Origin of the sequence: Pseudomonas sp. LAM2023 (assembly GCF_016620375.1) — a bacterium.
Taxonomy (GTDB): Bacteria; Pseudomonadota; Gammaproteobacteria; order Pseudomonadales; family Pseudomonadaceae; genus Aquipseudomonas; species Aquipseudomonas anuradhapurensis.
Map to the genome: position 1 here is coordinate 1 of NZ_JAENHV010000026.1, position 56,695 is coordinate 56,695.

The 56,695-nt window shown below is 64.0% G+C and carries 49 protein-coding genes, 1 tRNA gene and 2 pseudogenes; 23 read left to right on the forward strand and 29 right to left on the reverse strand.

The features are described from left to right. Together JKP78_RS15020 and JKP78_RS25120 are read right to left on the reverse strand one after the other, a co-directional pair. A pseudogene (locus JKP78_RS15020) lies at positions 1–67 on the reverse strand (Hcp family type VI secretion system effector); the annotation flags it as partial. Positions 68–486: 419 nt separating this feature from the next. After that, positions 487–612: pseudogene (locus JKP78_RS25120) on the reverse strand (site-specific integrase); the annotation flags it as partial. 246 nt (positions 613–858) lie between these two features. Here JKP78_RS25120 and dusA point away from each other — a divergent pair. The 3 genes from dusA (at position 859) to JKP78_RS15035 (ending at position 5,222) form a co-directional block, all read left to right on the forward strand. Continuing rightward, entirely contained in the window at positions 859–1,836 is a 978-nt protein-coding gene (gene dusA, locus JKP78_RS15025) for a tRNA dihydrouridine(20/20a) synthase DusA (RefSeq protein WP_186690743.1), read from the forward strand. A 404-nt stretch (positions 1,837–2,240) separates the two neighbouring features. Beyond that, positions 2,241–3,167 (forward strand): transaldolase, encoded by a 927-nt coding sequence (gene tal / locus JKP78_RS15030; protein WP_186690741.1) that lies wholly within the window; start codon positions 2,241–2,243, stop codon positions 3,165–3,167. 204 nt (positions 3,168–3,371) lie between these two features. After that, positions 3,372–5,222: an alkaline phosphatase D family protein gene (locus JKP78_RS15035; RefSeq protein ID WP_200626900.1), complete on the forward strand. Its 1,851-nt coding sequence runs from the start codon at positions 3,372–3,374 to the stop codon at positions 5,220–5,222. A 75-nt stretch (positions 5,223–5,297) separates the two neighbouring features. Here the strand turns inward: JKP78_RS15035 and rssC are convergent, their stop codons facing one another. After that, entirely contained in the window at positions 5,298–5,780 is a 483-nt protein-coding gene (gene rssC / locus JKP78_RS15040) for an anti-sigma factor antagonist RssC (RefSeq protein WP_051098867.1), read from the reverse strand. Beyond that, complete coding sequence (rssB, locus tag JKP78_RS15045; RefSeq protein ID WP_170029115.1) at positions 5,777–6,961, reverse strand: two-component system response regulator RssB; 1,185 nt, start codon at positions 6,959–6,961, stop codon at positions 5,777–5,779. Before rssB ends, rssC begins: the two co-directional genes overlap by 4 nt. Positions 6,962–7,241: 280 nt before the next feature. Here rssB and JKP78_RS15050 point away from each other — a divergent pair, with 280 nt between their 5' ends. Then, entirely contained in the window at positions 7,242–7,541 is a 300-nt protein-coding gene (locus JKP78_RS15050) for a PilZ domain-containing protein (protein WP_170029114.1), read from the forward strand. Between the two features lie 184 nt (positions 7,542–7,725). Here JKP78_RS15050 and JKP78_RS15055 read toward each other — a convergent pair whose 3' ends face one another. Then, entirely contained in the window at positions 7,726–8,433 is a 708-nt protein-coding gene (locus JKP78_RS15055) for an MlaA family lipoprotein (protein ID WP_170029113.1), read from the reverse strand. Positions 8,434–8,631: 198 nt separating this feature from the next. On the opposite strand from JKP78_RS15055, the gene JKP78_RS15060 reads away from it, so the two are divergent. Together JKP78_RS15060 and JKP78_RS15065 are read left to right on the forward strand one after the other, a co-directional pair. Next, positions 8,632–9,195, forward strand: a complete 564-nt coding sequence (locus JKP78_RS15060) for a phosphonoacetaldehyde phosphonohydrolase-related protein (RefSeq protein ID WP_186690518.1) — start codon at positions 8,632–8,634, stop codon at positions 9,193–9,195. A 122-nt stretch (positions 9,196–9,317) separates the two neighbouring features. Further along, the gene (locus JKP78_RS15065) at positions 9,318–9,581 is read left to right on the forward strand and encodes a DUF4404 family protein (RefSeq protein WP_015269548.1); all 264 of its coding nucleotides are present in this window, start codon (positions 9,318–9,320) and stop codon (positions 9,579–9,581) included. Between the two features lie 133 nt (positions 9,582–9,714). On the opposite strand, the gene queF is transcribed toward JKP78_RS15065, so the two are convergent. Next, entirely contained in the window at positions 9,715–10,545 is an 831-nt protein-coding gene (gene queF, locus JKP78_RS15070; protein WP_186690516.1) for an NADPH-dependent 7-cyano-7-deazaguanine reductase QueF, read from the reverse strand. A 175-nt stretch (positions 10,546–10,720) separates the two neighbouring features. Here queF and cinR point away from each other — a divergent pair, with 175 nt between their 5' ends. Both cinR and JKP78_RS15080 read left to right on the forward strand, forming a co-directional pair. Beyond that, positions 10,721–11,401, forward strand: coding sequence for a two-component system response regulator CinR (cinR, locus tag JKP78_RS15075; RefSeq protein WP_200626901.1), 681 nt, complete (start codon positions 10,721–10,723; stop codon positions 11,399–11,401). After that, entirely contained in the window at positions 11,398–12,750 is a 1,353-nt protein-coding gene (locus JKP78_RS15080; protein ID WP_200626902.1) for a heavy metal sensor histidine kinase, read from the forward strand. Before cinR ends, JKP78_RS15080 begins: the two co-directional genes overlap by 4 nt. 138 nt (positions 12,751–12,888) lie before the next feature. Here JKP78_RS15080 and JKP78_RS15085 read toward each other — a convergent pair whose 3' ends face one another. The 3 genes from JKP78_RS15085 to JKP78_RS15095 are packed head-to-tail and all read right to left on the reverse strand — an operon-like array spanning position 12,889 to position 16,132. Beyond that, positions 12,889–14,130 carry a lipoprotein-releasing ABC transporter permease subunit gene (locus tag JKP78_RS15085; RefSeq protein ID WP_186690511.1) on the reverse strand — a complete coding sequence of 414 codons (1,242 nt, stop codon included), beginning with the start codon at positions 14,128–14,130 and terminating at the stop codon, positions 12,889–12,891. A gap of 60 nt (positions 14,131–14,190) precedes the next feature. Further along, the gene (lolD, locus tag JKP78_RS15090) at positions 14,191–14,874 is read right to left on the reverse strand and encodes a lipoprotein-releasing ABC transporter ATP-binding protein LolD (RefSeq protein WP_170029107.1); all 684 of its coding nucleotides are present in this window, start codon (positions 14,872–14,874) and stop codon (positions 14,191–14,193) included. Positions 14,875–14,881: 7 nt separating this feature from the next. After that, the gene (locus tag JKP78_RS15095) at positions 14,882–16,132 is read right to left on the reverse strand and encodes a lipoprotein-releasing ABC transporter permease subunit (protein ID WP_200626903.1); all 1,251 of its coding nucleotides are present in this window, start codon (positions 16,130–16,132) and stop codon (positions 14,882–14,884) included. Between the two features lie 93 nt (positions 16,133–16,225). Here JKP78_RS15095 and JKP78_RS15100 point away from each other — a divergent pair, with 93 nt between their 5' ends. Continuing rightward, complete coding sequence (locus tag JKP78_RS15100) at positions 16,226–16,810, forward strand: PilZ domain-containing protein (RefSeq protein ID WP_186690509.1); 585 nt, start codon at positions 16,226–16,228, stop codon at positions 16,808–16,810. 31 nt (positions 16,811–16,841) lie between these two features. After that, complete coding sequence (locus JKP78_RS15105; protein ID WP_170029104.1) at positions 16,842–17,564, forward strand: glycerophosphodiester phosphodiesterase; 723 nt, start codon at positions 16,842–16,844, stop codon at positions 17,562–17,564. A 42-nt stretch (positions 17,565–17,606) separates the two neighbouring features. Here JKP78_RS15105 and sthA read toward each other — a convergent pair whose 3' ends face one another. The 3 genes from sthA to JKP78_RS15120 form a co-directional block, all read right to left on the reverse strand. Continuing rightward, complete coding sequence (gene sthA / locus JKP78_RS15110; protein ID WP_170029103.1) at positions 17,607–19,001, reverse strand: Si-specific NAD(P)(+) transhydrogenase; 1,395 nt, start codon at positions 18,999–19,001, stop codon at positions 17,607–17,609. Positions 19,002–19,205: 204 nt separating this feature from the next. Then, complete coding sequence (locus JKP78_RS15115; RefSeq protein ID WP_200626904.1) at positions 19,206–20,204, reverse strand: FAD:protein FMN transferase; 999 nt, start codon at positions 20,202–20,204, stop codon at positions 19,206–19,208. A gap of 128 nt (positions 20,205–20,332) precedes the next feature. After that, positions 20,333–21,796: a glyceraldehyde-3-phosphate dehydrogenase gene (locus JKP78_RS15120; protein WP_186690505.1), complete on the reverse strand. Its 1,464-nt coding sequence runs from the start codon at positions 21,794–21,796 to the stop codon at positions 20,333–20,335. A gap of 166 nt (positions 21,797–21,962) precedes the next feature. Between JKP78_RS15120 and mfd the strand changes: the two genes are divergently transcribed. From mfd to JKP78_RS15135, 3 genes are read left to right on the forward strand one after another with little or no spacing between them, the layout of a single operon-like run. Further along, the gene (gene mfd / locus JKP78_RS15125) at positions 21,963–25,412 is read left to right on the forward strand and encodes a transcription-repair coupling factor (protein WP_200626905.1); all 3,450 of its coding nucleotides are present in this window, start codon (positions 21,963–21,965) and stop codon (positions 25,410–25,412) included. Between the two features lie 9 nt (positions 25,413–25,421). Further along, on the forward strand, positions 25,422–25,994 hold the full coding sequence (locus tag JKP78_RS15130; protein WP_200626906.1) for a CsiV family protein: 573 nt from the start codon (positions 25,422–25,424) through the stop codon (positions 25,992–25,994). 1 nt (position 25,995) lies between these two features. After that, positions 25,996–29,322: a DEAD/DEAH box helicase gene (locus JKP78_RS15135; protein ID WP_200626907.1), complete on the forward strand. Its 3,327-nt coding sequence runs from the start codon at positions 25,996–25,998 to the stop codon at positions 29,320–29,322. Positions 29,323–29,518: 196 nt separating this feature from the next. Here the strand turns inward: JKP78_RS15135 and nagZ are convergent, their stop codons facing one another. Genes nagZ through JKP78_RS15150 form a run of 3 tightly spaced genes read right to left on the reverse strand, consistent with a single transcriptional unit; the run spans position 29,519 to position 31,812 of the window. Continuing rightward, positions 29,519–30,517 (reverse strand): beta-N-acetylhexosaminidase, encoded by a 999-nt coding sequence (gene nagZ, locus JKP78_RS15140; protein WP_200627105.1) that lies wholly within the window; start codon positions 30,515–30,517, stop codon positions 29,519–29,521. 22 nt (positions 30,518–30,539) lie between these two features. Next, a complete protein-coding gene (locus JKP78_RS15145; protein ID WP_170029097.1) occupies positions 30,540–31,064 on the reverse strand; it encodes a L,D-transpeptidase in 525 nt (174 codons plus the stop codon). 40 nt (positions 31,065–31,104) lie between these two features. Continuing rightward, positions 31,105–31,812 (reverse strand): TetR/AcrR family transcriptional regulator, encoded by a 708-nt coding sequence (locus JKP78_RS15150; protein WP_186690499.1) that lies wholly within the window; start codon positions 31,810–31,812, stop codon positions 31,105–31,107. 251 nt (positions 31,813–32,063) lie between these two features. On the opposite strand from JKP78_RS15150, the gene lexA reads away from it, so the two are divergent. Both lexA and sulA read left to right on the forward strand, forming a co-directional pair. Then, positions 32,064–32,672, forward strand: a complete 609-nt coding sequence (gene lexA / locus JKP78_RS15155; protein WP_114170995.1) for a transcriptional repressor LexA — start codon at positions 32,064–32,066, stop codon at positions 32,670–32,672. Positions 32,673–32,685: 13 nt separating this feature from the next. Then, entirely contained in the window at positions 32,686–33,162 is a 477-nt protein-coding gene (gene sulA, locus JKP78_RS15160; RefSeq protein ID WP_170029095.1) for an SOS-induced cell division inhibitor SulA, read from the forward strand. A gap of 49 nt (positions 33,163–33,211) precedes the next feature. On the opposite strand, the gene JKP78_RS15165 is transcribed toward sulA, so the two are convergent. The 7 genes from JKP78_RS15165 to JKP78_RS15195 all read right to left on the reverse strand — a co-directional run bounded on the left by JKP78_RS15165 (position 33,212) and on the right by JKP78_RS15195 (position 41,571). After that, complete coding sequence (locus JKP78_RS15165; protein ID WP_004376430.1) at positions 33,212–33,445, reverse strand: hypothetical protein; 234 nt, start codon at positions 33,443–33,445, stop codon at positions 33,212–33,214. A gap of 50 nt (positions 33,446–33,495) precedes the next feature. Then, positions 33,496–34,011, reverse strand: coding sequence for a DUF6586 family protein (locus JKP78_RS15170; protein WP_031324481.1), 516 nt, complete (start codon positions 34,009–34,011; stop codon positions 33,496–33,498). Between the two features lie 89 nt (positions 34,012–34,100). Then, a complete protein-coding gene (gene topA / locus JKP78_RS15175) occupies positions 34,101–36,710 on the reverse strand; it encodes a type I DNA topoisomerase (protein WP_200626908.1) in 2,610 nt (869 codons plus the stop codon). Between the two features lie 100 nt (positions 36,711–36,810). After that, complete coding sequence (locus JKP78_RS15180) at positions 36,811–37,062, reverse strand: DUF1653 domain-containing protein (protein ID WP_186690497.1); 252 nt, start codon at positions 37,060–37,062, stop codon at positions 36,811–36,813. Between the two features lie 77 nt (positions 37,063–37,139). Next, entirely contained in the window at positions 37,140–38,315 is a 1,176-nt protein-coding gene (gene fadA, locus JKP78_RS15185) for an acetyl-CoA C-acyltransferase FadA (RefSeq protein WP_200626909.1), read from the reverse strand. 31 nt (positions 38,316–38,346) lie between these two features. Further along, positions 38,347–40,494, reverse strand: coding sequence for a fatty acid oxidation complex subunit alpha FadB (gene fadB / locus JKP78_RS15190; protein ID WP_200626910.1), 2,148 nt, complete (start codon positions 40,492–40,494; stop codon positions 38,347–38,349). Between the two features lie 639 nt (positions 40,495–41,133). Then, positions 41,134–41,571, reverse strand: coding sequence for a hypothetical protein (locus JKP78_RS15195; RefSeq protein WP_170029089.1), 438 nt, complete (start codon positions 41,569–41,571; stop codon positions 41,134–41,136). Between the two features lie 110 nt (positions 41,572–41,681). On the opposite strand from JKP78_RS15195, the gene JKP78_RS15200 reads away from it, so the two are divergent. Further along, positions 41,682–42,122, forward strand: a complete 441-nt coding sequence (locus JKP78_RS15200) for a universal stress protein (protein WP_186678717.1) — start codon at positions 41,682–41,684, stop codon at positions 42,120–42,122. Between the two features lie 125 nt (positions 42,123–42,247). Here the strand turns inward: JKP78_RS15200 and JKP78_RS15205 are convergent, their stop codons facing one another. Next, positions 42,248–44,176 (reverse strand): ATP-binding cassette domain-containing protein, encoded by a 1,929-nt coding sequence (locus JKP78_RS15205; protein WP_170029087.1) that lies wholly within the window; start codon positions 44,174–44,176, stop codon positions 42,248–42,250. Between the two features lie 221 nt (positions 44,177–44,397). Here JKP78_RS15205 and JKP78_RS15210 point away from each other — a divergent pair, with 221 nt between their 5' ends. Beyond that, the gene (locus tag JKP78_RS15210) at positions 44,398–46,323 is read left to right on the forward strand and encodes a transglycosylase SLT domain-containing protein (RefSeq protein WP_186690633.1); all 1,926 of its coding nucleotides are present in this window, start codon (positions 44,398–44,400) and stop codon (positions 46,321–46,323) included. 66 nt (positions 46,324–46,389) lie between these two features. Here JKP78_RS15210 and JKP78_RS15215 read toward each other — a convergent pair whose 3' ends face one another. Together JKP78_RS15215 and JKP78_RS15220 are read right to left on the reverse strand one after the other, a co-directional pair. Beyond that, a complete protein-coding gene (locus JKP78_RS15215) occupies positions 46,390–47,193 on the reverse strand; it encodes an MOSC domain-containing protein (protein WP_200626911.1) in 804 nt (267 codons plus the stop codon). 56 nt (positions 47,194–47,249) lie between these two features. Then, on the reverse strand, positions 47,250–48,185 hold the full coding sequence (locus JKP78_RS15220) for a chemotaxis protein CheV (RefSeq protein ID WP_170029084.1): 936 nt from the start codon (positions 48,183–48,185) through the stop codon (positions 47,250–47,252). Positions 48,186–48,533: 348 nt separating this feature from the next. On the opposite strand from JKP78_RS15220, the gene JKP78_RS15225 reads away from it, so the two are divergent. The 3 genes from JKP78_RS15225 (at position 48,534) to JKP78_RS15235 (ending at position 50,947) form a co-directional block, all read left to right on the forward strand. Beyond that, positions 48,534–49,046 (forward strand): histidine kinase, encoded by a 513-nt coding sequence (locus JKP78_RS15225; RefSeq protein ID WP_186690629.1) that lies wholly within the window; start codon positions 48,534–48,536, stop codon positions 49,044–49,046. Positions 49,047–49,401: 355 nt separating this feature from the next. Further along, positions 49,402–50,298, forward strand: a complete 897-nt coding sequence (locus JKP78_RS15230) for a sensor histidine kinase (RefSeq protein WP_186690627.1) — start codon at positions 49,402–49,404, stop codon at positions 50,296–50,298. Beyond that, complete coding sequence (locus JKP78_RS15235; protein ID WP_170029081.1) at positions 50,288–50,947, forward strand: response regulator; 660 nt, start codon at positions 50,288–50,290, stop codon at positions 50,945–50,947. Before JKP78_RS15230 ends, JKP78_RS15235 begins: the two co-directional genes overlap by 11 nt. On the opposite strand, the gene yegS is transcribed toward JKP78_RS15235, so the two are convergent. Beyond that, positions 50,931–51,818, reverse strand: coding sequence for a lipid kinase YegS (yegS, locus tag JKP78_RS15240; protein ID WP_170029080.1), 888 nt, complete (start codon positions 51,816–51,818; stop codon positions 50,931–50,933). The genes JKP78_RS15235 and yegS overlap by 17 nt on opposite strands. 312 nt (positions 51,819–52,130) lie before the next feature. Between yegS and JKP78_RS15245 the strand changes: the two genes are divergently transcribed. Next, the gene (locus tag JKP78_RS15245; protein ID WP_186690626.1) at positions 52,131–53,378 is read left to right on the forward strand and encodes a glycosyltransferase family 4 protein; all 1,248 of its coding nucleotides are present in this window, start codon (positions 52,131–52,133) and stop codon (positions 53,376–53,378) included. Here the strand turns inward: JKP78_RS15245 and JKP78_RS15250 are convergent. Together JKP78_RS15250 and moaB are read right to left on the reverse strand one after the other, a co-directional pair. Further along, a complete protein-coding gene (locus JKP78_RS15250; protein WP_200626912.1) occupies positions 53,367–54,593 on the reverse strand; it encodes a molybdopterin molybdotransferase MoeA in 1,227 nt (408 codons plus the stop codon). The two genes, JKP78_RS15245 and JKP78_RS15250, sit on opposite strands and share 12 nt — an antisense overlap. Then, a complete protein-coding gene (gene moaB / locus JKP78_RS15255; RefSeq protein WP_170029077.1) occupies positions 54,577–55,116 on the reverse strand; it encodes a molybdenum cofactor biosynthesis protein B in 540 nt (179 codons plus the stop codon). Before moaB ends, JKP78_RS15250 begins: the two co-directional genes overlap by 17 nt. 188 nt (positions 55,117–55,304) lie before the next feature. Here moaB and JKP78_RS15260 point away from each other — a divergent pair, with 188 nt between their 5' ends. Both JKP78_RS15260 and JKP78_RS15265 read left to right on the forward strand, forming a co-directional pair. Further along, positions 55,305–55,526, forward strand: coding sequence for a YgdI/YgdR family lipoprotein (locus tag JKP78_RS15260; RefSeq protein ID WP_025338312.1), 222 nt, complete (start codon positions 55,305–55,307; stop codon positions 55,524–55,526). A gap of 81 nt (positions 55,527–55,607) precedes the next feature. Then, positions 55,608–55,684 (forward strand) — tRNA-Pro (locus tag JKP78_RS15265). A gap of 95 nt (positions 55,685–55,779) precedes the next feature. On the opposite strand, the gene JKP78_RS25475 is transcribed toward JKP78_RS15265, so the two are convergent. Then, entirely contained in the window at positions 55,780–56,547 is a 768-nt protein-coding gene (locus tag JKP78_RS25475; RefSeq protein ID WP_442794005.1) for a methyl-accepting chemotaxis protein, read from the reverse strand. Between the last annotated feature and the right edge of the window lie 148 nt (positions 56,548–56,695).

A 56,695-nucleotide genomic window follows, 5' to 3' on the forward strand; every position in this document is an offset into this window, starting at 1 on the left:
TGAACGCGCCAGCGGTGATCAGGCCTTGTTTTTCGCCGGTGACGGCCATGTAGGCGGGAGTTGCCATGAGTGATGCTCTCCATGCTTGAGAAAGTCGCCCGGTGGCAGGAAATTGCCAGTCGGGGGACATCTCCTTATACAAGCCCCGTGCCAGATATTTTTTATCCTTTTAAATCAATAGATTAAAAATGCTACACACTCATTTGGATAGATTTTTAGCGACCTGCTATCCAAAAGTTGCGCAACTTTTTGCGCAGTGCTGGCAAAAAGTTGCGCAGTTGGCTGTACATGGCATCTGCTAAGGCCTGCGAGGAACTATCCACATACTTATCCACATTCAACTGCGCAACTTCTTGCGCAGTTGACTTTATAGTCAACAAAGTAAATCGCATCTCGAATGTAACCGTATAAGGGATTGGAACGGAGCGTCGACTGGCATGCTGGATCCATACCCGCGCTACGCCAATCGACAACGGGTAGCGCAGAGATCGCGAACGCGATCACTTTAGGCATCTGGATTACGCTCGGTCGCCGCTGCAGCATCTCGAAGAAGTGCTCCAGCACCTCATCGAGTTTCTCCAACGTTGGCCGCCGATCTCGCTCACGTGTTTGCGGGCGAACATCTGGCTCTATTGGTAGACTGTCACCTTATCGCGGTTGATGCGGATCTGAGCTGTGTAGCTGATGGTGCCGTCGGCCTTCTTGCGGGGTCTAAACGTTGCCATGAGAATTGGCACACGTCCTGATTCGCTTGGTACATGTACCAAGCGCTTTGAATAAATGCCCCAAAACCCCCGAAAATCGGTACAGAACACGTTGAACGAAATGACCGCAAAATCAGGCTCTAAGCCAGAAACCATGCGCCCTGAGCCCTCCCGTCGCTTCAGCGTTGCACCCATGATGGACTGGACCGACCGCCACTGCCGGTTCTTCCTGCGCCTGCTTTCCAGGCAGACCCTGCTCTACACCGAAATGGTTACCACCGGCGCCCTGTTGCACAACGACGCCCACCGATTCCTCCGCCACGATGCCTCCGAGCACCCGTTGGCCCTGCAACTGGGCGGCAGCGTGCCAGCCGACCTGGCCGCGTGTGCCCGCCTGGCCGAAGAAGCCGGCTACGACGAGGTCAACCTCAACGTCGGCTGCCCCAGCGACCGGGTGCAGAACAACATGATCGGCGCCTGCCTGATGGCCCACCCGGCGCTGGTGGCCGATTGCGTGAAGGCCATGCGCGATGCCGTGTCGACTCCGGTGACGGTCAAGCACCGCATCGGTATCAATGGCCGTGACAGCTACGCCGAGTTGTGCGACTTCGTCGGCCAGGTGCGCGAGGCCGGTTGCCGCAGTTTTACCGTGCATGCGCGGATCGCGATCCTGGAAGGGTTGTCGCCGAAGGAAAACCGTGAGATCCCGCCGCTGCGCTATCACGTGGCGGCGCAGTTGAAGGCGGACTTCCCTGACCTGGAGATCGTGCTCAATGGCGGCATCAGGACCCTGGCCGAATGCCAGACGCACCTGCAGACTTTCGACGGCGTGATGCTCGGCCGCGAGGCGTACCATAACCCCTACTTGCTGGCCGAGGTGGACCAGCAGCTGTTTGGCAGCGAAGCGCCGGTGGTCAGCCGTAGTGAGGCGCTGGCGCAGTTGCGCCCTTATATCGTCGCGCACATGCAGGCGGGTGGGGCCATGCATCACGTTACCCGGCACATCCTGGGGTTGGCCCAAGGGTTCAAAGGCGCCCGAAGGTTCCGTCAGTTGCTGTCGGCGGACATCCACAAGGCGGCGGAGCCGCTGGCGGTATTCGACCAGGCGGTGGAGTTGCTGCAAGGGCGCTGAGCAATTTGCCCGTGAGGCAGGCGGCGTGTGGATGGCACCGGCTACGCCGGTGTTCGCGGCTGAAGCCGCTCCTACAGGTACGGCGTCAAGCTGAAGCCGGCGCGGTTTATACCTGTAGGAGCGGATTTATCCGCAATGCAGGCGCCGCGATGGTTGCCATCGGCCTAGCCCATATTCGCGGGCTGCCCACTACCACAAAAAGTGTGCAACCTGTGGATCCGAGCAAGACAGTTACGCCAGCCAGTAGATCTGCCGTCAGGCAACCCGCTGCGGAACCTCAGGGCAGCTTGCGACTCGAATCTTCACCTTTCGCACAGCCCTTCCGGGCAAGCCCGTGCCCAGGCCCTTGAGCGGCCGTCGGGGCTCGGGTAATGTCGAGTCATTGCACAGGACAGAGCACGCCCATGACCTCCAAGCTGGAACAACTCAAGCAGTTCACCACCGTGGTCGCCGACACCGGGGACCTGGACGCCATCACCCGGCTGAAACCGGTCGATGCCACCACCAACCCGTCGCTGTTGCTCAAAGCCGCTGCCATCCCTGGTTATGCCGACCTGCTCAAGCAGGTGAAAGCCGACGCCAAGGGCGATGTCGACCTGGCCTGCGACCGCTTCGCGGTGGCCGTGGGTTCGGGCATCCTCAAGGTCATCCCCGGGCGAATTTCCACCGAGGTGGATGCCCGCCTGTCATTCGATGAACCAGCCCTGCTGGCAAAAGCCCGCAAGCTGATCGAACTGTACGAGGCCGCCGGTGTGGGCCGCGACCGCGTGCTGATCAAGCTGGCTTCCACCTGGGAAGGCATCCGCGCCGCCGAGAAGCTGGAGAAGGAAGGCATCCAGACCAACCTCACCCTGCTGTTCTCATTCGCCCAGGCCCAGGCCTGCGCCGATGCCGGGGTGTTCCTGATTTCACCCTTCGTGGGGCGTATCTACGACTGGTACAAGAAAAGCACCGGCCAGGAATACGTCGGCGCCGAGGACCCAGGCGTGCAATCGGTCACGCGCATCTACAACTACTACAAGGCCAATGGCTACGACACCGTGGTCATGGGTGCCAGCTTCCGCAATATCGGCCAGATCGAGCAACTGGCCGGCTGCGACCGCCTGACCATCAGCCCCGAGCTGCTGCAGCAACTGAGCGAAGACCAGGGCGATCTGCCACGGGTACTGCAACCGGGCAAGGCCGGCGAGGCCAAGCAGCAGCTGAACGAAAGCCAGTTCCGCTGGGCGATGAACGAGGATGCCATGGGTACCGAGAAACTGGCCGAGGGCATTCGCCAGTTCGCCCGTGACCAGGAGAAGCTGGAGAAGTTGATGGCCGAAAAGGCCTGATACATTTCGCGTTTGCCTGACGGGCGGGAAGTGTTCAGCATTTTCCGCCCGTCTGTGTTTCTGGCGTCAGTAGTACATTGAATTCCAGGGCTACTTCGCCGGCAAGCCCGCTCCCACAAGGATTGCGACAGGCCCGAGGTCGGCGCCGCACTTGGGCGAGCGAGCTTGCCGGCGAAGCAGCCCACATAGCCACCCGAGCTGTCGATGACCTCCTCTACCCCATTGCCCCTCGTCCTCGCCGGCCCGATCCTGCGCCGCCTGGAACCCCAGCGCCTGGCCATCTGGCTGGTTGCCAGCCAACCGCTGCAAGCCGAATTCATCTGCCCGGCAGGCGAAGCACAGGTTGATTGCCAGGTGGTTGCAGTGGGCCAGCACGCGTTCATCCACTTGCTGGACATCCACTTCGCTCGCCCCCTGCCCTGCAATCAACTGCTCGAATATGACCTGCTGATCGACGGCCAGGGCATTGCCGACTGGGCACCGCACCTGCTTTATCCGGGCACACGCCGGCCAAACCTGGTACTGCGCGACCGCCTCGACCAGCTGTTGCACGGCTCCTGTCGCAAGCCGCATCATCCGGCTGCCGATGGCCTGCTATGTGCCGACCGCCTGCTGCAGGCCTGCACAACACCAGCCGACCGCCCTGCCGTGCTGCTGATGACCGGCGACCAGGTGTACGCCGACGATGTAGCTGGCCCGATGCTGCGCGCCATCCATGTTCTGATCGCGCGCCTGGGCCTGTTCGACGAAACCCTCGATGGCGCGGTAGTCGCCGACAGCCAGGCGCTGTACCGGCACCCGGCCTGCTACTACCACCGCGCCGACCTGCTGCCGGCCCAGCCGCGCAACGAAACCCTGCGCGAGCGCTTTTTCGGCGGCAAGCGCAAGCCGATCTTCTCGTCGAGTAACGCCGATAACCACCTGGTGACCTTCGCCGAGGTCATGGCCATGTACCTGCTGGTGTGGTCCCCCGTGCCCTGGCAGCTGGTGAACCTGGACATGCCCAGCGGGCTCAGCGCACCGCGCCAGGCCCGCTACCAGCAGGAGCTGCCGCTGATCCAGGCGTTTGCCGACAAGCTTGGCCAGGTTGCACGGGTCATGGCCCACCTGCCCTGCCTGATGATCTTCGACGACCACGACATCACCGACGACTGGAACCTGTCGGCGCAATGGGAGGCAACCGCCTATGGCCACCCCTTCTCGCGGCGGATCATCGGCAACGCCCTGCTCGGCTACCTGCTGTGCCAGGCCTGGGGTAACGACCCGGACGCTTGCCAGGCACTGATAGGCCAATGCCAGGCGCTTGGCAGCCAGCCCCAGGACGAGCTGATCGGGGAACTGCTGCGCTTCCAGGGCTGGCAGTTCAGCCTGCCCAGCAACCCGCCCTTGCTGGTACTGGACACCCGCACCCGCCGCTGGCGCAGCGAGAGCAGCCTGGCCAAGCCGTCCGGCCTGCTGGACTGGGAGGCGCTGAGCGAACTGCAGCTCGCGCTGCTGGACCACCCGTCGGCAATCATCGTGTCGCCTGCGCCGATCTTTGGCGTGAAGCTGATCGAGACGGTGCAGAAGGTATTCAGCTGGTTGGGCTACCCGCTGCTGGTGGATGCCGAGAACTGGATGGCCCATCGCGGTGCAGCGCAGGTCATCCTCAACATCTTCCGCCACTCCCGCACCCCGGGGCACTACGTGGTGTTGTCGGGAGACGTGCATTACTCGTTCGTCTATGAAGTGCTAATCCGCCACCGCCAGCGCAGCCCGCATTTGTGGCAAGTCACCAGCAGCGGGATCAAGAACGAATTCCCGCGGCGTTTACTCGACGTGCTCGACCGGCTCAACCGCTGGCTGTATGCGCCGCGCTCGCCGCTCAACTGGTTCACCAAGCGCCGCGAGATGGAGGTGGTGCCGCGTACGCCCAGCCATAGCAAGGCCGGCGAGCGGTTGTGGAATGGCGCGGGCCTAGGGCAGGTTTTCTTCGATGAACAGGGGCGGCCGGCACGGGTCTACCAGCTGGATGCGGATGGGGGTGAGGCGACCGAGTTTATTGGCAGAACATAGCCAGGCATAGTAACCGTGTTGCCTGTGCCGCCCTTTCGCGGGCACGCCCGCTAAGTCGCCGGCGCAGGCTGACGATCAGGTCCGCTCCAGCGCACTGACCAGGTCATGGAAGGCTTCGCGGTTGGAATCGTTCAGGCCCATGAGGATCTTGTGCGCCTCCAGTACCTTGGAGCGCACCACGTCCTCATTCTGGTCCTGCGATGGCAGGTCGGTCAGGCACTCCGGGCATGGAATCGGACGATCGACGATGTTGAACACCTGATCGAAGCCCATCGACTGCAACAACCGGGAAATGTCCGGATTGGTAGTGACCACGGTCGGCAGCAGCCCTACCTTCTGCCGCGACAGGATCGACAGCTTGGCCAGCAGGCCCAGGGTGGTGCTGTCGATGCTCTCGGTTTCGGTCAGGTCGATGACAATCGCCGAGAAGTTCAACGCGGTGAAGATCTTCTCGATCGTCGCATCCAGCGCCGAACACAGGGTCAGACGCACTTCACCGACGAATTTCAGTACAAAGGTACCGCTCTGCTCGGCGAACTGAATTCTACCGGTACTCATTGAAGGTTCCTGCTCAACACCAATAGGGCGATATCATCCGGCATCTCCCCAAGCGTAGCCAATCCAAAACGTTGACGCAGCCCATCCAGGCTGCCACCTGCTGCCCTGACGATTTCCGGCAGGGCGGTTTCTTTATCTTTGAGCGTGTCACCCGGCAAAAGGTCCAGAATGCCATCGGACATCAGCGTGAGGCTGAACCGCGGCGGCAGTTCCACCACCAGGTCCTGGTAGTTGGCCTCGTCGAACAACCCCACTGGCAGGCCGCGGCCTTCCAGGTAACGGGTATGCTCAGGGGTATGCAGCACCGGCAACGGCAGATGGCCGCCTACGGCGTAGGTCAGCAGGCCGGTGTCCTCGTCGATCACCCCGCCGACCATGGTCACGTGCTTGCCCAGCTTGCAGTTGATCAGCCCGCGGTTGATGTGGCTGAGTACCTGCGAAGGTTTGAATTCGCGCATCTTGCCGCTGCGCTTGAATTCGAACAACAAGCGCGTGGTCATGAACTTCAGCAGCACGGTGACGAACGCCGACGAGGCGCCATGCCCGGACACATCGGCCAGGTAGAAGGCGATGCGCCGTTCGTCCACCCGGAAATAATCGGCAAAGTCACCCGACAGGTACAGCGACGGGATGATCTGGTGCTCGAAGGCGAACTCGCCGGCCACCCAGGGGCTTTCCGGCAGCATGTTCATCTGCACCTGGCGACCGGCTGTCTGGTCCTCCTGCAACAAGTGCAGGCTGGCCTCCAGCTCGCGGTTGGCGGCTTCGAGCTTGTCGCGGTAGCGCTGGTTTTCCAGCACCAGGCGCGAACGGTCGAGCGCCCGGCGCACCGAATGCTCGAGCACGGCCAGGTCTTCCAGCGGCTTGATCAGGTAGTCGGCCGCGCCTAGGCGCAACGCTTCCACCGCATCGCTCATGACGCCGGCACCGGACACCACGATCACCGGTAACTGCGGCGCGCGCTCGCTGACCTGGCGAATCAGCTCGAGGCCGCCCATCTGCGGCATGCGCAGATCGCAGATCACGAGGTCGGGCTGGTGTTCTTCGAAGACCTGAAGCCCCTGCTGGCCATTGCCGGCCTGGAGGACGCTGAAACCACTGTCTTCAAGATAGGCGGCGAGGCTTGCACGGACCACGTCGTCGTCATCGATGATCAGCAGCGTTGCACTGGTTTTCTGCATGTGGGCGAACGGCGCCGATTGGGGTTGGTGCAGCGGGGTCGGCAAGGCAGACGGCCAGCTACGGGAATTCTCTATGGTCACACTCTACTTGAGTTGTAGGACAAGAACACCTGCCAGGCAACTGTCCGGCAACTGTGAGAGCGACCTTGTAAGGCGCAGACGGTACTCCCATCCGGCAGGCGTTTCAAGCATGCAAGGGTCGACCTCGCCGCACTTTACAGCGCAAATCACCGGGAGTTATAAGAAAGTCGTCCAGCGTAACCGACAGGAAGCATGCCGCATGTCCCACACGCCCTCCAGCCATGCCGAGAAACGCGACTTCATCCGCATGCGCATCGATGCCGAGGTCAGCCTGCTGCATGAAGGCCAGGTAATTGCCGCCGTGTGCCTGGACCTGTCCAGCAGCGGCATGCAGGTACAGGCCGCGCAGCACTTCCAGGTGGGGGACCGGATCGAGGTGCGGATCGAATCCGAGCATCCGGCGTTGAAGGGGCTGCATGCCAGCACCGAAGTGGTGTGGATTGCCGACCAGCCGGGTGGCCAACAGAAGTTCGGCCTGCGGATTCTGGCCATGCATTGATCGCCCTGCCTGGCGCCCCTTGTAGGAGCGGCCTTGTGTCGCGATGGGCTGCGCAGCAGCCCCGGGTTTCAGCTTTGCTGCATGAATCGCCGGGGCTGCTGCGCAGCCCATCGCGACACAAGGCCGCTCCTACACGGGGAATCGCGCAGGAAGGGCAATCGCGCAGGATCAGCCAGGCAGCAGATCAGAAGTCGTCTTCGACCTCGCCATCCTTGACCTTGAACTCGCGGTTCTGCAGGTAGGCATTGCGAATGAAGATGTACTTGTCACCCTGGATCAGCTTCTCGGCCGAGAGCAGGTCGGCGCGGGTGTCGATCACGTCCAGGGCAAAGATCGAGTTGCGCGTCGGCACATGGTCGATGTAGCGGTAGGGTTCGGTGTAGGTGTCCGGGTACTTGGCCACGCCGTCACGCACGGTGCTCGGCCCCAGCAGCGGGATGACCACGTACGGGCCACTCGGCACGCCCCAGTAGCCGAGGGTCTGGCCGAAGTCTTCGTCGTTGCGCTGCAAACCCATCCGGGTGCCGACGTCGAAGAAGCCGCCCAGGCCGAAGGTGGTGTTGACGATCAGGCGCGCCGTGTCCACGCCCGCCGCATGTGGCTTGAACTGCAACAGGTCGTTGGCCAGGTTGGTCACATCACCGAGGTTGCGGAAGATGTTGTGGATGCCATCTTCGAGGAACTGCGGGGTAACCGCCTGGTAGCCCTTGGCCAGAGGCTTGAGGGCATAGGTGTCAAGCGTATCGTTGAAGCGGAAGATCGGGCGGTTGACCGCTTCCCAGGGATCTTCCTCGGTGGCAGCCTGGGTAGCTGCCACAGGCGCCAGCAGCATGCTGGCGCAGACACAGGCCTGGGTGACACGTTCGATCACACTGGCACCGATCCTACGCATAGGTGTTTCTCCATCGGATTTCTCGGCCGCAAGCGCAACGGGGCGCTGCTGTACCGCGGCAGTATAGAGACTTGCGGGCTGATAAGCAGCTTTACACAACGTTGCTCAATAATTTGTGAACAACTGTTGCGCCATACCCGCTGTCACAGGGCGGTAACAATCGCCGAATAGCCTGCGGACTATTTGGGGGACGTTGCCATGGACGCTGCACCCGCCTTCACCGCTGTGCTGTTCGGCTTGCGTGGCTGCCTGGTGCAAACCGCCGATGGCGCGCCCTCGCCCGCCCCTGGCGCGCTGTCCAGCCTGGCCAGCCTGCGCCAGCGCCAGGTACCGTGCATCTGGCTGGATGAGCTCGACGCCAACCAGAACCAGCGCCTGGCCCAGGTACTGCCCGACTGGCTGCCAGGGCATACCGTGCAGGGCACACGCTGGCCGGCGCCGAACGCCTGCTGGCAGGCGCTGATGACGCTAGGCAGCGCACGCCTGGATGGCTGCGTGCTGGTCAGCGGCGAGCCACGCCTGCTGCAATCTGGCCTCAACGCGGGGCTGTGGACGGTGGGGCTGGCAGCTTGCAGCCCGTACTGCAACCCCAGCTCGCGGCACTGGCAGGCCATGACCGCGCAGCAACAGGACCTGGCCCGGGGCAAGGCGACACTGGAACTGTTCCGCCTGGGTGTGCATTCGGTGATCGACCACCTGGAAGCGCTGGACACCTGCCTGCTGGACATCGCCCAGCGCCGGCGCAAGGGTGAAAAACCCTGATACAGCAGCGTTGACACGGATCATGCAAAGCTGCGGCAGGTGGATTACGCTGAACACAAGCCAGAACCTTTGCCGCTTCGCTGAGGTCCATGGCTTGCCAAGCCATTGATGGAGAACTACCAATGCCTGCCCGCGAATTGCAAGAGCGCCTGAACAGCTTGCGCGAGCAACTGGACCGCAACGTGCCGCTTTCTGACGAAGAACTGGCCGCGCTGCATGAAGAAGCGCGCCAGATCGAGGCGCAACTGAAACTTGAAGAAGCCACCCCAGACCATAACCTGGTAGACGGCGTGAACCTGGCGATCGAACGCTTCGAGGCCGACCACCCCGACCTCACCGCCACCCTGCGCAGCATTGCCAACTCGCTGCACAGCATGGGCATCTGAAAAAGCGGGGGGTGCTTTTCCCCCCCTTTCACCGGCACGCCAGCTCCGACCTCGACCGCATCGGCCTCGGGCCATCTGCAATCCCTGCAGGAGCTGGCGTGCCGGCGATGGGCCGCAAAGCGGCCCCGATACCTTACTGGCGAACCAGGCGCTGGTTCTGCGGGCTGATCGCGCGGGTGCTGCGGTACGGGTTGATGTCCAGCCCACCGCGGCGCACATAGCGCGCATACACCGTCAGAAACTCCGGCTGCAGCAGGTTCTTCAGGTCGAGGTAGATCCGTTCCACGCACTGTTCATGAAAGTCGGCGTGCTGGCGGAAGCTGACCAGGTAGGTCAGCAGGCTGGCAGGGTCCAGCGCCGGGCCCTTGTACTCGACCACCACGCTGCCCCAGTCCGGCTGGCCGGTGACCGGGCAATTGGATTTCAGCAGGTGGCTGTGCAGGGTTTCTTCCACCACCTGATCCGGGTTGCAGCGCAGCAGTTCGGGCTGCGGATGCTGGTAGTTGCTGATGGCAACGTCGAGCGCATCGATGCACTGCCCCGGCAAGGCCACCACGCCCTGCGCCTCGACTTCGGCCAGGCTGCGCAGCTGCACGCCAACCGGCTTGCCGGCCGCGGTGGACAAGTCTTTTTCCAGGCAAGCCTGCAGCTCGCCAGGCGAGGCGAACACGGTCTGGTTCAGCGAATTGAGGTACAGCTTGAACGACTTCGACTCGATGATGTTCGGCGAATCGGCCGGGATGGCGAACTCGCCGATCGCCACCACCGGCTTGCCCGAGGGCAGCAACCAGCTCAGCTCGAAGCAGTTCCAGTAATCCACACCCTGCCAGGGCAAGGTCTGGGCAGTGACCCCCAGTTCGGCCCATTTCGCGGTACGCGGGATCGGGAACAGCAGCTGCGGGGAATAGGTGGCGATGTATTCGCTGGACTTGCCCAGCGGGGAATGTTCGGCAGCGGGATGCATGGAAACTGACCTGAAGGTTCGAAATTGTGCCTAGTCTACCGGTTTTGCGCCCTGCCTTGGAGCGCAAGTCACCAGGCGGTTACCGGGGAATTACAACTTTGTCAGTTTGGCCGAGCGGCTGCATCGTCACGTATCATCTCGGCCAAAGCCCTGCGCTACCTGGAGCCATGCCCCAATGAAACTGCTGATCGTCGAAGACCAGGCCCGCACCGGCCAGTACCTGTGCCAGGGCCTGAACGAAGCCGGCTTCGCCACCGAGCTGGCCCACGACGGCGAGACCGGCCAGTTCCTGGCGCTGACCGGCGACCACGACCTGCTGATCCTCGACGTGATGCTGCCCGGGCGGGACGGCTGGCAGATTCTCCAGGCCGTGCGCCAGGCCGGCCTGGATACACCGGTGCTGTTCCTCACCGCCCGCGACGCGGTCGAGGACCGGGTCCACGGGCTGGAGCTGGGCGCCGACGACTACCTGGTCAAGCCGTTCGCCTTCTCCGAACTGCTGGCACGGGTGCGCAGCCTGTTGCGCCGAGGCACCAGCCCCAGCCAGGACACCACCCTCGGCCTGGCCGACCTGCGCCTGGACCTGATCCGCCGGCGCGCCGAGCGTGCCGGCCAGCGCATCGACCTGACCGCCAAGGAGTTCGCCCTGCTCGAACTGCTGCTGCGCCGCCAGGGCGAGGTGCTGCCCAAATCGCTGATCGCCTCGCAGGTGTGGGACATGAATTTCGACAGCGACACCAATGTGATCGAGGTCGCGATCCGCCGCCTGCGGCTGAAGATCGACGACCCGCACCCCAACAAGCTGATCCACACCGTGCGCGGCATGGGCTACGTCCTCGAAGAGCGCGAGGAATGATGCGCCGGGTTTCCCTTGGCAGCCGCCTGGCCCTGCTGTTCGCCGCCTGCACTGCCGCCGTCTCGCTCGGCGCAGGCCTGATATTCAGCCGGGCCAGTGCGCAGCACTTCGTCGAACTGGACCAGCAACTGCTCGACTCGCGCCTGTCGCTGTTCCGTTCCCAGCTGGCCGGCCTCGGTAGCGCGGCCGAACTGCAGGCGCGCCTGCCAGCGCTGCGCGATGAACTCGGCCACCAGGCCGACCTGGCCCTGCGCATCAGTGGCAGCGACGGTGCCACCTGGTTCGAAAGCCGCACGGGCCTGCCCCAGGCACCGCTGCCCGGTGGGCTGGCGACCTTGCATGAGCAAGGCACGGACTACCGCAGCCTGGCCGTGTACCTGGTACAAGACGCCGCGCAGTCGCCGCAACTGGCCCTGTACCTCGATATCACCCACCACCAGCACTTCCTGCAGGGCATGCAGCGCCTGATCTGGTTGACGGTCGGCCTGTCGGCGCTGGCCACCGCGCTGCTCGGTGCCTGGGCCGCACGCCGCGGGCTGCGCCCGTTGCGGCAGATGGGCCAGGTAGCCGCCAGCGTGTCGGTGCGTTCGCTGACCACCCGCCTGCCGGTGGCGCAGATGCCTGAAGAACTGGCCGAGCTGGCCAGCGCCATGAACGCCATGCTGCAGCGTCTGGACGATGCCTTCCAGCGCCTGTCGGCATTCTCTGCCGACATCGCCCACGAGCTGCGCACACCGCTGTCCAACCTGCTGACCCATACCCAGGTCACCCTCACCCGCCCGCGCAGCCTCGAGGAGTACCGCGAGGCCCTGCATGGCAACCTGGAAGAACTGCAGCGGATGGCGCAGATGATCAACGACATGCTGTTCCTGGCCAAGGCCGACCATGGCCTGCTGGTACCGGGGCGAGCGCCGCTGGCGCTGCATGAGGAAGTGGATGCGCTGCTGGAGTACTACACCCCATTGGCCGAGGACAGCAACGTACAGCTGTCGCGCGAGGGTGAGGCCTGCCTGCAGGGCGACCGGCACATGCTGCGCCGAGCGCTGTCCAACCTGCTGGACAATGCCTTGCGCTTTACCCCTGCGGGAGGGCAGATACAGGTGACGCTGGCGCCTGGGCCGACGCTGTGCGTGGCAAATACCGGAGGGACCATCGACCCGGCCGCATTACCGCGCCTGTTCGACCGTTTCTATCGGGTGGACCCGGCGCGGCGCGAAGGCACTAGCGAGCATGCGGGGTTGGGGCTGGCGATTACCCGGTCGATCGTGCAGGCTCATGGCGGGCGCATTCGGGCAGAGTGTGTGGATGGCTGGACGCGGTTCGTGATCGAGTTTACCGAAGATCGGTGAACCGGGGGCTGCTTTGCAGCCCATCGCGACACAAGGCCGCTCCTACAGGGGACAGCGATCAGGTGGAGCTCAAACCCTTGTAGCAGCGGCCTTGTGTCGCGATGGGGCGCAAAGCGCCCGCAAAATCTCAAGCAGACATCAGACAGCCAGGCCAATCGCCGGCTGCACCTGCGATGCCCGATAAGCCGGGTAGATGGTCGCCAGGAAGCTCATCACCAACCCGGCCGTGCAGATGATCGCTACATCGCCCCATTGCAACTGCGAAGGCAGGCTGCTGATGAAGTACACATCCGAAGTAAAGATGTGCTGCCCGCTCACCCGCTCCAGCCAGCCGACGATCTGGCTGACATTGAACGCTGCTATCACCCCCAGCACGCCGCCAATCAGCGTACCGACGATGCCGATCAGGCTGCCCTGGACCATGAACGTGCCCATGATCTGCGCCGGCGTGGCACCAAGGGTGCGCAGGATGGCGATGTCGGGGCCCTTGTCGTTCACCACCATCACCAGGGTGGCGATGATGTTGAACGCGGCCACCGCGATGATCATCATCAACAGCAGGCCGATCATGGTTTTTTCCATCTTCATGGCGCTGAACAGGCTGCCCTGGGTATGCGACCAGTCATCGGCACGGTAGGCATCGCCCAGCCTGGCAGCGATGGCCTTGGACACCTGCGGCGCGGCATACAGGTCGTGCAGCTTCAGGCGCACGCCCTGCACCTGGCCCGGCGCCCAGCGCTGCATGGCGCCGGCATCGGCCACATGGATGTAGGCCTGCGAGCCGTCCAGCTCGGCACCCACCTTGAAGATGCCGACCACGGTCAGGCGCTGCATGCGCGGGGTGATACCGCCGGGTTCCTTGCTGATTTCCGGCACGATCAGGGTCAGCTTGTCACCGGTGTTGAGGCGGAAGCGGCGTGCGGTCAGCTCGCCGATGACCACACCGAACTCGCCCGGCTGCAGGTCCTGCAGGCGGCCCTGGACGATGTGCTGACCGACGATCGAGACCTTGCCCTCCTCGGCCGGGTCGATGCCGCCGACCTGGATCGGCTGCATCGCCCCCTTGTACGACAGCATGCCTTCCATTTCGGTAATCGGCGCTGCCGCCATCACTGCCGGGTCCTGCAAGGCCGCATCGGCCACCTTGTGCCAGTCATCCAGTGGCTGCGTGCCGAGGATGGCGGCGTGCGGTACCAGGCCGAGAATGCGCGAGCTCATTTCGCGCTGGAAACCGTTCATCACCGACAGCACCACGATCATCGCCAGTACGCCCAGCGACAGGCCGATCATCGAGGTCATCGAGATGAACGAGATGAAGTGGTTGCGGCGCTTGGCTCGGGTGTAGCGCGCGCCAATGAAGATGGGCAAGGGTCTGAACATGTACGGAAACACCCAATGAAAACAGGAAAACGGGGCAGCGCAGCCACCCCGTGCAGTCGATCAGATCGCCACCAGGTGACCGTCGTCGAGCTTCAGCACGCGGTCCATCTGGCGTGCCAGGTTGAGGTCGTGGGTCACCACCAGGAACGCGGTGCGCGAGGCACTGGAGAGTTCCTGCATCAATTCCTGGATGCCCTGCGCGGTGTGGTGGTCGAGGTTGCCGGTCGGCTCGTCGAGCATCACCAGGCCGGGGCGGTTGACCAGCGCCCGGGCAATCGCCACCCGCTGGCGCTCGCCGCCGGACAGCTCGGCTGGCTTGTGGTTGTAGCGGTGGGCCAGGCCGACCCGCTTGAGCAGCGCCTCGGCACGCTCACGGGCCTCGGGGATCGGTGTGCGGCCGATCAGCAACGGCATGCACACGTTTTCGATGGCGGTGAATTCCGGCAGCAGGTGGTGGAACTGGTAGACAAAGCCCAGCTCCCGGTTGCGCAGCAGGCCGCGCGCCCGCTCGCCCAGCGCCGACAGCTCCTCGCCGGCCAGCCAGACGCTGCCCTGGGTCGGCCGGTCGAGGCCGCCCAGCAGGTTGAGCAAGGTACTCTTGCCGGAGCCCGAACTGCCGACGATGGCCACGCGCTCACCGGCGTGCAGCTCGAGGTTGAGCCCGGACAGTACCTGCACCGACTCCGGGCCCTCGTCGTAGGACTTGCCCAGGTTGCGGCAACTCAGAACGGCTTTATCACTCATGCGCGACTCACTCATAACGTAGCGCCTCTGCAGGCTGGGTGCGCGCCGCACGCCAGGCCGGGTACAGGGTGGCGAAGAAACTCAGGACCAGCGCCGCAGCACAGACCATGTACACGTCCTGGGCCTGGATCTGCGACGGCAGGTAATCGATGAAGTACACGTCGGCATTGAGGAACTTGTGCCCGATCAGTTTCTCGATGCCGGCGATCACTGCGCTGACGTTCAGCGCGGCGACGATCCCGACCACGGCGCCGATCAGGGTACCGATCACCCCGATCACCGTGCCCTGGACCATGAAGATGAGCATGATCTGCCCGGGCGTGGCGCCCAGGGTGCGCAGGATGGCAATGTCGCCGCGCTTGTCGTTGACCACCATTACCAGGGTGGAAATGATGTTGAACGCCGCCACCGCCACGATCAGCAGCAACAGCAGGCCGATCATGGCCTTTTCCATGCGGATCGCCTGGTACAGGTTGCCATGGGTACGGGTCCAGTCACGGCTGTAGAATTCCTGGTCACCCAGGCGCTGGGCGATGTCCCAGGCCACTCGCGGCGCCTGGAACAGGTCGTCGAACTTCAGCCGCAGGCCCTGCACCTGGCCGGGTTTCCAGCGGTGCAGGCGGGACAGGTCGCTGATGTTGGTCAGGCCCAGGTAGCCATCGATCTCGCCCGCCCCGACGTGGAAGGTACCGACCACGGTGAAGCGCTTCATGCGCGGGAACATGCCGGCCGGGGTCACGCTGACCTCGGGGGCGACGAAGGTCAGCTTGTCGCCAATCGACACCCCCAGCTTGGCCGCGGCCTTGTCGCCGATCATGATGCCCCACTCGCCCGGCGCCAGCTGGTCGAGGCGGCCCTGCAGGACGAACCTGTCGATGATCGACACCTCGCGCTCGCGGGCTGGGTCGATACCGTTGAGCAGCACCTTCTGCACCTTGCCGTCATGGGTCAGCAGGCCCTGCATCTGGGTGAACGGCGCAACCGCCAGCACCTGCGGATTCTGCTTTACTTGTTGGGCAAGGGCCGGCCAGTCGGCTATGGGCTGGCCGCTCTCCAGCGTGGCATGCGGGATCATGCCCAGCACGCGGGTGCGCATCTCGTGGTCGAAACCGTTCATCACCGAGAGCACCACGATCATCACCACCACGCCCAGGGCGAGGCCGATCATCGAGGTCAGGGAAATGAACGAGACGAAGTGATTGCGACGTTTGGCACGGGTATAACGCGTGCCGATGAATGCGAAAAGAGGTCTGAACATGTCGGGGCTTGTTCGGATGAAAGGGAACGTCCTTGTGGCGAGGCGCCTACGGCGGCTTTACACTCGGACCACCGCCGCTACCTTGGGTTCGCCATGACGACATTAGACGAAGAAGATCGCCGCGAATACTACCGCATCGAAGATCAGATCGCACTTCAAATCAGCCCCCTCAGCGCGGCCGAAGCCCTTGACCCAGATGTGTTGCAAGATGATTCGCCGCTGTTCAACCTGCTCAGCGAGCTGCACCTGTCCGACTTCGAGTCGCAGCATCTGCTGCGTCAGCTGAGCGAAAAGGACCGCACCCTCGCCGCGTTCCTGCGCGCGCAGAACAAACGCCTCGACCTGCTCAGCGCGGTGGTTGCCCAGACCCTGATCGGCGAAGTGGGCCAGCCCCAGCCGGTGGTCATTTCCGAGGGTGGCATCGAATTCACCCAAGCCACGCGGCTGGCTCCCGGTACCCGGGTAAAGGTGAAGATGGTGCTGATGCCGCGGGCTCATGGCCTGCTGCTGCGCGGCAAGGTCAGCCATTGCGACCCGCGCCCGGAGGGCGGCTTCGAGGTCGGCACCGAATTCACCGACATGACCGACGCCCAGCGTCAACTGCTGGCGCGCTACATCCTGCAGCGCCAGCAACAACAACGGCGCCAGCAGCTGGAACAGAACGACCCCGCCTCCTGAGCCCATTTTTCCCTGATTTGAAGGAACGAACGTGACCCTGATCTACGGCCATCGCGGCGCCAAGGGCGAAGCGCCCGAGAATACCCTGAAGAGCTTCCAGCAATGCCTGGCCCACGGCGTGACCCGCTGCGAGCTGGACCTGCACCTGTCGGCCGACAACGAGCTGATGGTGATTCACGACCCCACCCTCAAACGCACCACCGGCAAGCGCGGCAAGGTGGTCGAACACACCGCCGCCGACCTGGTCCGGATCGACGCCCGCAAGGGCGGCCCGGGCCACGTCCAGCCCTGCCCCATCCCGCGGCTGGAAGAACTGTTCCAGAAGTGCCCGTTCGAGCACTGGCAGCTGGAAGTGAAAAGCGCTTCACGCACCCGCGCCGCCACCACCGTGCTGGCGATCCGTGAACTGGCCCAGCAGTACGGCCTGCTGGACAAGGTGACCATCACCTCCAGCTCGCGCGAAGTGCTGGGCGCCGCACAGGAACTGGTGCCGGACGTGAAACGCGGGCTGGTGGCCGAATACGCCTGGCTCGACCCGTTGAAGGTGGCGCAGAACTACGGCTGTGACCTGCTGGCATTGAACTGGACACTGTGCACGCCGGAGCGCCTGCTGAAAGCGCAGAGCCAGGGTTTGCACGTGTCGGTGTGGACGGTCAACGAACCGGCACTGATGCGCCGGCTCGCTGACTTTGGCGTGGACAGCCTGATTACAGACTTTCCCGGTTTGGCCAAGACCACCCTCGGGCAGGGTTGAAATCGGTCTCTCCGACCGGCTCAGGCCACCGGTCGGAGCCGCTCAAAAAAGCCGGTTCAGGCCGTCGTAGGCAGCTACCCGATAGGCTTCGGCCATGGTCGGGTAGTTGAACGTGGTGTTGACGAAGTACTTCAGGTTGTTCAGCTCGCCCGGCTGGTTCATCACCGCCTGGCCGATGTGGACGATTTCCGAAGCCTGGTAGCCGAAGCAGTGCACGCCCAGCACTTCCAAGGTTTCGCGATGGAACAGGATCTTCAGCATGCCTTGCGGCTCGCCGGCAATCTGCGCACGGGCCATGCTCTTGAAGAAGGCCTTGCCCACTTCGTACGGCACCTTGGCCTGGGTCAGCTCCTGCTCGTTCTTGCCGATCGAGCTGATCTCGGGAATGGTGTAGATGCCGGTCGGCACGTCGTTGACGAAACGCCAGCTGCCATTGTCGACGATGCTGCCCGCTGCCGAGCGGCCCTGGTCGTGGGCGGCACTGGCCAGGCTCGGCCAGCCGATCACATCACCGGCACCGTAGATGTTCGGCACGCTCGTGCGGTAGCTCTCGTCGACCTCGATCTGGCCGCGGCTGTTGACCTTGATGCCGATGTTTTCCAGGCCCAGCTTGTCGGTGTTGCCGGTACGGCCGTTGCACCACAGCAAGGCGTCGGCCTTGATCTTCTTGCCCGATTTCAGGTGCAGGATCACACCGTTGTCCAGGCCTTCGACACGCTCGTAGTCTTCGTTGTGGCGCACAGTGATGTTGTTGTTGCTGAAGTGGTAGCTCAGCGCCTGGGAAATTTCCGAATCGAGGAAGCTCAACAACTGGCCGCGGTTGTCCACCAGCTCTACCAGCACGCCCAGGCCGCTGAAGATCGAGGCGTATTCGCAACCGATCACGCCGGCGCCGTACACGATCAGCTTGCGCGGGGTGTGGCTGAGGCTGAGGATGGTGTCGCTGTCGTAGACGCGCGGGTGGTTGAAGTCGATGTCGGCCGGGCGATAGGGGCGCGAGCCGGTGGCAATGATGATGTGCTTGGCGTTGAGCTTTTCCACCACGCCGTTCGGGCAGACCACTTCGATGGTCTGCTCGTCGGCGAAGCTGCCGGTACCGACGAACACATCCACGCGGTTACGGGCGTAATAGCCGGTGCGCGAGGCCACCTGCTTGGCAATGACCTTCTCGGCGCTCTTCAGCACGTCGGGGAACGAAAACCAGCGCGGCTCGCCGATGGCACGGAACATCGGGTTGGTGTTGAACTGCATGATCTGCCGCACCGAGTGACGCAGTGCCTTGGACGGGATGGTACCCAGGTGGGTGCAGTTGCCCCCGACCTGGCGACGGCTGTCGACCATCGCCACCTTGCGCCCTGCTTTGGCGGCGTTCATTGCCGCGCCTTCCCCGGCCGGGCCGGAACCCAGCACCACTACGTCGTAGTTGTAGACAGCCATGCGTACTCCTTCAGAACTGGCCCGCAAGCCACGGTCGCTCGCGGGGCGCGATCATGCCGCCAGGGCGCCATGAGAAAATTCGGGTGCAGTCTAATCAAGCGTGAACGCCGCGCACATTAACCCTTGGTCGCGTCGTAGGCCAATTTTGCCCGCACTACATGTGGTTCACCCACTCCCTGGCGGCGATCATCCCTGCTTGTGCTTTCACTCGCCTTTCACTGCCCGTTCGAACGCGGGCGTAGCTCGGGAGACGAAGCCACCCTCGACCCGAGTCACCAGCACCGCAGGCAGGCCATGCGCCACGGCAAAATCCCAACCGCGTTGCGGGCCCAGGATCAACAGCAGCGTCGAATAGCCGTCTGCCCGCAGTGCCGAGGCATCGAGCACGCTGACCGCGGCCAGGTCGTGCTGCACCGGGCGCCCGAGGCGGGCATCGAAGGTGTGCGAATAGCGCCGGCCATTGTCCTCGAAATAGTGCCGATAGTCACCCGAGGTTGATACTGAAAGGCCATTGAGCGGAATGATCTGCCGGGCGATCTGGCGATCTTCGCGGGGCAGCTCCAGGGCGATGCGCCAGGGGCTGCCGTCAGGCTTGCGGCCGACCGCCTTGAGCTCACCGGTCGCTTCGGCGACGAAGCTGGCGACACCCATGGCCTGCAGGCGCGCAGCGATCAGGTCGACGGCATGGCCGGCGGCCATGCTGTTGAAGTCGAGCTGCACCGGGGCGTCCTTGCACAGGGCCTGGCCCTGGATGTGCAGGTGCCGGTAGCCGACCCGCTGGCGCACCCGCGCCAGGGCCTGCGGGTCGGGCACCTGCGTGTGGCGCGCCTGGGGGCCGAAGCCCCACAGGTCGAGCAACGGCTCGACGGTGAGGTCGAAGGCGCCATCGCTCTGCTCGGCCAGTTGCTGGCCCAGGCTGACCAGTTCGAGCATGTCGGGGGGCATAGCCTGGCACTGATTGGCGGGCAATTGGTTGAACTGGCTGACGGTAGAGTCGCCGCGGTAGGTCGAGTAGTGCTGATCGATGCCCTGCAGGATGGCTTCCACCGCTGCTTGCACCCGGGCCGGTGCCGGGCCGCCGGGCTCCCGCACATACTGGATGCTATAGCTGCTGCCCATTGTCGGGCCGCCCAGGCGCTCCAGGGTGGGGCCCTGGTTGCAGGCGGTAAGCAGCATGAGGGTGAGCAGTAAGGGCGCGCGCACGGTTTCAGGTCCTGGAGGCTTGCCTTGGGTTTTGAGGTGTGGCGTAAATCGAGCGCCACACAACCCACGGCAAGCATAAAAAAACGGGAACCCGAAGGTTCCCGTTTTTTCATTGCCTTACAAGCGAATCAGCGCGGAAACGCTGGCGGGTTCACACCGGCCATCTCTTCCATCACGCGAACCACCTGGCAGCTGTAACCGAATTCGTTGTCGTACCAGACGTACAGGACAACACGGTTATCGTTGGCGATGGTCGCTTCAGCGTCGACCACACCGGCGTGGCGCGAGCCGACGAAGTCGGTCGAAACCACTTCCTGCGAGCTGACGTAGTCGATCTGCTTGTGCAGTTCCGAGTGCATGGCGGTCTGGCGCAGGTACTCGTTGATCTCGTCGCGCGAGGTGGGCTTTTCCAGGTTCAGGTTGAGGATGGCCATCGAAACGTTCGGCGTCGGTACGCGAATGGCGTTGCCGGTCAGCTTGCCCTTGAGCACTGGCAGTGCCTTGGCGGCAGCAGTGGCGGCGCCGGTTTCGGTGATGACCATGTTCAGCGGCGCGGCACGGCCACGGCGGCTGCCCTTGTGGAAGTTGTCGATCAGGTTCTGGTCGTTGGTGAACGAGTGAACGGTTTCGACGTGGCCGTTGACGATGCCGTACTGGTCGTTGATGGCCTTGAGCACCGGCACGATGGCGTTGGTGGTGCAGGAAGCGGCCGAGATGATCTTGTCATCGGCAGCGATGTCACCGTGGTTGATGCCGTGCACGATGTTCTTCAGCGCGCCCTTGCCAGGTGCGGTGAGGATCACGCGGGCAGCACCCGGGCAGGCCAGGTGCTGGCCCAGGCCGTCGGCATCACGCCATACGCCGGTGTTGTCGACGATCAGCGCGTTTTCGATGCCGTACTGGGTGTAGTCGACTTCGCTCGGGCTCTTGGCGTAGATCACCTGGATCAGGTTGCCGTTGGCGGTGATGGTGTTGTTGGCTTCGTCGATGGTGATGGTGCCATCGAACGGGCCGTGCACCGAGTCACGGCGCAGCAGGCTGGCACGCTTGACCAGGTCGTTCTCGGCGCCCTTGCGCACGACGATGGCACGCAGGCGCAGGCCGTCGCCGCCACCGGTCTTCTCGATCAGGATGCGCGCCAGCAGGCGGCCAATGCGGCCGAAGCCGTACAGCACAACGTCGGTGCCCTTGCGCGCCGAAGCGTTCTGCTGGCCAACCACTTCGGCCAGTTCTTCACGGACGAACTGCTCGGCAGTACGGCCATTGCCTTCCTGCTTGAACTTGTTGGCCAGCTTGCCGAGGTCGACCGAGGCGGCGCCCAGCTTCAGCTCGCTCATGGCCTTGAGCAGGGGGAATGTCTCGTGGACGGACAGTTCGGTTTCGTCGGTTTGACGATGGCGCGCAAAGCGGTGCGCCTTGAGGATCGAGATAACCGAACGGTTGATCAGGCTACGGCCATAAATCGAGCTCACCACATTGTTGTTGCGGTAGAGCTGACCGATAAGCGGGATCATCGCTTCAGCCAGGGCTTCACGATCGATCCACTCACCAAGACACTGGTCGGGCTTCTGAGTCACGGGAACCTTCCACATGTAGGGACAGAAAAAAGGGGCTACATTATGACGCCCCAACGCGTAACCGGCAATGAGCGCCTGTCGCGGCACGCGCGCCAGCGTTCATGCCCTTTCGAGCCTGACAGCCGGCACCGTCACCGGTACAATCGATCTCTTTGCCGCAACGCTTGGAGTGCAATCTCCCGTGTCAGTTCTGCGCCTACCGCAAATGTCGGCCACGGCCGGCAAACAAACCTGGGGTAATCTGCCCGGAGCCGCCCTCAGCCTGGCCATCGCCGAGGCCGCCAGCAGCGCGGGCCGCTTCACCCTGCTGCTGACTGCCGACAGCCAGGCAGCCGATCGTCTGGAACAGGAACTCCGCTTCTTTGCCCCGGACCTGCCGGTGCTGCCGTTCCCCGATTGGGAAACCCTGCCCTACGACCTGTTCTCACCGCACCAGGACATCATCTCCCAGCGCATCGCCAGCCTGTACCGCTTGCCGGAGCTGAGCCATGGCATCCTCGTGGTGCCGGTCACCACCGCCCTGCACCGCCTGGCACCAACCCGCTTCCTGCTGGGCAGCAGCCTGGTGCTGGACGTCGGCCAGACCATCGACGTCGAACAGATGCGCACGCGCCTGGAAGCCAGCGGCTATCGCTGTGTCGATACCGTCTACGAGCATGGCGAGTTCGCCGTGCGCGGGGCGCTGATCGACCTGTTCCCGATGGGCAGCAAGCTGCCCTACCGCATCGACCTGTTCGATGACGAGATCGAAACCCTGCGCACCTTCGACCCCGAGACCCAGCGCTCGATCGACAAGGTCGACTCGGTACGCCTGCTGCCGGCGCGCGAGTTCCCGATGCAGAAAGAGGAAGTGACCCGCTTCAAGGCGCGCTTTCGCGAACGCTTCGATGTCGACTTCCGCCGCAGCGCGATTTTCCAGGACCTGGCCAGCGGCATCATCCCTGCCGGTATCGAGTACTACCTGCCGCTGTTCTTCGAAGAGACGTCGACCCTGTTCGACTACCTGCCGGCCGACACCCAGGTGTTCTCGCTGCCCGGCGTGGAACAGGCCGCCGAGCATTTCTGGAACGACGTACGCGGGCGTTATGAAGAGCGCCGTGGCGACCTGAGCCGGCCCTTGCTGCCGCCCGCCGAGCTGTTCCTGCCGGTGGAAGACTGCTTTGCCCGGCTCAAGCAATGGCCACGGGTGGTGGTCAGCAGCGAGGACCTCGAGCCCGGGGTCGGCCGCGAACGCTTCCCGGCGCGCGCACTGCCCAACCTGGCGATCGAGGCCAAGGCCAACCAGCCGCTGGCCGAACTGGCCAAGTTCCTCGACCAGTTCCCTGGCCGGGTGCTGTTCACCGCCGAATCGGCGGGCCGCCGCGAAGTGCTGCTGGAACTGCTCGAGCGGCTGAAACTGCGCCCCCAGGGCGTCGATGGCTGGGCCGACTTCATCACCGGTGCCGAGCGCCTGGCGATCACCATCGCCCCGCTGGACGATGGCCTGCTGCTGGACGACCCGGCCGTCGCCCTCATCGCCGAAAGCCCGCTGTTCGGCCAGCGCGTCATGCAGCGCCGCCGCCGCGACAAGCGTGGCGAAACCGCCAACGACGCGGTGATCAAGAACCTCACCGAGCTGCGTGAAGGCGCACCGGTGGTGCACATCGACCATGGTGTAGGCCGCTACCTGGGCCTGGCCACCCTGGAAATCGAAGGCCAGGCCGCCGAATTCCTGACCCTGGAATACGCCGAGGGTGCCAAGCTGTACGTGCCCGTGGCCAACCTGCACCTGATCGCCCGCTACACCGGCAGCGACGATGCCCTGGCGCCATTGCACCGGCTGGGTTCGGAGGCCTGGCAGAAGGCCAAGCGCAAGGCAGCCGAACAGGTGCGCGATGTCGCCGCCGAACTGCTCGACATCTATGCCCGGCGCGCCGCGCGCAAGGGTTATGCATTCGCCGACCCGGCCGCCGACTATGCCACCTTCAGCGCCGGCTTCCCGTTCGAGGAAACCCCGGACCAGCAGGCTGCCATCGAAGCCGTGCGCGCCGACATGCTCGCGCCCAAGCCGATGGACCGCCTGGTGTGCGGCGACGTCGGCTTCGGCAAGACCGAAGTGGCCATGCGCGCGGCATTCATTGCCGTGCACAGTGGCCGCCAGGTGGCGGTGCTGGTGCCCACCACCCTGCTCGCCCAGCAGCATTACAACAGCTTCCGCGACCGCTTCGCCGACTGGCCGGTGACCGTGGAGGTGATGAGCCGCTTCAAGTCGGCCAAGGAAGTGGCCGCTGCCGCCGCCGACCTGGCCGAAGGCAAGATCGACATCCTCATCGGCACCCACAAGCTGCTGCAGGACGACGTGCGCTTCAAGGACCTGGGCCTGGCCATCATCGACGAAGAGCACCGCTTCGGTGTGCGCCAGAAGGAACGGCTCAAGGCCCTGCGCAGCGAGGTGGACATCCTCACCCTCACCGCCACGCCGATTCCGCGCACGCTGAACATGGCCGTGGCAGGCATGCGCGACCTGTCCATCATCGCCACGCCACCGGCGCGCCGCCTGTCGGTTCGCACCTTCGTCATGGAGCAGAACAAGAGCACGGTCAAGGAGGCGCTGCTGCGTGAATTGTTGCGCGGCGGCCAGGTGTACTACCTGCACAACGATGTGAAAACCATCGAGAAATGCGCCGCCGACCTTGCCGAACTGGTCCCCGAGGCGCGCATCGGCATCGGCCATGGGCAGATGCGCGAGCGCGAGCTGGAACAGGTGATGAGCGACTTCTACCACAAGCGCTTCAACGTGCTGGTGGCCTCGACCATCATCGAAACCGGCATCGACGTGCCCAGCGCCAACACCATCGTCATCGAGCGTGCCGACAAGTTTGGCCTGGCCCAGCTGCACCAGTTGCGCGGCCGGGTTGGCCGTAGCCACCACCAGGCCTACGCCTACCTGCTGACGCCGACCCGGCAGAAGGTCAGCGCCGATGCCGAGAAACGCCTGGAGGCGATCGCCAACACCCAGGACCTTGGTGCCGGCTTCGTGCTGGCCACCAACGACCTGGAAATCCGCGGTGCCGGCGAATTGCTGGGCGAAGGCCAGAGCGGGCAGATCCAGGCAGTGGGCTTCACCCTGTACATGGAAATGCTCGAACGCGCAGTCAAGGCGATTCGCAAGGGCACCCAGCCCAACCTGGAGCAACCGCTGGGCGGCGGCCCGGAGATCAACCTGCGCCTGCCGGCCCTGATCCCCGAGGACTACCTGCCCGATGTGCACGCACGGCTGATCCTGTACAAGCGCATCGCCTCGGCCGCCGACGAAGAAGGCCTCAAGGACCTGCAGGTGGAGATGATCGACCGCTTCGGCCTGCTGCCCGAGCCGACCAAGAACCTGATGCGCCTGACCTCGCTCAAGCTGCAGGCGGAAAAGCTCGGCATCAAGAAAGTCGATGCCGGCCCCAATGGCGGCAAAATCGAGTTCGAGGCCGAAACCCCGGTCGACCCGCTGACCCTGATCAAGCTGATCCAGGGCCAGCCCAAACGCTACAAGTTCGAAGGCGCCACCCAGTTCCGCTTCCTGGTACCGATGGAACGCCCCGACGAACGCTTCAATACCTTGGAGGCGCTGTTCGAGCGCCTGACCCCACAGCCTGCTTAAGGAAGATCCATGCGTGCCATCCGTTGCCTGACCCTGCTGCTGGCGCTATTCGCCCCGGCCGCCTTCGCCGAAGGCCTGTATCAGGTGGAAATGATCCTGGTGCGGCAGAACAGCGTGCCCGCCTTTACCAGCCCGTTTGCCCCGGAAAACTGGAGCGCCGACGCCCCGCGCCTGGAAAAGGACGCCGAGCGCCGCCCGGCGCTGGAAGACGAAGCCACCCGCCTGGAAGCCACTGCCGACTACACCGTGCTGATGCACAAGGCCTGGCAGCAGCGGGTTGGCAGCGAACCCAGCCGCATCGCCCTGGGCGAAGGCGCCGAGCAGTTCGGCCACTTCCCCATCGAAGGCAACCTGAGCATCACCGAGGGCCGCTTCATCGCGGTCGAGGCCAACTTCTGGGTCAACCAGCTGGACGGCAACGGCAGCGTGCTGCAAAGCGAGCAGTTCAAGCAGAGCAACAGCAACGTCAAGGGTGGGCAGCTGACCTTCCTTGACGGCGGGCACCTGGCGCTGCTGCTGAAGGTGACCCCACCGGGCACGCCGAAGATGCCGGTAATGGACCCGGAGATGATGGAGCAGTGATGTGAGCAGCGGCGATGCGCAGCAACTGCTGAGGGCCCACCCCGGCTGGGTGAAGTTCATCGAGGCTGGCGCACTGGCACGAGGCCGCAATTATGCGGCCCAAGAGCGGACGCGCATCCTGTCGCAGCATGGCGCAACGGTCGAGGCAATCTGCAAGGGCTCGGCCGGCCAGACCTACCAGCAGACCATCCAGCTGCTCGTCAATCACGGTGACCTGCGCGTGTTCGGGCGCTGCTCCTGCCCCGTCGGGCTCAACTGCAAGCACTGCATTGCAGCGCTGCTGCAACTACAGGACGGAACAGACGGCCTTGACGCTGCAGCCCCGCCGGAGCAGGCCGCGCTTTCGCTGCCACCGGACCTCAACCTGTGGGTCCAGGCACTCGAGTCGCCGTCCCAACCCGCGGCCTCCCGCGAACCCGCACGCAAAGGCCCGGCAATCTATTACCGTATTCACCTGGATCATGAGCAATGGCGGCTCGAACCGATCAAAGGCACCCGGCAAACAGACGGCACACTGAAGATCGGTCGCATCACATCAATGCCCGAGATGATCTACTACACCCCCCGCTATGTCACGGAGGACGACGCCCGACTGTTGCGCCTGATCGATGCCCGCAGCAAGACGATTACGCCCGTGGTGCAACTGGAAGGCAAGCAGGGCGCGGAGCTCTACAGCTACGCCCTGGCCACTGATCGCCTGCTGTTCGAAGACGACGCTGCGCCACTGTCTCCCGGGCCGGAGCTGCATGCCGAGTTCCGCTGGGTCAGGCTGGACAATGGCAGCTACCGCGGCGCCTGGTATCACGATGGCCACTTGCAGCTGCAGGTACTGCCCATCGAGCCCATGTACTATGTGGACAGGCATTCGCATCAGACCGGCACACTGCGCCATGACCTCGACCCCTTCATTGCCAGCCAGCTCGCACGTGCACCTGTTGTTCCCGAACACCTGGTCGTTCCCTTGAGCCATCGATTGAACGCCTTGAACCGCCACGTCCCTACCCCCACAGCCGTGAGCACCCGGCAAATCGAAGACCTCACGCCAAGAGGGAGGCTGACCCTCGGCAGCCTCGAATTCAGTGCCTACATGCCCAAGACCGGCCGCATGCAACGGCAGATGCAACACCGCGCCGCGCTGGCATTCGACTACGACGGCCTGCACGCCAGCGGCAGCGACGACAAACCGCTGACCCGCCTGGTCGGCGACACCAGCCAGCGCATCCGCCGCCAGCCACAGGCCGAGCAGGCGCTGCGCAAGGTGCTTCGCGACCTCGGTTTCAAGCCCGCCACCCGGCAGAGCAAGGCATTGCCCGACAGCGCTGGCGAGATGCTCCAGCTTCCCGACGACGAAGCCTGGCTGCGTTTCGCCCGCGCAGGCCTGCCACGCTTGCGCGAGGCAGGCTGGGACATCGACATCCAGCGCGACTTCGCCTTCAACCTGCAGGAGGTTGACGACTGGTACGCCAGCATCGACGAGGCGCCCGGCCATGAATGGTTCGACCTGGAACTGGGCATCGTGGTCGATGGCCAGCGTCACAGTTTGCTACCGATCGTGCTGCAACTGCTGCGCAGCAACCCGGAACTGCTGCGCCCCAGTGAACTGGCCCGGCGCAGCGATGACGAGCACCTGCTGCTCGACCTCAACCGCGGGCGCCTGGACACCCCGGCCTTGCGTGTCGCCCTGCCCTACGGGCGGATCAAGGCGGTCATGGGCACCCTTGGCGAGCTGTACCTGCACGAAGATGCCACCGGCCCATCGCTGCGCCTGGACCGCGCCGATGCCGCGCGCCTGAACGAGATCGAAGGGCTGCCACTGCATTGGGAAGGCGGCGAGCATGTGCGCGATCTCGGCCGCCGCCTGCGCGATGCCCGCGACCTGCAGGTGCAACCACCGGCCGGCCTGCAAGCCAGCCTGCGCCCTTACCAGCAACAGGGCTTGAACTGGCTGCAGGCGCTACGAGAAATGGGCACCGGCGGCATCCTGGGCGACGACATGGGCCTGGGCAAGACCTTGCAGGCCCTGGCGCACCTGCTGCTGGAAAAGGAGTCCGGTCGCCTGAGTGCACCGGCCTTGGCCATCATGCCCACCAGCCTGATACCGAACTGGCTCGACGAAGCGCAACGCTTCGCCCCCGGCCTGCGGGTATTGGCCCTGCACGGGCCAGGGCGCAGCAAGCATTTCGCCAACCTGCACGCCTATGACGTGGTGCTGACCACCTATGCCCTGGCCCCCCGCGACCTCGAACACCTGCGCGCCCAGCGCTGGCACGTACTGGTGCTGGACGAGGCGCAGAACATCAAGAGCAGCACCAGCAAAGCCGCCCTTGCCGTCTGCGAACTGCAGGCCGGGCAGCGCCTGTGTCTGACCGGCACGCCGATGGAGAACAACCTCGGCGAGCTGTGGTCGCTCTTCCACTTCCTCATGCCTGGCTGGCTGGGCGACCAGAAGCGCTTCAACCAGGACTACCGCACCCCGATCGAGCGCCACGGCGACGGCGAGCGCATGGCCCACCTGGCCAAGCGCATCCGCCCGTTCCTGCTGCGCCGCACCAAGGAGCAGGTGGCCACCGAGCTGCCGGCCAAGACCGAGATGGTGCACTGGGTCGAGCTCAGCGATGCCCAGCGTGACACCTACGAGGCCGTGCGGGTGGCCATGGACAAGAAGGTCCGCGACGAAATCGCCCGCAATGGTGCCGCACGCAGCCAGATCGTCATCCTCGACGCCCTGCTCAAGCTGCGCCAGGTATGTTGCGACCTGCGCCTGGTCAAAGGCGTGGAAAGCAAAGGCAACCAGGCGGACAAGGGCAAGCTGGGCGCGCTGCTGGAAATGCTCGACGAGCTGCTCAGCGAAGGGCGCCGGGTACTGCTGTTTTCGCAGTTCACCTCGATGCTGGCGCTGATCGAGGAGGAACTGCACAAGCGCAAGATCCGCTACAGCCTGCTGACCGGAGATACCCGTGACCGGCGCACGCCGGTACAGCAATTCCAGCAGGGTGACAGCGAAGTGTTCCTGATCAGCCTCAAGGCGGGGGGCGTGGGTTTGAACCTGACGGCCGCAGACACGGTGATCCACTTCGACCCCTGGTGGAACCCGGCCAGCGAGAATCAGGCCACCGACCGCGCCTACCGCATTGGCCAGGACAAGCCAGTGTTCGTGTTCAAGCTGATCACCCGGGGCACGGTGGAAGAGAAGATCCAGCTGTTGCAGCAGGAGAAGGCGGCGCTGGCAGCGAGCCTGCTCGATGGCGGGCAGGCCGGGCAATGGCGGCTGGGGGATGAAGAGATCGAGGCACTGTTTGCGCCGCTGCCCGGGAAGCGCGGGCGCTAGCCCAGAATCCTCCACTGCCTGTACCGGCCTCTTCGCGGGCACGCCCGCTCCCACAGGCATATCAGTGCCCTCAAGGGCGGTGCCGTACCTGTGGGAGCGGGTTTACCCGCGAAGGAGCCGGCACAGATACAACACTAATTTCGAAACCAGCGCTGCACCTGTGGGAGCGGGCGTGCCCGCGAAGGGGCCGGCGCGGTCAATCGACCAACTGCGCCTCCCGCAACGCCCCCAACGCCTCCAGCCACCGCGGCTGCTGGCGATAATCCGTCCGCGCAAACCCTTGCCCACGCATCCGTGCAATCCGTGGCGAGGGCTTGACCTTCATTCGCTGCGCCGCACTCAACGCCAGCTCCGCCGCTGCCCGGTCATTGCACACCAGGCCCATGTCACAGCCAGCGCTCAACGCCGCTTCGATCCGGCTAGCCGCATCCCCGACCACATGCGCGCCAGCCATCGACAGGTCGTCACTGAAGATCACCCCGTCAAAGCCCAACTCGCCACGCAGGATATCCTGCAACCAGCGCCGCGAGAAGCCCGCCGGCTGGTTGTCGACCTGTGGGTAGATGACATGCGCCGGCATCACTGCCGCCAATTGCCCGCTCAGGCGGGTGAACGGCACCAGGTCGGCCTGACGCAGTTGTTCAAGGCTGCGCTCATCCGTGGGAATGGCCACATGCGAGTCCGCTTCGGCCCAGCCATGGCCCGGGAAATGTTTGCCACACGCCGCCATGCCCGCCGCGTTCATGCCGCGGATGAACGCCCCGGCCAGTTGCGTGGCACGCAGCGGGTCACCCTCGAAGGCGCGGCTGCCGACCACCGCACTGCGCTGGTAGTCCAGGTCGAGCACCGGGGCAAAGCTGAGGTCCAGGCCAACCGCCAACACCTCGGTCGCCATCAGCCAGCCGCACTGCTCGGCCAGGTATTCGGCGTTGTCGTTGTCAGCCAGCGCGCGCATGGCTGGCAGGCGCACGAAACCCTGGCGCAAGCGCTGCACGCGACCGCCTTCCTGGTCCACCGCCAGGATCAGGTCGGGGCGTATGGCACGAATGGAGGCGCACAGCTCACGCACCTGGCGCGGGCTGTCGACGTTACGGGCAAAGATGATCAGGCCGGCCACTTCAGGCTGGCGTAGCAGGTGACGGTCTTCGGCGGTCAGCCATTTACCGGCGATATCCACCATCAAGGAGCCTTGCAGGCTGACAGTCATGGGAAATCCTTCATTGGAGACTGAGAGAAGCCCACTGGGGGCAAGCGGCCTGCTCGATGCGCACCAGGCAATGCGCCGGCACCCGCTCGAACAGGCTGAGCAAATCGGTGTTGCGCAGGCGTATGCAGCCATGGGACAGCGCTACGCCCATGGGTTCCGTATCCGGGGTGCCGTGCAGGTAGATATAGCGGCGGAAGGTATCGACCGCGCCAAGGCGATTGACCCCGGGCTCGCAACCGCTGAGCCAGAGGATGCGGGTAAGGATCCAGTCCCGCCCGGGGTACTGCGCCTGCAACGCCGGCGACCACACCTCGCCGGTCCAGCGCCGCCCGGCCAGTACCGCATTCAACGGCAGGCCTGCGCCGATCTTTGCCCGCACCTGGTGCAAGCCGCAAGGCGTGCAGCCCGAGCCGTTGCGCTCGCCGGCACCGTTGCGCGCGGTGGAAACCGGCAGGCGCAGGCATAGCTGGCCACGGCTGAAACCGTACAGGCACTGGTCGGCAAGGGAAATGTGCAGCAGATCGAGATCGGACATGGGCGCTAGCTTAGCCGAAGCGCCCTGCCCCGCCCAGCCTTCAGGCTTTGGCGGTGATGGTAGCGGACTTGCTGCGCGGGCGTAACTGGGCGGTGGCCATGGCCTCGTCGGTAACGCCACTATCGGCACGCATGCCGGCCGCCAGGAAAGGCACCATCAGGCGCATTACCTGCTCGATCGAGGTGTTGATGCCGAAGTCGGTTTCGGCGATCGCGCGCAGGGCCTTGATACCGGACATGCTGAAGGCTGCGGCACCAAGCATGAAGTGCACCCGCCAGAACAGCTCAAGCGGTGGGATACGCGGCGCGGCCTCGTTGACCAGCAGCATGTAGCGGCGGAACACCTTCCCGTACATGTCTTCCAGGTACCGCCGCAGGTGGCCCTGGCTCTGGCTGAAGGCCAGGCCCAGCAGGCGCATGAAGATCGACAGGTCGTTGTTGCTGCGTGGCTGCACGGCCAGGGCCTGTTCCACCAGCATTTCCAGCAGCTCTTCGAGGCTGGGCTTGTGCTCCGGCTTTGCCTGGCGCCGCTCCAGCTCGCGCTCGAGGCTGGCGCAGAATGGCCCGAGGAAGCGCGAGAACACTGCCTGGATCAGGGCCTTCTTGGAACCGAAGTGATAGTTGACCGCCGCCAGGTTGACCCCGGCCTTGCTGGTAATCAGCCGCAACGAGGTTTCGGCGAACCCCCTTTCCGCGAACAGCTGCTCGGCAGCATCGAGAATGCGTTCAACGGTTTCCGATTGGGCCATGACTACTCCGACTACTCCGCCAGACAAACAGGTGTTTGAAACATACGTTTCAGCCCTGCTTCTGTCAAGGCTCGGTGACCGGTCGGTCGCCATTAAAAGGCGACGCGCTTCACGCTGCAAGCCTCAAAACAGCAGCGGCGCACGCCGGGGCCTGCAGCAGCGTTTCGCAGTTTTCTTGCTGCCGGTAGCTTGCAGCGCATCCAGTACTGTATATAATCCCAGGCACTGTACAAAAAGACAGAGCGCCCAACATGTTGAAACTGACGCCACGCCAAGCCGAAATTCTCGCGTTCATCAAGCGTTGCCTGGAAGACAACGGCTTCCCGCCAACCCGCGCCGAGATCGCTCAGGAGCTGGGCTTCAAGTCGCCCAACGCCGCCGAGGAACACCTCAAGGCCCTCGCCCGCAAGGGCGCGATCGAAATGACCCCGGGCGCCTCTCGCGGCATTCGCATCCCTGGCCTGGAGGCCAAGGCCGAAGAAAGCGGCCTGCCGATCATCGGCCGGGTCGCCGCCGGTGCGCCGATCCTTGCCGAACAGCACATCGAGCAATCCTGCAATATCAGCCCCGACTTTTTCCACCCCCAGGCCGACTATCTGTTGCGCGTGCACGGCATGAGCATGAAGGACGTCGGTATCTTCGATGGCGACCTGCTGGCGGTGCATACCTGCCGCGAAGCACGCAACGGCCAGATCGTCGTGGCGCGTATCGGCGACGAAGTCACCGTCAAGCGTTTCAAGCGTGAAGGCAGCAAGGTCTGGTTGCTTGCCGAAAACCCCGAATTCGCCCCTATCGAAGTCGACCTGAAAGAACAGGAACTGGTGATCGAGGGTTTGAGCGTCGGCGTCATTCGCCGCTGATCCAGGAGGCGTCATGCAGCAGTTCATTCACGCACCCGAGCAAGCCCAGTTGCCATTGTTCGAAGCATTCCTCGCCCAGCCAGTCTTGCCAGGCCTGAAAACCACTGAACTGGCACGCAAGAGCAGCCAGCCCGAGCTGTTCAGCGAACTGTCGCTACGCGGTGCTCCCGGGCACTGCCACAGCCTGCTGGCACCGGTACTGCGCGAGCTGAGCGAAGAGGACGAGGCCCGCTGGCTGACCTTGATCGCTCCGCCTTCGAGCCTGACCCAGGCCTGGCTGCGCGACGCCGGGCTCAACCGTGAACGCATCCTGCTGCTGCACCCTCGCGGCAATCAAAGCCCGCTGCAACTGGCCTGCGAAGCGCTGCGCCTGGGCCGCAGCCACACCGTGGTCAGCTGGCTCGGCAATGTGAATGCCACGGCACGCCAGCAATTGCTGCGTGCCGCCAGCGCCGGAAACGCACAAAGCCTGAACATCCGCCTCGGCTGATGTTCAGGCTTTGCCTGTTGCTACATGACACCTGATGCCGCGCTGCCTGTCAGTGCAGCACGCGCGGCCCCTCATCGCGCTCGAGTTCGCCATCCATCAGGCGACCGGCCATTTGCACGCCCACACTGAGCATGGCCTTGGCCACTTCCACATGTTGACCCTGCAGGAACGCCTTGGCGTCTTCCGAGAAATCCAAGGTTACCAGAGAGCCCTCATCCTCGGCGCGACGCAGTTCGATGCGGCCATCAGGCAACTCGACAATTTCCAGAAACGACGTAGACATAAATGGCAGTTCTCCGCGAAAGGCCAGCATTGTACCAGCCGTAGCGGTTATCAGCACTCACTCAACGCATCACGGAAACGTCTTACAAGGCCCTTGAGGTTGCTGCGCCAGCTTTCCAATTCCGCACGTGACAGCGCCGGATGCTCGGGTTCATCGAGATTGACGGCCTGAATGAGCGGCTGGGTAACATCGGTTTTCGGTGTTTTCTTCGCGACCGGTGGTCGGAACAAATCGGCATAAGCACCTAGCATCTGTGCCAGCCAGGTTTCACGCTGGCGGGCCAGTTCCAGCAGCTCGGCCACTTCCGGGATGGCGATGCCGTTCAGGGCGTCGTCGGCCAGCGCTTGCTCGACAGTAGCAACGACAGGCAAGCGGTAGAAGCCACCAATCTCATGGCACAGCCCCAGCAGCGCGCCGTACAGGTGAAACAGCGCCGATTCACGCTCAGCCTGGACCAGGCCCTGGGCGTTCATCGCCTGGCTTTGCTCGGCCTTGGCCATGGACTCCAGGGCGAGGCCGGCGAAGAACAGTTTCTGGTTGGTGCGGGTGTAGAGTTCCTGGGCCATCTCGGTGCCCTCCCATAAGGCTGCAAGGCGGATAGCTGCATCATAAATGATTAGGGCCGCAAAGCGGCCCCAATCACAGCACTGAAGGATCAGCGCTTGTCTTCAACCTTCCAGGCACCACCGTCGTAGAACGCCTTCCAGCCGGTCGGCTTGCCATCGACTTCAGACTGCACGTACTGCTCCTTGGTCTTGCGGCTGTAGCGGATCACCGCAGGCCGGCCGTCCGGATCCTTCTGCGGTGCATCGCACAGGAAGTGGTACTTAGGATCGATCTCGTGCTTGTGCGGCACGATTTCCAGCACCAGCGGCGCACGCGTCTCACGGTTCTTGGGGAACTGGCTGGCAGCCAGGAACAGCCCCGAAGCGCCATCACGCAGCACGTAGGTGTCGTCGACCTTCTCGCACTTGAGCTCAGGCATATCCACCTTGTCCATCTTCGGTGGCGCTGCCTCGCCGCTCTTGAGCAGTTTGCGGGTGTTCTTGCAGGCCGGGTTGGTGCAACCGAAGAACTTGCCGAAACGGCCAGTCTTCAACTGCATCTCGCTGCCGCACTTGTCGCACTCCAGGCTCGGCCCTTCGTAGCCCTTGATGCGATAGTTGCCTTCTTCGATCTCATATCCGGCGCAATCCGGGTTGTTACCGCAGATGTGCAGCTTGTGCTTCTCGTCCAGCAGGTAGGCATCCATCGCCGTGGCGCAGATCGGGCAGCGGTGCTTGCCCAGCAGCACACGGGATTCCGATTCACCCTCGTCGTCGGCGGCAATCTCATCGCCCGGCACCAGGTTAACGGTAGCCTTGCAGCGCTCTTTCGGCGGCAGGCTGTAGCCCGAGCAGCCGAGGAATACGCCGGTCGAGGCAGTACGAATCATCATCGGGCGGCCACATTCCTTGCACGGAATGTTGGTCATGGTCGGCTGGTTGGCGCGCATGCCGTCTTCGCTGGACTCGGCAGTCTGCAGCTTCTTGCTGAAGTCGCCATAGAACTCGTCGAGCACGTTCTTCCAGTCACGCTCACCCTGGGCCACGTCGTCGAGGTTCTCTTCCATGTCGGCGGTAAAACCGTAGTCCATCAGGTTGGAGAAGCTCTCGGACAGGCGCTCAGTGACGATGTCGCCCATCTTTTCCGAGTAGAAGCGGCGGTTGTGCAGGGTCACATAGCCACGGTCCTGGATGGTCGAGATGATAGCCGCGTAGGTCGACGGACGGCCGATGCCGCGCTTCTCCATTTCCTTGACCAGGCTGGCTTCGGTGAAGCGTGCCGGTGGCTTGGTGAAATGCTGGCTCGGGTCGATCTGGATCAGCTTCAGCGCTTCACCCTGGACCATCTCCGGCAACACATCGTCTTCGCCCGGCTTGCTCTGCTGCGGCAGCACACGGGTGTAACCGTCGAACTTGAGGATACGGCCCTTGGCCCGCAGCTCGAAGTCGCCAGCAGCCACGGTGACGCTGGTGGACAGGTACTGCGCCGGCGGCATCTGGCAGGCCAGGAACTGACGCCAGATCAGCTCGTACAGGCGCTCGGCGTCACGCTCCATGCCACTGAGCTTGGTCGGGTGGGTGTTGACGTCGGAAGGACGAATCGCTTCGTGCGCCTCCTGGGCGCCCTCCTTGCTGCCATACACCAGCGGCGCATCCGGCAGGTACTGCTTGCCGAATTCACGCTCGATGTAGCTGCGCGCCATGTCCAAGGCGTCGGCCGACAGGTTGGTCGAGTCGGTACGCATGTAGGTGATGTAGCCGGCTTCGTACAAGCGCTGGGCCATCATCATGGTTTTCTTCACACCGAAGCCCAGGCGGTTGCTGGCGGCTTGCTGCAAGGTGGAGGTAATGAACGGCGCCGACGGCTTGCTGCTGGTCGGGCGGTCTTCGCGCTTGACCACGCTGTAGCTGGAGGCCTTGAGCTTTGCCAGCGCAGCCATGGCCTGGGCTTCGTTCAGCGGCTTGAAGGCCTCGCCCTTCTCGCGCGCCACTTCGAAGCGCACCTTGGCGTTCTTGGCCGTGCCCAGGTCGGCGTGGATTTCCCAGTACTCTTCGGGGATGAACGCGCGGATCTCGCGCTCGCGCTCCACCACCAGCTTTACCGCCACCGACTGCACACGGCCGGCGGACAGGCCGCGGGCAATCTTGGCCCACAGCAGAGGCGAGACCATGTAGCCGACCACACGGTCAAGGAAGCGCCGCGCCTGCTGGGCATTGACCCGGTCGATATCCAGCTCGCCCGGCTGCGAGAAGGCATCCTGGATGGCCTTCTTGGTGATTTCGTTGAACACCACGCGCTTGTAGCGGCTGTCGTCGCCGCCGATGGCCTCGCGCAGGTGCCAGGCAATGGCTTCTCCTTCGCGGTCCAAGTCGGTTGCGAGATAGATGGTGTCGGCATCCTTGGCCAGGCGGCGCAGCTCTTCGATCACCTTTTCCTTGCCGGGCAGGATCTCGTACTTGGCCTTCCAGCCGTGGTCAGGGTCGACGCCCATGCGTGCGACCAGCTGGCGACGGGCCTTTTCCTTCGGCGACAGCGCCGGAGCCTCACCCGCGGCCTTGCCACGCTTGGCGGTCGGCTCTTTGCTGGCGCTGGCCGAACCGCTGGTGGGGAGGTCTCGGATATGGCCGATACTCGACTTCACCACGTACTGGTTGCCCAGGTACTTGTTGATGGTCTTGGCCTTGGCCGGGGATTCCACAATGACCAGCGATTTGCCCATGGATCGGAGTATTCCTGAATCTGAAGATAAAAAACGCGTCAGGTGCCAGACGCGGCACCGCTATATATAGTGGCAAAAGTGCGAGGTCAAGTTCGGACTATCACGCTTGCGACTTGCCCGGCAGCCCGGACAGCCCCTCTTCGGCCTTGACCAAAGCAAAGCGTGGCACCTGCTCGCCGTCAACCTCGACGGACTCCTGGAACATCGAAAGTGGCCGTACCCAGAAGCTGTAATCACCATACAGGCATTGGTAGAACACCATCCACTCTTCGCTTTCGGAGTGCCGTGCAACACTGAAGACACGGTACTCAGGCCCTTTGTAATGCCGGTATATGCCTGGTTGTATCTGCATGTTGCCCACCCTCTTGAAAAAAACCTGAAAAAAACAAAACCGGGGCACAAGGCCCCGGTCGCTGTCCCTCAACGCGATCAGACGCGTTCGAAGACAGTGGTGATACCTTGGCCGAGGCCGACACACATGGTCGCCACCCCCAGAGTACCGCCATTCTGCTTCATGACGTTGAGCAGGGTGCCGGAAATCCGTGCCCCGGAGCAACCGAACGGGTGGCCCAAGGCAATGGCGCCGCCGTGCAGGTTAACCTTCTCATCCATCTTGTCGAGCACTTTCAGATCTTTCAGCACTGGCAGGGCCTGTGCAGCGAAGGCTTCGTTGAGTTCGATGAAGTCGATGTCGGCCATGCTCAGGCCGGCACGCTTGAGGGCTTTCTGGGTCGATGGCACCGGGCCGTAGCCCATGATCGCCGGGTCGACACCGGCCACTGCCATGGCACGGATGACGGCCAACGGCTGGATGCCAAGGTCCATGGCGCGCTGGCCGGACATGACGATCATGCACGAGGCACCGTCGGTGATCTGCGACGAGGTACCGGCAGTGACGGTACCACCCTTGGGGTTGAACGCCGGCTTGAGCGAGGCCAGGCCTTCGAGGGTGGTTTCCGGGCGAATGGTTTCGTCGAAGTCGAATACCTTGAGGAAGCCGTTCTCGTCATAGCCCTGCATCGGGATGATTTCGTCCTTGAACTTGCCTTCGACCGTGGCCTTGTGGGCCAGCTGGTGCGAACGCAGGCCGAACAGGTCCTGCTGCTCACGGGTGATGCCGTGCATCTTGCCGAGCATTTCCGCAGTCAGGCCCATCATCCCCGAGGCCTTGGCGGCGTGCAGGGACAGGTGCGGGTTGGGATCCACGCCATGCATCATGCTGACGTGACCCATGTGCTCCACGCCACCGACCACGAACACATCACCGTTACCGGTCATGATGGCCTGGGCGGCAGTGTGCAGCGCACTCATCGACGAGCCGCACAGGCGGCTGACGGTCTGCGCTGCGGAGGTGTGCGGGATCTGGGTCATCAGCGAGGCCATGCGGGCGATGTTCCAGCCCTGCTCCAGGGTCTGGTTGACGCAGCCCCAGATCACGTCCTCGACCTCTTTCGGGTCGACCTTGTCGTTGCGTTCCAGCAGCTTGCTGATCAGGTGCGCCGACATGTCTTCGGCGCGGGTATTGCGGTGCATGCCACCCTTGGAGCGGCCCATTGGCGTGCGACCGAAGTCGACAATCACCACGTCTCTTGGATTCAGGCTCATATCAAATCTCTCGCTCTAGCTGGTTGACCGCTCAGTTGAAGAAGCGCTGGCCGTTCTTGGCCATTTCACGCAGCTTGGCGGTCGGGTGGTACAGCGGCCCCAGGTCGGCGTACTGATCGGCCAGGGCAACGAATTCGGCCACACCGATCGAGTCGATGTAGCGCAGCGCGCCACCGCGGAAGGGAGGGAAGCCAATGCCATAGACCAGGCCCATGTCGGCTTCGGCAGCGGTTTCGACGATGCCGTCTTCCAGGCAGCGCACAGTCTCCAGGCACAGCGGGATCATCATCCAGTTGATGATGTCTTCGTCGCTGACTTCACGCTGCTCGAAGACGATCGGCTTGAGCACGTCGAGCACGCTGGCGTCGGCGACCTTCTTCGGCTTGCCGCGCTTGTCGGTTTCGTAGGCGTAGAAGCCTTTGCCATTCTTCTGGCCCAGGCGGTTGGCCTCGTACAGGGCGTCGACGGCCGAGCGACGCTCGTCCTTCATGCGGTCCGGGAAGCCTTCGGCCATCACGTCACGACCGTGGTGGCCGGTGTCGATGCCGACCACGTCCATCAGGTACGCCGGGCCCATCGGCCAGCCGAACTTTTCCATGACCTTGTCGATACGCACGAAGTCGACACCGGCACTGACCAGCTTGGCGAAACCGCCGAAGTACGGGAACAGCACGCGGTTGACCAGGAAGCCCGGGCAGTCGTTGACCACGATCGGGTTCTTGCCCATTTTCTTGGCGTAGGCCACGGTGGTGGCGACCGCCACGTCACTGGACTTCTCGCCACGGATGACTTCCACCAGCGGCATCATGTGCACCGGGTTGAAGAAGTGCATGCCGACGAAGTTTTCCGGGCGCTTGAGCGCCTTGGCCAGCAGGTTGATGGAAATGGTCGAGGTGTTCGAGGCGAGGATCGCATCGTCCTTCACCTGGCCTTCGACTTCGGCCAGCACGGCCTGCTTGACCTTCGGGTTCTCGACCACCGCCTCGACGACGATGTCGACATTGGCGAAATCGCCATAGGACAGGGTCGGGCGAATGGCGTTGAGCGCCTCGGCCATCTTGGCCGGGGTCAGGCGGCCCTTCTCGACGCGGTTGCCAAGCAGCTTGGCAGCCTCGTTCAGGCCCAGCTGGATGGCTTCTTCGCGGATGTCCTTCATCAGGATCGGGGTGCCCTTGACCGCCGACTGGTAGGCGATGCCGCCACCCATGATACCGGCGCCGAGCACGGCCGCCTGCTTCACGTCGTGGGCGATTTCGTCGTGGGCCTTGGCCTTGCGCTTGAGTTCCTGGTCGTTCAGGAACAGGCCGACCAGGCTTTCGGCAACCGAGGTCCTGGCCAGTTTGGCAAAGCCTGCTGCTTCCACTTCCAGGGCTTTGTCACGGCCGAAGTTGGCGGCCTTCTGGATGGTCTTGATGGCTTCGACCGGTGCCGGGTAGTTCGGGCCGGCCTGGCCAGCGACGAAGCCCTTGGCGGTCTCGAAGGCCATCATCTGCTCGATGGCGTTGAGCTTGAGCTTTTCCAGCTTGGGCTGGCGCTTGGCCTTGTAGTCCAGTTCGCCACTGATGGCGCGCTTGATCAGGTCGAGCGCACCGGCCATCAGCAGTTCAGGCGCGACAACGGCATCCACAGCCCCGACTTTCAGCGCGTCTTCGGCACGGTTTTCCTTACCGGCGGCGATCCACTCGATGGCATTGTCCGGACCGATCAGGCGCGGCAGGCGCACGGTGCCGCCGAAGCCCGGGTAGATACCCAGCTTGACTTCCGGCAGGCCGATCTTGGCGCTGCTGGACATGACCCGGTAGTCGGCGGCCAGGCACATTTCCAGGCCACCGCCCAGGGCGATGCCGTTGATGGCGGCCACAGTCGGCACTTCGAGGTCTTCGAAGGCGTTGAAAATGCGGTTGGCTTCCAGGTTGCCGGCGACCAGTTCGGCCTCGGGCAGCTTGAAGTTGTCGACGAACTCGGTGATGTCGGCGCCGACGATGAACACGTCCTTGCCACTGCTGACGATCACGCCCTTGACCGAGGCGTCGGCCTGGATGGCATCGACGGCCTGGCGAAGCTCGTTCAGGGTAAGGCGGTTGAACTTGTTGACGGACTCACCCTTGAGGTCGAACTTGAGCTCGACGATGCCACTTTCAAGAGCCTTAACCGTGATGGCTTTACCTTCGTAAATCATCAACTGATCTCCACGATATGGAAGCTGAACGTACACGCCGATCGCTGCAGCAAAAGCAGGCCTAGCTGCCCTGCCCCAGGCACACCCGTCAGCGCGCTATTCGGAAGTATGGCTTGGCGCGCTGACATACAAACGCTCAATTCATACGCCCGTTTGATTTGGGTGTGCACACATTCTCCGAAAAGATCGGCGTTGTCAAATGCTCACGAGCCGGGTGAAAACGCGACTTTCCAGTCATTTTGTATCGCTCAGGTACAAAACATGATGACAGTGATCGCTGACCATTCATGTCAGCGATTGACCATAGGCGACGGTGAAGCGCGGTGTTTTTCAGCTTGCGCGACAATGCCTGGCGGCTACACTGCCACTTGCTTGATGAATACCCGGCCTGCCTGGCCTTTTCTGCGCAGCAGAACGCAAAGCGGCGACTTGGCACCCTATCCCTTCAGGGGAATGCCAAGCCGCCGCTTTGTCGTTACAGAGGTTCCACAGCGCCGCATAGCCTTGTAGGAGCGGCCTTGTGTCGCGATGGGCCGCAGAGCGGCCCCGGCAATTTCAGCTATGGCGCAAAAAACCGGGGCCGCTGCGCGCCCCATCGCGACACAAGGCCGCTCCTACAGGGCCCGTGCATGACAGGCCTCAGGCCAGCGTTTCGAGGACGTAGGCAACATCCTGCAACACAGCCGTATCGCCACGCTCGGTCCAGTACAGGGCAATCATCCGCGCATCGGCTTCGACCTTGTAGACGCTCGCGGGCAAGCGCGCCAAGGGCTCCATGAACCGTGGGTCTTCACATGGCTCGCGCCACTGGTTCCACCACACCCCGGGGCTGATCTGCCAGAAGCTGAAGCTGTCCTCATGCCCGCGACGGCGCGCCCGATGGTATTGCGGGCATGGGCTTGGCGCTGGCCTTTCCAGCCAGTGCGGCCACTGCTGCGGCGCCAACTGCATGGCCAGGCCCATGCGCCGCGCCTCCAGGCGCAGCTTCATCTGCTCGCTCTGCTTGCGCGAGGTGCGCAACCAGGAAAGCGGGCTGAGAATCAGCGCAAGGATTGACACCACCAGCAATACCGTCATATCAGTAGTTCCCATAAAACGTTGCAAATGAGCCGGTTAGCCATTTTTCACGGAAGACCCGCCCGAAAGCGACCATACTTCTTCTATCGCGATTGTCAGGAGTTCCGCTCATGCAATACGAACATCTTCTGGTCGCCGTCGACCTGACCGAAGAATGCGACCCGGTGATCAAACGCGCCATGGCGCTGGCGACACCGTCAAATGCCAAGGTTTCACTGGTACATATCGTCGAGCCGATGGCCATGGCGTTCGGCGGTGACGTACCCATGGACCTGTCGCAACTGCAACAGCAGCAGTTCGACCAGGCCAAGGAGCGCATGGAACGCCTGTTCAACAAGTACCCGGACATCCACCGCGGCGACTCGCACCTGACCTATGGCCAGCCGCGCCAGGAAATCCACCAGCTGGCCAAGGACCAGAAGTGCGACCTGATCGTGGTCGGCAGCCACGGCCGCCATGGGCTGGCGTTGCTGCTGGGTTCCACGGCCAATGATGTGCTGCATGGCGCGCCGTGCGATGTGCTGGCGGTAAGGCTGCAGAAAAAAGAATGATTTGACCTGTACCGGCCCTTTCGCGGGCTTGCCCGCTCCCACAGGGACTGCACAGAGCTGAAAATCTGTGGAGGACCTGTGGGAGCGGGCAAGCCCGCGAAGACGCCGGCCCAGGCTGACGCCGATCAGCCTTCCAGCTCGGCCCAGCGCTCGACCAGCACATCCAGCTCGGCCTGTAGCTTCTCGATCTTCGCCAGCACTGCCGAGGTTTCCGCAATCGGCCGCTGATAGAAGCCCGCCGCATTCACCTCTTCCTGAGCTTCGGCCATGCGCTGCTCCAGTTCGTCGATCTGCCCAGGCAGCATCTCCAGCTCGCGCTGCAGCTTGTAGCTGAGCTTCTTCTTCGAGGCATCGGCCGCCGCAACAACCGGCGCCGGTGCAGGCTTGGCCTCGACCTTTTCGACCACCGCGCTGTTGAGCTCGGACTTGCCGCCCTTGCTCTCGGTCACGCCCAGCAACTTCGGCGAACCACCCTGGCGGATCCAGTCTTCATAACCCCCCACGTACTCGCGCACCTTGCCCTCGCCCTCGAACACCAGGGTGCTGGTGACGACGTTATCGAGGAAGGCCCGGTCGTGGCTGACCATCAGCACGGTACCCTTGTAGTTGGACAGCACCTCTTCGAGCAGCTCGAGGGTTTCCACGTCCAGGTCGTTGGTCGGTTCGTCCAGCACCAGCAGGTTGGCCGGCTTGCTGAACAACTTGGCCAGCAACAGCCGTGCGCGTTCGCCACCGGACAGCGCCTTGACCGGCGTACGGGCACGCTGCGGGCTGAACAGGAAATCGCCCAGGTAGCTCAGCACGTGGCGGTTCTGGCCATCGATCTCGATGAAGTCGCGGCCTTCGGCCAGGTTGTCGATCACCGTCTTTTCCAGGTCGAGCTGGTGGCGCATCTGGTCGAAGTAGGCCACTTCCAGCTTGGTCCCGCGCTCGACCTTGCCCGAGGTCGGCTGCAGGTCGCCGAGCATCAGCTTGAGCAAGGTGGTCTTGCCGGTACCGTTGGCACCCAGCAGGCCGATGCGGTCCTCGCGCTGCAGGACCATGGAAAAATCCTTCACCAGCATCGGCCCGTCCGGGTGATGGAAGCTGACGTTCTCCAGCACCATCACCTGCTTGCCAGACTTTTCCGCCGCCTCGATCTGGATGTTGGCCTTGCCCTGGCGCTCGCGGCGTTCGCTGCGCTCCACACGCAAAGCCTTGAGTGCGCGCACCCGGCCTTCATTGCGCGTACGGCGGGCCTTGATGCCCTGGCGGATCCATACCTCTTCCTGGGCCAGGCGCTTGTCGAACAGCGCGTTGGCGGTTTCCTCGGCGGCCAGCGCGGCCTCCTTGTGCACCAGGAAGCTGGCATAGTCACCGTTCCAGTCGATCAGGCCGCCACGGTCCAGCTCGAGGATGCGGGTGGCCAGGTTCTGCAGGAAGGACCGGTCGTGGGTAATGAACAGCACCGCGCCGTTGAAGCCGCGCAGGGCCTCTTCGAGCCAAGCGATGGCACCGATGTCCAGGTGGTTGGTCGGCTCATCGAGCAGCAGCAGGTCCGGCTCCGACACCAGTGCCTGGGCCAGGAGCACACGGCGGCGCCAGCCACCGGACAGCTCGGCCAGGGTCTTGTCGGCCGGCAACTGCAGGCGGCTGAGGGTGCTTTCCACCACCTGCTGCAGGCGCCAGCCGTCACGGGCTTCCAGCTCGTGTTGCACGTGCATGAGTTTTTCCAGGTCTTCATCGCCCTGGATATTCAGGCTCAGGTGATGGAACTGCGCCAGCAACTCGCCGACGCCATCCAGGCCGGCGGCCACCACGTCGAACACCGTGCGCTCGTCGGCCACCGGCAGCTCCTGTGGCAGCTCACCGATCTTCAGCCCCGGGGCACGCCAGATCTCGCCGTCGTCACCCTTCTGCTCGCCCTTGACCAGGCGCAGCATGCTCGACTTGCCGGTGCCGTTGCGGCCGATGATGCACACCCGCTCGCCACGAGCGATCTGCCAGGACACGTGGTCCAGCAGCGGCATGGCGCCGAATGCAAGGGACACATCGCTGAATTTGAGCAGGGTCATGTTGGTCTCCATAAATCGGGCGCGCATTCTACCTGACTTGGCCCCGGACGGCATCTGCCTGGCCGGCAGACGCGGGTTGGGCGACAACTGGTCGAACTTAATATCCCGATACAAGCACAGTGCTTTCACCCGCCGCCGGCAAACGGCTAAGCTAAGGCTATAGCTTCCAACAGTGCTGGCTCCGCCGTCACTTCCCCATGGTTCAACTGCCCGGACGTATCATGCGCAGCCGCCTGTTACACATTGCATCCTGCCTGCTGCTCACCGCCGCCACCGGCGCGGCGCAGGCCGCCGACCTTACCCTGCAACGCCAATACTATGACGAGGCCAAGCGCGCGCTGGCCAAGGGCGACAAGGGCCCGTACCTGCGCTATGCCCAGGCCCTCAGCGACTACCCGCTGACGCCCTACCTGGCCTATGACGAACTCACCGCGCGCCTGAAAAGCGCCAGCAACCAGGAAATCGAAGACTTCCTCGCCAAGCATGGCGACCTGCCCCAGGCCAACTGGATGAAGCTGCGCTGGCTGCGCTGGCTGGCCGAACGCGGCGACTGGGATACCTTCGTCAAGTACTACGACCCCAAGCTCAACTTCACCGAACTGGACTGCCTCAACGGCCAGTACCAGCTCAGCCATGGCCTGCGTGCCGAGGGCTACGCCACCGCCGACAAGCTATGGAACGTCGGCAAGTCGCAGCCGGCCACCTGCGACACGCTGTTCGCCATGTGGGCAGCCGAAGGCCAGCTGACCGAGGCCAAGCGCTGGCAACGCACCAAGCTGGCGGCCCAGGCGCGCAACTACAGCCTGGCCAACAATCTGGTCCAGACCCTGACCACCCTCGGCCCGCAAGGGCGCCTGCTGGTCGACGTGGCGCAAAAGCCCGAACTGCTCAATCAGCCGTCGCGCTTCACCCCGGCCAACGAAGCCATGTCCGACGTGGTCAGCCTCGGCCTGCGTCGCCTGGCCCGGCAGGACCCGGAACGGGCCATGGCGCTGCTCGACGACTACGCCCAGCGCATGCATTTTTCCCGCGACGAGAAGGTGGCGATCGCCCGTGAGATCGGCCTTACCCTGGCCCGTCGCTACGACCCGCGCGCACTCGACCTGATGACCCGCTACGACCCGGAGCTGCGCGATAACACCGTCAGCGAGTGGCGCCTGCGCCTGCTGCTGCGCCTGGGCCGCTGGGAGGACGCCTACGAGCTGACCAAGCGCTTGCCGCAGGACCTGGCCAGCAGCAGCCGCTGGAAGTACTGGCAAGCCCGCAGCCTGGAGCTGGCGCAGCCGAACAACCCGCAAGTGCCGTTGCTGTACAAGAACGTGGCGCGCGAGCGTGACTTCTACGGCTTCCTCGCCGCCGACCGGGCACAGACCCCCTACCAGCTGAACAACAAGCCGCTGGTACTCAGCCCGCAGCTGGTCAACAAGGTGCGCAACACTCCGGGCATCCGCCGCGCGCTGGAGTTCCATGCCCGCGGCCAGATCGTCGAAGGCCGCCGCGAGTGGTACCACGTCAGCCGCCACTTCAACCGTGACGAAATGGTCGCCCAGGCGCGCCTGGGCTACGACCTGCGCTGGTACTTCCCGGCCATTCGTACCATCAGCCAGGCACAGTACTGGGACGACCTGGACATCCGCTTCCCGATGGCCCACCGCGACACCCTGGTGCGTGAAGCCAAGGTCCGCGGCCTGCACTCGAGCTGGGTATTCGCCATTACCCGCCAGGAGAGTGCCTTCATGGAGGATGCACGCTCCCCGGTGGGCGCCAGCGGCCTGATGCAGCTGATGCCCTCCACCGCCAAGGAAACCGCGCGCAAGTTCAGCATTCCCCTGGCATCGCCGGCACAGGTGCTCAACCCGGACAAGAACATCCAGCTCGGCGCCGCCTATCTGAGCCAGGTGCACAGCCAGTTCAACGGCAACCGGGTACTCGCGTCGGCGGCCTACAACGCCGGGCCAGGGCGGGTGCGGCAGTGGCTCAAAGGTGCCAAGCACCTGAGCTTCGATGTGTGGGTGGAATCCATCCCGTTCGACGAGACCCGCCAGTACGTGCAGAACGTGCTGTCGTATTCGGTGATCTACGGGCAGAAGCTCAACTCGCCGCAGCCGTTGGTGGATTGGCATGAGCGGTACTTTGACGACATGTGAGGGTTGCTGAAACTGCACCGGTCTCTTGGTGGATAACCCCGCCAAGAGGCCGGTGCAGGCAACCGGTCATTGCAGGATTTCGACTTCCATCCCTACTTCAAGCTGCCCACCACCATCCACCGCCAGATTCTGCCCGAACAACACATCCCCTTCCTTTTCGCGGAAGGTCCTGAGCGTGGCCATCGGCTCGCGGTCGGCACTGCGCTCGCCAGTCGCCGGGTCGATGGTGGTGAAGATGCAGCGCACACTGGGCTTGAGCACGCGGAACTCCAGGCTGCCGATGCGAATCCGCTTCCAGCCATCCTCGGCAAAGGGCGCCGCGCCTTGCACCACCAGGTTGGGGCGAAAGCGCAGCATTTCCATCGGCCGGCCGATCCGCCGGTTGAGTTCGTCCAGCGAGCCCTGGCCGATCAGCAACAACGGAAAACCGTCCGGAAACGCCGCCCGGTCACTGTTCAAGCCATAGCCATTGGGCAGGTAGCGCGCGCGCTGTTCGGGGCAATGCACCAGGCGTACGGGCTTGCCCAGCAGCTCGCTGAGCCAGGCCGCCGCCGCATCACCGGCATCCGGCACGCGCAAGGTATCGCGCCAGATGGTCACGCCCCGCAGTGCGTCATCGGCCGCCGGCACCGACACCCGCAACGCAGCCTGCCCCGGCGCCTGCAGCAGCAACTGGCCGCGGTCGTCTTCGCTGGCGCGGAGCTGGCCAAGCCGCGGCCAGGCACGTTGGGTGAGGAAGCGTCCGTTCTCCTCCTCCACCACCATCCAGCGCCGATCACCCTGCAACCCCAACAACCCCACCGCTGAAGCCTGCAGGCGTTGCGCCTGCCCCGACTTCACCGGGTACCGATACAGCTCACTGAGAAACATCCCTGCCGCCTCGCGTCATGCAAAAACGCCAAGCTTATACCCGGCAGGGGCCTGGATCACGCAGTAGCGGCATCCAGCAACAGGCGTTGCTTGACCACATCGACAAGGCGATCAGGCTGGAACTTGGACAGGAAGTTGTCGCAGCCGACTTTTTTCACCATCGACTCGTTGAAGCTGCCCGACAGCGAGGTATGCAGCACCACGTAAAGCTGGCGCAAACGGGCATCGCCACGAATCTCGGTGGTCAGCCGGTAGCCGTCCATTTCCGGCATCTCGGCGTCGGTAAACACCATCAGCAACTTCTTGCAGACATCCTCGCCGGCATCGGCCCAGCCCTTGAGCAGGCGCAACGCCTTCAGCCCGTCACTGGCCACGTGCAGCTTCACCCCCAGCTGGGACAGGGTGTCGCGCAACTGCGCCAGGGCCACGCTGGAGTCGTCCACCAGCAGCACTTCGCGGCCACGCGCCCGCGCCAGCACCGGGTCAGCGAGCTTGTCGCCGGAAACCCGGGCGTTGTACGGCACGATCTCGGCCAGCACCTTCTCCACGTCGATCACTTCGACCAGCTTGTCATCCACCTTGGTGATGGCGGTCAGGTAATGCTGGCGCCCGGCGCTGGTCGGCGGCGGCATGATCGCCTCCCAGTTCATGTTGACGATGCGGTCGACACCGCCCACCAGGAAGGCCTGCACCGAACGGTTGTACTCAGTCACGATGATGGTGCTGTCAGGCCCCGGCTGCAGCGGGCGCATGCCGATCGCCTGGGACAGGTCGATCACTGGCAGGGTCTGGCCACGCAAGTTGACCACCCCGCAGACGAAGGCGTGGCGCTGGGGCATCAGGGTCAGCTTGGGCAGCTGGAGCACTTCCTGGACCTTGAACACGTTGATCGCGAACAGCTGGCGACCAGCCAGGCGAAACATCAGGATTTCCAGGCGGTTCTCACCCACCAGTTGCGTACGTTGGTCTACCGTGTCGAGAATGCCAGCCATTGGAAAACCCCCAGGCTTGAGTCGAAAAAATTGAGATCATCCACCTTGTATCGGCGGCTTCACGCCCAGCTTGACCCTTGCCGGAACATGCGCCGAAACAATTGATATCACTTTAACATCATGCTTTACTGCGGGCACCGCCGAGCAAATCGGCAGCCCGGCAAAAAGTTCCCTACCTGAGGCTCGGATAAGGGAAACCCTTAGCGACAATCGGGTGCAACCTGATGTTCGCGCTATCCTTTAGCCATTAATGTGACGCCATTCTCATTGCATGAATGGAGTCAGGCTTTTGCTAGCTATCGTATCGGCGTGCCCGTCCTCTGCGCCTGCCTTACGCGCGGGGGCATCATGAAGGACAGTGCCTTATCGTTCGATGACGCGCTGCAGCGGTTTCTGCTGGACGCTCAGGTACAGCTGACCCAGGCGCAGGAGTGCCTGCAGCATCTGGAACTGATCGACAACGACCCGGATGCCTGCCGCTGCCTGGACAACGCGCTCGATAGCCTCGCCCGCCAGGCCATGCACCTGGGCCTGCGCGAAGTCGCCCATTACACCACTGCCCTGCAACAGTTGCTCGCCCCGGCCTGCCACGACGGCTGCCTGCAGCGCGAAGCATTGCCGGCCGTGGAGGCATGCCTGACCCTGCTCGCCTGGCAGCTGGAGCTGGTCGACCCCCTGACAGGCCGGCTTAACCTGGACATCGGCGAGCAGCTGGTGCTGCTGGGTGAACTGGCCAAGGTCGTGCAGCAGCCCTTGGCCCGAACCTGCACGTCCTGTGACGAACAAGGCAGCGTGTGCATCCACCCGCATGACAAAGCGGCAGACAGCACACAACCCGACCGCTCGCCGTCCTCGTATTGACCCGGCACAACGTGCAACTGGCCTCGTTGATTCAAGCCCCACCATGGTCGAGCCTGGAAGGTGCCCGAAGTTGCCGGAGCAAGGTCGGATCATTACCGCACAAGTTACCCATTACGCGCCTCAACGGGTGGCACTTTGCTGGCCGGCAGGGCGCAACCGGCCGGCGTTTCAAAGCGCTACCCAGCCGCGACCGCGGCAGTACGAAGTGGTAATATGCGCACCCACAAACGCTTGCAACCTACTGAAAGGTTGGAAGCTCATGTGCTCGAAAACCTATCGAAAGAACTGCGCCCAAGCTTCTGACCAGCATTGTGCAAGGCCCTTCATCAGCAATACTTCAGTGGCTTCCCTACCTATGCTCCCACGCTTGAAGACTTCTTTGCGCTGCCGCTCCCGCGCCGCCCTGCTGCGCTGGGCAACGGTCGGGCTGTGCGTGGCCTCGCTGGTCGCCAATCTGGTGCTGTACCTGGGCAACCAGGCGATCCCGACCAGCCTGCTGCTGCTACAGCTGGCCGCCACCCTGGGCACTGCCGTGCAACTGGGCCTGAGCGCAAGGTCGATCAGCCTGCGCCCGGCGGAACTGGCCGAGCGCATGCTCAAGGTCCAGGAAGACGAACGCCAGCACCTGGGCCGTGAACTGCACGACGACATCGGCCAGTTGCTCACCGCCGCCAAGCTGCAGTTGCAATGGCTGCAAAAACGCATGCCTGAGGAGCTGCAGGGCCACTGCGAGGCGCTGCGCAGTACGCTGGATGACACCTTGGGCAACGTGCGCAACGTGTCCGCCCTGCTCAACCCGCGGCAGCTGGCCAGCCTTGGCCTGGAAGCCAGCCTGCGTGCGCACCTGGTGCGCACCCTGGCCAACAGCGACGTGCACTGGAGCCTGGCTTGCAACCAGCGCCTGGGCGGCATTGACGAGGCGGTGACCATGGCAGTGTTTCGTATTACCCAGGAAGCCGTGACCAACATGCTGCGCCATGCCCAGGCACGCAACCTGGTCATCGGCCTGCAACGCACCCCCGTAGGGCTGGCGCTGTCGATCCGTGATGACGGCCATGGCTTTGTGCCGGCGAGAAACCCGGCCGAGGCAGGCCAACGCGGCCTGGCCGGCATGCTGGAGCGGGTCACCGCGCTGCAGGGCAGCCTCGCCATCACCAGCCAGCCCGGCCAGGGCACGCACATCGAGGCGGTGTTCCCATGGCCACCGCGTACTCAGCAACGCGCCAGGAATACCGACACCCATGACCTGTAGACTGCTGTTGGTAGACGACCATTCGCTGATCCGCGCCGGGGTGCGTGCCCTGGTCTGCGACATCCCCGGTTATGACGTTATCGGCGAAGCCGACGATGGCAGCCAATTGCTGGAACGGGTGCGCATGCTGGCGCCGGATATCGTCTTGCTGGACATCTCCATGCGCTCGACCAGCGGCCTGGATGCGCTTACCCAACTACGCGCCAGCGGCAACAACTGCAAGGTACTGATCCTGTCGATGCACACCGACCCGGACCTGATCATGCGTGCCCTGGAAAGCGGCGCCCACGGCTACCTGCTCAAGGACACCAGCGCCACCGAGCTGGAGCAGGCCCTGGCCGCGGTGCGCAACGGCGAACGCTACCTCAGCCCGGCCATCGCCCACACGGTCATCAACCAGGCGCTGCAGCACACCAGGCAGGGCAAGCAAGCCACGGGCGAGCGCCACAGCCTCACCGCGCGGCAACTGGAGATCCTGCGCCTGATCGTGCGTGGCAAATCGACCCGGGAGATCGCCAGCGGCCTGGGCCTGTCGATCAAGACGGTGGAAACCCACCGTTCGCAAATCATGAAACGCCTGCAGATCCATGACGTGGCTGGCCTGGTGCTGTTCGCCGTGCGCGAGAAAATCATCAGCCTGGACGACTGAGCAACGGCGACCCGGCTGGCAGGTGCAGGCGCAGTGCTGCGGCCCTGGCCTGGAAGCGCAGCTTGTCGGCCTGCAACGGCTCGCCATCGAGGTTGATGTCCAGCCCCTGCGAGCACTTGATCTCGACCCAGGGCAACCTGGCCCGAACGAACAGGCCGTCTCCGGCCAACAGGTCACGCAAGGTCCCGACCACTTCCTGCGGAGCCGGCAGGATGGCGATGTCGAGCAAGCCGTCGTTGACCACCGCCTCGGGGCACAGCACCTGCCCGCCCCCGGCCTGGCGGCCATTGCCGATACCCAGCGCCAGCAAGTCCCCTTGCCAGTGAAAACCTGGCCCCTGCAACGCCACCGAAGCGGCCTGCAGTTCGCTGAAGCGCGATAGCCCGGTGAACAGGTAGGCGGCAGCGCCCAGGACTTTCTTCAGGTCTTCGGAGGTGTTGGCCGTGACCTGGCTGCCAAAACCGCCTGTGGCCATGTTGAGGAACAACTGCTCGCCGGCCTGCCCCAGGTCTATCGGCTGCGCAGGAACGTTGAGCAAGGCCAGCGCCGTGGCGGTCTCCAGGGGGATGCCGGCGGCCTTGGCAAAGTCGTTGGCCGTGCCCAGCGGCAGCAACGCCAGGCTGGCCTCGGTACCCGCCAGCCCCATGGCCTCGGCGACATCGCGCAGCGTGCCGTCCCCACCCCCTGCAACGATATGGCTGTAGCCGGCGGCCAGCGCTTCGGTAACCAGGCGCTGGGCGTCACCGGCCTCCCAGGTAACCCGCACATCCAGCACCCAGCCGCTGTCGCGCAGGCCGCGCACGGCGCTGCGCACCTCTTCGTTCATCGCCTGCTTGCCGTGCAGGATCAGCATTGCCTTGCGCCCTTGCATGTGCGCCCCTCCATGAATGGATCAACCCAGATCTCGACCCTCGGCAGCCCAGGATCGTTGCATGCCGCTGTGCAATTGATCGGCTCAACCGGTGTTTTTTCACAGCATCGCACAGGCCCGGCTATGCTTGGCTGATGCATCGACAAGTTTTTGACCCGAGCAGGGAGTCTTTCCAGGCCAGTCAGCCTATTGACGCCTGTTTGCCCGGGCCTGCCTCAACCCTGGCCAAGGACGCGCCCCACCGGCAGTGGTGTGCACGCCTGCCGACGCGCGTGCCTTGTCAACCGTGACCTTCAGCGAGGACTCCGGGTCATGCGCATTCTCTGGACGCTGCCTTACCTGCCCTGGCCGACCACCAGCGGCAGCAAGACCCGGCAATACCATCTACTGCGCGCACTGGCCCAGCGCGGCCACCGGATCACCCTGCTGGTGCAATCGAAAATTCCTCTCGACGAGGCGGCCCGCGAGGTCCTGGAGCCGTTGCTCGAACGCCTGATCGTACTGCCCCGCCGGCCCTTGCACAGCCCGCTCAACCTGCTGGCCTCGCCCATCCTCGACTACCCCATGCGGGCGATCATCAATGGCCTGGCGCCCCGCCTGCGGCACCGCTTCGAGCAATTGCTGGACGAGCCGTGGGACGTGATCCAGATCGAGCACAGCTACAGTTTCCAGCCCTTCGAAAAGGCCCTGCAGACCCGCAGGCTGCCGTATATGCTCAGCGAACACACCCTGGAGTCGCTGACAGGCGGTGCCAACCACGACCGCCTGCCGCTGTGGCTGCGCCCGTTCAATGCCTTCGACCGGTGGCGCTACCGGCGCTGGGAACAGCGGGTACTGCGCCAGCCCACCGAACTGGTGGCGGTCAGCAGCCACGACGCCGAGTTGATCGCGCAGGCCAGCGGGCGCCCGGTGAACGTGGTGGTCAATGGCGTGGACTGCGATTTCTACCAGTTCGTGGAACCGGCGCTGCACAGCCAGCGCCTGCTGTTCGTTGGCAACTTCGAGTGCGGCGCCAACCTGGAGGCAATCGAATGGGCGCTGGAAGACATCCTGCCACAAGTGTGGATGAGCAATCCGGCGGTGCGCCTGGCCATCGCCGGGCATGCCATGCCGGCCAGCTGGAAGCTGCACTGGAACGACCCGCGCATCGAATGGCTGGGCTATTGCCCGGACCTGCGTGAGCTGCAGCGGCGCTCGGCACTGTTCTTTGCGCCGCTGCGTTATGCCGGTGGCTCCAAGGTAAAGATACTCGAAGCGATGGCCGCCGGCTTGCCGGTCATCACCACTGGCAAAGGCGTTTCCGGCCTGGCGGCGAACAACGGCGAGCATTACCTGGGCAGTGACGACGGCGACCAGCTGGCCTTGTTGATCACACAGCTGCTCAACCAGCCCTGGCGCATGAGCCAGCTGGGCGCTGCCGGGCGCCAGTTCGCCCGCCAGCGCCATGATTGGCGGGTGGCTGCCCAGCAATTGGAGAATGTACACATGCGCCTGGCCCAGGCGGCAGCGGCCGAGGCCGCGCCGCTGCCCAGCGCCTGGCTGGGCCGGTCAGCCAAGTAGCTCGCTGAATGGGATGAACGGCACGCAGTCACCCTGCTTCGGCGTGCTGCCTTCGCGCACCTCCACCAACCCTTCGGCCCAGGCCGCACTGCGCAGCACGCCAGAGCTCTGGTTCTTGTAGATGCGCACCTGGCCCTGCTCGATGCGGGCACGCAGGTATTCGCGACGGGTGCCGGGCTTGGGCCAGTCGAAGCCTGCCGGCATGTCGAAACGTAGCGGCGTGACGTCGGCCACGCCCTGGCGCCGCAACAGATACGGCCGGGCCAGCAGGCCAAACGTGACCAGGGTCGACGCCGGGTTGCCAGGCAGGCCGATCACCGGCACACCCTGGTAGTGGCCGAAGGTCAACGGTTTGCCCGGCTTGATTGCCAGCTTCCACAAGGCCAGCTCGCCCGCTTCGCGCAGGGCGGCACCGAGGTAGTCGGCTTCGCCCACCGAAACGCCGCCCGTGGACAGGATCAGGTCGACAGCGACCAGCTCGGCCAGCCAGGCGCGGGTTCGCGCCAGGTCATCCGGCAGGATACCCGCATCGACCACCTCGCAGCCCAGCCGCTGCAACCAGCTGACCAGCAGCTGGCGGTTGCTGTTGTAGATCTGCCCCGGCCCCAGCGGCAGGCCGGGCTCGACCAGTTCGTCGCCCGTGGACAGCACTGCCACCCGCACCTTGCGCACCACCTGCAGGCGGTCGTAACCGAGGCTTGCGGCCAGGCCCAGCTCGATCGGCCCCAGCCGGGTGCCGGCATTCATCACCTGCTCGCCCTTGCGGGTTTCCTGGCCTTGGGGACGAATGTTCTGCCCGGCTTTCAACGGTTCGAGGAAGCGGACCCGGCCCTGTTCCACGTCGGCGGTGTTTTCCTGCATCTCGACGCAGTCGGCGCCGTCAGGGAGCGGCGCGCCGGTGAAGATCCGTGCACAGGTGCCGGGTTGCAGCGGTTGCGGCGCATGGCCAGCGAAGATCCGCTGGCTGACCGGCAGCGGCTCGCCCTGCCAGTCGGCCAGGCGCAGGGCATAACCGTCCATGGCGCTGTTCGGCCAAGGCGGCAGGTCGAGCGGGGCCAGCAGAGCGCTGGCCAGCACACGGCCCTCGGCCTCCGCCAGCGGCAGGCTCTCGGAGTCGCCGATCGGGGCGGCCTCGGCCAATGCCAGCAGTTGCGCCAGGGCCTGTTCCACCGGCATCAGCGGCCGGGCCTGGTGGACCTCAGCCACGGCTGTCACAGGCCGCAGCCTGCTTCAGGTGCGCGACGAAGTTGCACGGGCGATGGCGGGCATCCAGCTGCTCCGCGAGGATACCGTCCCAGCCGGTGCGCACCGCATTGGTCGACCCCGGCAGGCAGCACACCAGGGTGCCGTTGGCCAGCCCGGCGAGGGCGCGCGACTGCACGGTGGAGGTGCCGATATCGGCCACGGAAATCTGCCGGAACAGCTCGCCAAAGCCTTCCACCTGCTTGTCCAGCAGGCACGCCACGGCCTCTGGCGTGCTGTCACGCCCGGTGAAGCCGGTGCCGCCGGTAATCAGCACCACTTGCACGTTGTCATCGGCAATCCAGGTGGCAACCTGCGCACGGATCTTGTACAGGTCGTCTTTCAGCAGCACACGCTCGGCCAGGCGGTGGCCGGCTGCATTCAGGCGGTCAACGAACAGCTGGCCGGAGGTATCGGTGTCGAAGGTACGGGTGTCGCTGACCGTGAGCACGGCGATGTTCAGCGGCACGAAGGGGGTATCTGCCTTGGCTTTCATGGACGTCCGTCACAACAAGATGGGATGGCCGCAGTTATAACACAGCGCGCGCCCATCACAGCGTGACACCCGTGGCTGTTGCGCTTGGTCAATGCCTTGGCTGAGCGGCTATGCTGCACTGTAGAAGGAACTTGCGCGGACGCGCTGCGTCTTAATGTCATCTAGCACCATCGCACTGGAGAAACACGATGATTCAACGGACCCTACCCGCCTTCCTGCTCGCCCTGGGCCTGGGCGCCCTGGCAGGCTGCGCATCGCCAACCGTCATTACCCTGAACGACGGTCGCGAAATCCAGGCCACCGACACCCCAAAATTCGATGAAGACTCCGGCTTCTACGAATTCGAGCAACTGGATGGCAAGCGCACGCGCCTGAACAAGGACCAGATTCGCACCGTGAAAGAGCTCTGATTGCAGCATGCTTTTTTGCAAACGCCCTTTTAACAACAAGGGGTTGCGTGCAAAAACAGGATGCAGTAGGATTTCCTTCATCGGAGTGTAGCGCAGCCAGGTAGCGCGTCTCGTTCGGGACGAGAAGGCCGCAGGTTCGAATCCTGTCTCTCCGACCAAATCCTGATCAAAAAGCCCGCCATTGTGCGGGCTTTTTGTTGCATCCGAGAAAGGGTCCCCGCTTCTGCAGGGACCGCATGAACGCTGGAACGCCTCAAGCAGTGAGGCGTGAGGTGACCTCACCCAGTTGCCCCGACAAGCCATGCAGGCGCTGCCCGGCTTGTTCGGTATGCTGCACCGCCTCCTGGTTGGCCGTGGCGATGCGGGTGATCTCGATCAGGTTGCGCGAGATGTCTTCGGCCACGCTGGTCTGCTCCTCGGCCGCCGTGGCGATCTGCCGGTTCATGTCGCGGATAGCCTCTACTGCCAGGGTGATGCGCTGCAGCATCTGCCCGGCCTGCTGCACCTGCGCGGCGCCCTCCTCGCTGCGCTGCTGGCCGCTTTCGATGGCCTTGACCGCTTCCACTGCCCCGGACTGCACCGCTTCGATGATCTGCTGAATCTCGGCAATCGACGCCGCCGTGCGCTGGGCGAGGCTGCGCACTTCATCGGCGACCACGGCAAAGCCACGACCGGCCTCGCCAGCGCGAGCCGCCTCGATGGCCGCGTTGAGCGCCAGCAGGTTGGTCTGTTCGGCTATGCCACGGATCACTTCGAGGACTTTGCCAATGCGCGTGCTGTCATGCTCCAGGTCGCGAATCACCGCCGCCGTGCCGGCAATCTCGCGGTTGACCACGCCGATGATGTCGATGGTCTGCTGCATCACCTGCTCGCCTGCCTGGGCACTGTGGTCGGCATCGTCCGCGGCGCGGGCCGCCTCAGCGGCGTGGCGTGCGACTTCCTGGGCGGTGGCAGACATCTCGTGCATGGCCGTGGCCACCTGGTCAGTGCGCTGGAACTGGTCGTGGGTGCCACGGGCCATGTCGCCAGCGATGTTGCGCAGCTGGCCGCTGGCACCCTCCAGCTCCTGGGCGTTGTCCTGCAGGCGGCCGACGGTATCGGCGAGGAAATCGCGCAAGGTGTTGGCCGCCCGCGCCAGGCGCCCCAGTTCATCCTCGCGGCGGCTGTCT

What these genes read in the sequence shown, in the direction of transcription:
- dusA (WP_186690743.1), top strand. Translation starts at nt 859, where the DNA reads ATGCGCCCTGAGCCCTCCCGTCGCTTCAGCGTTGCACCCATGATGGAC.
- tal (WP_186690741.1), top strand. Translation starts at nt 2,241, where the DNA reads ATGACCTCCAAGCTGGAACAACTCAAGCAGTTCACCACCGTGGTCGCC.
- JKP78_RS15035 (WP_200626900.1), top strand. Translation starts at nt 3,372, where the DNA reads ATGACCTCCTCTACCCCATTGCCCCTCGTCCTCGCCGGCCCGATCCTG.
- rssC (WP_051098867.1), bottom strand. Translation starts at nt 5,780, where the DNA reads ATGAGTACCGGTAGAATTCAGTTCGCCGAGCAGAGCGGTACCTTTGTA.
- rssB (WP_170029115.1), bottom strand. Translation starts at nt 6,961, where the DNA reads ATGCAGAAAACCAGTGCAACGCTGCTGATCATCGATGACGACGACGTG.
- JKP78_RS15050 (WP_170029114.1), top strand. Translation starts at nt 7,242, where the DNA reads ATGTCCCACACGCCCTCCAGCCATGCCGAGAAACGCGACTTCATCCGC.
- JKP78_RS15055 (WP_170029113.1), bottom strand. Translation starts at nt 8,433, where the DNA reads ATGCGTAGGATCGGTGCCAGTGTGATCGAACGTGTCACCCAGGCCTGT.
- JKP78_RS15060 (WP_186690518.1), top strand. Translation starts at nt 8,632, where the DNA reads ATGGACGCTGCACCCGCCTTCACCGCTGTGCTGTTCGGCTTGCGTGGC.
- JKP78_RS15065 (WP_015269548.1), top strand. Translation starts at nt 9,318, where the DNA reads ATGCCTGCCCGCGAATTGCAAGAGCGCCTGAACAGCTTGCGCGAGCAA.
- queF (WP_186690516.1), bottom strand. Translation starts at nt 10,545, where the DNA reads ATGCATCCCGCTGCCGAACATTCCCCGCTGGGCAAGTCCAGCGAATAC.
- cinR (WP_200626901.1), top strand. Translation starts at nt 10,721, where the DNA reads ATGAAACTGCTGATCGTCGAAGACCAGGCCCGCACCGGCCAGTACCTG.
- JKP78_RS15080 (WP_200626902.1), top strand. Translation starts at nt 11,398, where the DNA reads ATGATGCGCCGGGTTTCCCTTGGCAGCCGCCTGGCCCTGCTGTTCGCC.
- JKP78_RS15085 (WP_186690511.1), bottom strand. Translation starts at nt 14,130, where the DNA reads ATGTTCAGACCCTTGCCCATCTTCATTGGCGCGCGCTACACCCGAGCC.
- lolD (WP_170029107.1), bottom strand. Translation starts at nt 14,874, where the DNA reads ATGAGTGATAAAGCCGTTCTGAGTTGCCGCAACCTGGGCAAGTCCTAC.
- JKP78_RS15095 (WP_200626903.1), bottom strand. Translation starts at nt 16,132, where the DNA reads ATGTTCAGACCTCTTTTCGCATTCATCGGCACGCGTTATACCCGTGCC.
- JKP78_RS15100 (WP_186690509.1), top strand. Translation starts at nt 16,226, where the DNA reads ATGACGACATTAGACGAAGAAGATCGCCGCGAATACTACCGCATCGAA.
- sthA (WP_170029103.1), bottom strand. Translation starts at nt 19,001, where the DNA reads ATGGCTGTCTACAACTACGACGTAGTGGTGCTGGGTTCCGGCCCGGCC.
- JKP78_RS15120 (WP_186690505.1), bottom strand. Translation starts at nt 21,796, where the DNA reads ATGTGGAAGGTTCCCGTGACTCAGAAGCCCGACCAGTGTCTTGGTGAG.
- JKP78_RS15130 (WP_200626906.1), top strand. Translation starts at nt 25,422, where the DNA reads ATGCGTGCCATCCGTTGCCTGACCCTGCTGCTGGCGCTATTCGCCCCG.
- JKP78_RS15145 (WP_170029097.1), bottom strand. Translation starts at nt 31,064, where the DNA reads ATGTCCGATCTCGATCTGCTGCACATTTCCCTTGCCGACCAGTGCCTG.
- JKP78_RS15150 (WP_186690499.1), bottom strand. Translation starts at nt 31,812, where the DNA reads ATGGCCCAATCGGAAACCGTTGAACGCATTCTCGATGCTGCCGAGCAG.
- lexA (WP_114170995.1), top strand. Translation starts at nt 32,064, where the DNA reads ATGTTGAAACTGACGCCACGCCAAGCCGAAATTCTCGCGTTCATCAAG.
- sulA (WP_170029095.1), top strand. Translation starts at nt 32,686, where the DNA reads ATGCAGCAGTTCATTCACGCACCCGAGCAAGCCCAGTTGCCATTGTTC.
- JKP78_RS15165 (WP_004376430.1), bottom strand. Translation starts at nt 33,445, where the DNA reads ATGTCTACGTCGTTTCTGGAAATTGTCGAGTTGCCTGATGGCCGCATC.
- JKP78_RS15170 (WP_031324481.1), bottom strand. Translation starts at nt 34,011, where the DNA reads ATGGCCCAGGAACTCTACACCCGCACCAACCAGAAACTGTTCTTCGCC.
- topA (WP_200626908.1), bottom strand. Translation starts at nt 36,710, where the DNA reads ATGGGCAAATCGCTGGTCATTGTGGAATCCCCGGCCAAGGCCAAGACC.
- JKP78_RS15180 (WP_186690497.1), bottom strand. Translation starts at nt 37,062, where the DNA reads ATGCAGATACAACCAGGCATATACCGGCATTACAAAGGGCCTGAGTAC.
- fadA (WP_200626909.1), bottom strand. Translation starts at nt 38,315, where the DNA reads ATGAGCCTGAATCCAAGAGACGTGGTGATTGTCGACTTCGGTCGCACG.
- fadB (WP_200626910.1), bottom strand. Translation starts at nt 40,494, where the DNA reads ATGATTTACGAAGGTAAAGCCATCACGGTTAAGGCTCTTGAAAGTGGC.
- JKP78_RS15195 (WP_170029089.1), bottom strand. Translation starts at nt 41,571, where the DNA reads ATGACGGTATTGCTGGTGGTGTCAATCCTTGCGCTGATTCTCAGCCCG.
- JKP78_RS15200 (WP_186678717.1), top strand. Translation starts at nt 41,682, where the DNA reads ATGCAATACGAACATCTTCTGGTCGCCGTCGACCTGACCGAAGAATGC.
- JKP78_RS15205 (WP_170029087.1), bottom strand. Translation starts at nt 44,176, where the DNA reads ATGACCCTGCTCAAATTCAGCGATGTGTCCCTTGCATTCGGCGCCATG.
- JKP78_RS15210 (WP_186690633.1), top strand. Translation starts at nt 44,398, where the DNA reads ATGCGCAGCCGCCTGTTACACATTGCATCCTGCCTGCTGCTCACCGCC.
- JKP78_RS15215 (WP_200626911.1), bottom strand. Translation starts at nt 47,193, where the DNA reads ATGTTTCTCAGTGAGCTGTATCGGTACCCGGTGAAGTCGGGGCAGGCG.
- JKP78_RS15220 (WP_170029084.1), bottom strand. Translation starts at nt 48,185, where the DNA reads ATGGCTGGCATTCTCGACACGGTAGACCAACGTACGCAACTGGTGGGT.
- JKP78_RS15225 (WP_186690629.1), top strand. Translation starts at nt 48,534, where the DNA reads ATGAAGGACAGTGCCTTATCGTTCGATGACGCGCTGCAGCGGTTTCTG.
- JKP78_RS15230 (WP_186690627.1), top strand. Translation starts at nt 49,402, where the DNA reads ATGCTCCCACGCTTGAAGACTTCTTTGCGCTGCCGCTCCCGCGCCGCC.
- JKP78_RS15235 (WP_170029081.1), top strand. Translation starts at nt 50,288, where the DNA reads ATGACCTGTAGACTGCTGTTGGTAGACGACCATTCGCTGATCCGCGCC.
- yegS (WP_170029080.1), bottom strand. Translation starts at nt 51,818, where the DNA reads ATGCAAGGGCGCAAGGCAATGCTGATCCTGCACGGCAAGCAGGCGATG.
- JKP78_RS15245 (WP_186690626.1), top strand. Translation starts at nt 52,131, where the DNA reads ATGCGCATTCTCTGGACGCTGCCTTACCTGCCCTGGCCGACCACCAGC.
- moaB (WP_170029077.1), bottom strand. Translation starts at nt 55,116, where the DNA reads ATGAAAGCCAAGGCAGATACCCCCTTCGTGCCGCTGAACATCGCCGTG.
- JKP78_RS15260 (WP_025338312.1), top strand. Translation starts at nt 55,305, where the DNA reads ATGATTCAACGGACCCTACCCGCCTTCCTGCTCGCCCTGGGCCTGGGC.
- JKP78_RS25475 (WP_442794005.1), bottom strand. Translation starts at nt 56,547, where the DNA reads ATGGCCCGTGGCACCCACGACCAGTTCCAGCGCACTGACCAGGTGGCC.